Annotated in this window: 51 protein-coding genes and 2 tRNA genes (1 of these 53 cut by a window edge); 23 read left to right on the forward strand and 30 right to left on the reverse strand. The window is 67.5% G+C overall.

Annotated features, from left to right (window positions below; genetic code table 11):
• Positions 1–113: 113 nt before the first annotated feature.
• The 3 genes from ACT54L_RS17615 to ACT54L_RS17625 all read right to left on the reverse strand — a co-directional run bounded on the left by ACT54L_RS17615 (position 114) and on the right by ACT54L_RS17625 (position 3,035).
• On the reverse strand, positions 114–1,508 hold the full coding sequence (locus ACT54L_RS17615; RefSeq protein ID WP_476086945.1) for a TolC family outer membrane protein: 1,395 nt from the start codon (positions 1,506–1,508) through the stop codon (positions 114–116).
• A 164-nt stretch (positions 1,509–1,672) separates the two neighbouring features.
• Entirely contained in the window at positions 1,673–2,344 is a 672-nt protein-coding gene (locus tag ACT54L_RS17620; protein ID WP_476086946.1) for a protein-L-isoaspartate O-methyltransferase family protein, read from the reverse strand.
• A 127-nt stretch (positions 2,345–2,471) separates the two neighbouring features.
• Positions 2,472–3,035 carry a hypothetical protein gene (locus ACT54L_RS17625; RefSeq protein ID WP_476086947.1) on the reverse strand — a complete coding sequence of 188 codons (564 nt, stop codon included), beginning with the start codon at positions 3,033–3,035 and terminating at the stop codon, positions 2,472–2,474.
• Between the two features lie 364 nt (positions 3,036–3,399).
• On the opposite strand from ACT54L_RS17625, the gene ACT54L_RS17630 reads away from it, so the two are divergent.
• From ACT54L_RS17630 to purB, 6 genes are all read left to right on the forward strand, one after another.
• A tRNA-Cys gene (locus tag ACT54L_RS17630) sits at positions 3,400–3,473 on the forward strand.
• Positions 3,474–3,651: 178 nt separating this feature from the next.
• Entirely contained in the window at positions 3,652–5,484 is a 1,833-nt protein-coding gene (locus tag ACT54L_RS17635) for an ABC transporter ATP-binding protein (protein ID WP_476086948.1), read from the forward strand.
• Between the two features lie 134 nt (positions 5,485–5,618).
• Positions 5,619–5,693, forward strand: a tRNA-Asn gene (locus tag ACT54L_RS17640).
• A 267-nt stretch (positions 5,694–5,960) separates the two neighbouring features.
• Positions 5,961–6,206 carry a hypothetical protein gene (locus ACT54L_RS17645; protein WP_476086949.1) on the forward strand — a complete coding sequence of 82 codons (246 nt, stop codon included), beginning with the start codon at positions 5,961–5,963 and terminating at the stop codon, positions 6,204–6,206.
• 286 nt (positions 6,207–6,492) lie between these two features.
• A complete protein-coding gene (locus ACT54L_RS17650; protein ID WP_476086950.1) occupies positions 6,493–7,464 on the forward strand; it encodes a hypothetical protein in 972 nt (323 codons plus the stop codon).
• Positions 7,465–7,583: 119 nt separating this feature from the next.
• Positions 7,584–8,891: an adenylosuccinate lyase gene (purB, locus tag ACT54L_RS17655; protein ID WP_476086951.1), complete on the forward strand. Its 1,308-nt coding sequence runs from the start codon at positions 7,584–7,586 to the stop codon at positions 8,889–8,891.
• An 80-nt stretch (positions 8,892–8,971) separates the two neighbouring features.
• Here the strand turns inward: purB and grxD are convergent, their stop codons facing one another.
• The 7 genes from grxD to purC all read right to left on the reverse strand — a co-directional run bounded on the left by grxD (position 8,972) and on the right by purC (position 14,916).
• On the reverse strand, positions 8,972–9,310 hold the full coding sequence (gene grxD / locus ACT54L_RS17660) for a Grx4 family monothiol glutaredoxin (RefSeq protein ID WP_476086952.1): 339 nt from the start codon (positions 9,308–9,310) through the stop codon (positions 8,972–8,974).
• 114 nt (positions 9,311–9,424) lie between these two features.
• The gene (locus ACT54L_RS17665) at positions 9,425–10,090 is read right to left on the reverse strand and encodes a phosphatase PAP2 family protein (protein WP_476086953.1); all 666 of its coding nucleotides are present in this window, start codon (positions 10,088–10,090) and stop codon (positions 9,425–9,427) included.
• A gap of 106 nt (positions 10,091–10,196) precedes the next feature.
• Complete coding sequence (locus ACT54L_RS17670) at positions 10,197–10,430, reverse strand: BolA family protein (RefSeq protein WP_274777215.1); 234 nt, start codon at positions 10,428–10,430, stop codon at positions 10,197–10,199.
• 30 nt (positions 10,431–10,460) lie between these two features.
• The gene (gene purL / locus ACT54L_RS17675) at positions 10,461–12,668 is read right to left on the reverse strand and encodes a phosphoribosylformylglycinamidine synthase subunit PurL (protein ID WP_476087011.1); all 2,208 of its coding nucleotides are present in this window, start codon (positions 12,666–12,668) and stop codon (positions 10,461–10,463) included.
• A gap of 157 nt (positions 12,669–12,825) precedes the next feature.
• The gene (gene purQ, locus ACT54L_RS17680; RefSeq protein ID WP_476086954.1) at positions 12,826–13,524 is read right to left on the reverse strand and encodes a phosphoribosylformylglycinamidine synthase subunit PurQ; all 699 of its coding nucleotides are present in this window, start codon (positions 13,522–13,524) and stop codon (positions 12,826–12,828) included.
• A 93-nt stretch (positions 13,525–13,617) separates the two neighbouring features.
• Entirely contained in the window at positions 13,618–13,860 is a 243-nt protein-coding gene (gene purS, locus ACT54L_RS17685; protein WP_476086955.1) for a phosphoribosylformylglycinamidine synthase subunit PurS, read from the reverse strand.
• A gap of 261 nt (positions 13,861–14,121) precedes the next feature.
• A complete protein-coding gene (gene purC, locus ACT54L_RS17690) occupies positions 14,122–14,916 on the reverse strand; it encodes a phosphoribosylaminoimidazolesuccinocarboxamide synthase (RefSeq protein ID WP_476086956.1) in 795 nt (264 codons plus the stop codon).
• Between the two features lie 427 nt (positions 14,917–15,343).
• On the opposite strand from purC, the gene ACT54L_RS17695 reads away from it, so the two are divergent.
• The 3 genes from ACT54L_RS17695 to ACT54L_RS17705 all read left to right on the forward strand — a co-directional run bounded on the left by ACT54L_RS17695 (position 15,344) and on the right by ACT54L_RS17705 (position 17,039).
• Complete coding sequence (locus tag ACT54L_RS17695; protein ID WP_476086957.1) at positions 15,344–15,667, forward strand: DUF1476 domain-containing protein; 324 nt, start codon at positions 15,344–15,346, stop codon at positions 15,665–15,667.
• A gap of 98 nt (positions 15,668–15,765) precedes the next feature.
• Positions 15,766–16,221, forward strand: coding sequence for an SH3 domain-containing protein (locus ACT54L_RS17700; RefSeq protein WP_476086958.1), 456 nt, complete (start codon positions 15,766–15,768; stop codon positions 16,219–16,221).
• A 113-nt stretch (positions 16,222–16,334) separates the two neighbouring features.
• Complete coding sequence (locus tag ACT54L_RS17705) at positions 16,335–17,039, forward strand: MgtC/SapB family protein (RefSeq protein ID WP_476086959.1); 705 nt, start codon at positions 16,335–16,337, stop codon at positions 17,037–17,039.
• 137 nt (positions 17,040–17,176) lie between these two features.
• On the opposite strand, the gene rpsD is transcribed toward ACT54L_RS17705, so the two are convergent.
• On the reverse strand, positions 17,177–17,794 hold the full coding sequence (gene rpsD / locus ACT54L_RS17710) for a 30S ribosomal protein S4 (protein WP_476086960.1): 618 nt from the start codon (positions 17,792–17,794) through the stop codon (positions 17,177–17,179).
• Positions 17,795–18,094: 300 nt separating this feature from the next.
• Here rpsD and ACT54L_RS17715 point away from each other — a divergent pair, with 300 nt between their 5' ends.
• Both ACT54L_RS17715 and ACT54L_RS17720 read left to right on the forward strand, forming a co-directional pair.
• On the forward strand, positions 18,095–18,805 hold the full coding sequence (locus tag ACT54L_RS17715; protein ID WP_476086961.1) for a type 1 glutamine amidotransferase: 711 nt from the start codon (positions 18,095–18,097) through the stop codon (positions 18,803–18,805).
• Positions 18,806–19,014: 209 nt separating this feature from the next.
• Positions 19,015–19,806 carry an outer membrane protein gene (locus tag ACT54L_RS17720; RefSeq protein ID WP_476086962.1) on the forward strand — a complete coding sequence of 264 codons (792 nt, stop codon included), beginning with the start codon at positions 19,015–19,017 and terminating at the stop codon, positions 19,804–19,806.
• Between the two features lie 96 nt (positions 19,807–19,902).
• Here the strand turns inward: ACT54L_RS17720 and ACT54L_RS17725 are convergent, their stop codons facing one another.
• Together ACT54L_RS17725 and murI are read right to left on the reverse strand one after the other, a co-directional pair.
• Positions 19,903–21,150, reverse strand: coding sequence for a lytic murein transglycosylase (locus ACT54L_RS17725; protein WP_476086963.1), 1,248 nt, complete (start codon positions 21,148–21,150; stop codon positions 19,903–19,905).
• Positions 21,147–22,016, reverse strand: coding sequence for a glutamate racemase (murI, locus tag ACT54L_RS17730; RefSeq protein WP_476086964.1), 870 nt, complete (start codon positions 22,014–22,016; stop codon positions 21,147–21,149). The genes ACT54L_RS17725 and murI overlap by 4 nt, the downstream gene beginning before the upstream one ends.
• A 105-nt stretch (positions 22,017–22,121) precedes the next feature.
• On the opposite strand from murI, the gene ACT54L_RS17735 reads away from it, so the two are divergent.
• Positions 22,122–23,549, forward strand: coding sequence for a hypothetical protein (locus ACT54L_RS17735; RefSeq protein WP_476086965.1), 1,428 nt, complete (start codon positions 22,122–22,124; stop codon positions 23,547–23,549).
• Here the strand turns inward: ACT54L_RS17735 and ACT54L_RS17740 are convergent.
• Entirely contained in the window at positions 23,503–24,663 is a 1,161-nt protein-coding gene (locus tag ACT54L_RS17740) for a glycosyltransferase family 2 protein (RefSeq protein WP_476086966.1), read from the reverse strand. The genes ACT54L_RS17735 and ACT54L_RS17740 overlap by 47 nt on opposite strands.
• Positions 24,664–24,797: 134 nt before the next feature.
• A complete protein-coding gene (locus tag ACT54L_RS17745; protein WP_476086967.1) occupies positions 24,798–25,118 on the reverse strand; it encodes a 2Fe-2S iron-sulfur cluster-binding protein in 321 nt (106 codons plus the stop codon).
• Positions 25,119–25,383: 265 nt separating this feature from the next.
• On the opposite strand from ACT54L_RS17745, the gene ACT54L_RS17750 reads away from it, so the two are divergent.
• From ACT54L_RS17750 to ACT54L_RS17760, 3 genes are all read left to right on the forward strand, one after another.
• On the forward strand, positions 25,384–30,477 hold the full coding sequence (locus ACT54L_RS17750; RefSeq protein WP_476086968.1) for an apolipoprotein A-IV repeat region-like domain-containing protein: 5,094 nt from the start codon (positions 25,384–25,386) through the stop codon (positions 30,475–30,477).
• Positions 30,478–30,719: 242 nt separating this feature from the next.
• A complete protein-coding gene (locus tag ACT54L_RS17755) occupies positions 30,720–33,278 on the forward strand; it encodes a hypothetical protein (RefSeq protein ID WP_476086969.1) in 2,559 nt (852 codons plus the stop codon).
• Positions 33,248–34,267, forward strand: coding sequence for an NAD(P)/FAD-dependent oxidoreductase (locus ACT54L_RS17760; RefSeq protein WP_476086970.1), 1,020 nt, complete (start codon positions 33,248–33,250; stop codon positions 34,265–34,267). Before ACT54L_RS17755 ends, ACT54L_RS17760 begins: the two co-directional genes overlap by 31 nt.
• Positions 34,268–34,431: 164 nt before the next feature.
• Here the strand turns inward: ACT54L_RS17760 and ACT54L_RS17765 are convergent, their stop codons facing one another.
• The 4 genes from ACT54L_RS17765 to ACT54L_RS17780 form a co-directional block, all read right to left on the reverse strand.
• Positions 34,432–35,004: an ABC-type transport auxiliary lipoprotein family protein gene (locus ACT54L_RS17765; protein ID WP_476086971.1), complete on the reverse strand. Its 573-nt coding sequence runs from the start codon at positions 35,002–35,004 to the stop codon at positions 34,432–34,434.
• Positions 35,005–35,066: 62 nt separating this feature from the next.
• On the reverse strand, positions 35,067–35,987 hold the full coding sequence (locus tag ACT54L_RS17770; RefSeq protein ID WP_476086972.1) for an MlaD family protein: 921 nt from the start codon (positions 35,985–35,987) through the stop codon (positions 35,067–35,069).
• Between the two features lie 13 nt (positions 35,988–36,000).
• Positions 36,001–36,783 carry an ABC transporter ATP-binding protein gene (locus ACT54L_RS17775; RefSeq protein ID WP_476087012.1) on the reverse strand — a complete coding sequence of 261 codons (783 nt, stop codon included), beginning with the start codon at positions 36,781–36,783 and terminating at the stop codon, positions 36,001–36,003.
• A gap of 42 nt (positions 36,784–36,825) precedes the next feature.
• Entirely contained in the window at positions 36,826–37,953 is a 1,128-nt protein-coding gene (locus ACT54L_RS17780; protein ID WP_476086973.1) for an MlaE family lipid ABC transporter permease subunit, read from the reverse strand.
• A 144-nt stretch (positions 37,954–38,097) separates the two neighbouring features.
• Here ACT54L_RS17780 and dgcA point away from each other — a divergent pair, with 144 nt between their 5' ends.
• Entirely contained in the window at positions 38,098–39,075 is a 978-nt protein-coding gene (gene dgcA / locus ACT54L_RS17785; protein WP_476086974.1) for an N-acetyl-D-Glu racemase DgcA, read from the forward strand.
• Positions 39,076–39,078: 3 nt separating this feature from the next.
• On the opposite strand, the gene ACT54L_RS17790 is transcribed toward dgcA, so the two are convergent.
• The 4 genes from ACT54L_RS17790 to ACT54L_RS17805 all read right to left on the reverse strand — a co-directional run bounded on the left by ACT54L_RS17790 (position 39,079) and on the right by ACT54L_RS17805 (position 43,175).
• Positions 39,079–40,230, reverse strand: coding sequence for an MFS transporter (locus ACT54L_RS17790; RefSeq protein ID WP_476086975.1), 1,152 nt, complete (start codon positions 40,228–40,230; stop codon positions 39,079–39,081).
• Between the two features lie 88 nt (positions 40,231–40,318).
• The gene (locus ACT54L_RS17795; RefSeq protein WP_476086976.1) at positions 40,319–41,305 is read right to left on the reverse strand and encodes a threonine ammonia-lyase; all 987 of its coding nucleotides are present in this window, start codon (positions 41,303–41,305) and stop codon (positions 40,319–40,321) included.
• Positions 41,302–42,369: a glycosyltransferase family 4 protein gene (locus ACT54L_RS17800; RefSeq protein WP_476086977.1), complete on the reverse strand. Its 1,068-nt coding sequence runs from the start codon at positions 42,367–42,369 to the stop codon at positions 41,302–41,304. Before ACT54L_RS17800 ends, ACT54L_RS17795 begins: the two co-directional genes overlap by 4 nt.
• Positions 42,369–43,175 (reverse strand): UDP-2,3-diacylglucosamine diphosphatase, encoded by an 807-nt coding sequence (locus tag ACT54L_RS17805; RefSeq protein ID WP_476086978.1) that lies wholly within the window; start codon positions 43,173–43,175, stop codon positions 42,369–42,371. Before ACT54L_RS17805 ends, ACT54L_RS17800 begins: the two co-directional genes overlap by 1 nt.
• 406 nt (positions 43,176–43,581) lie before the next feature.
• Here ACT54L_RS17805 and ACT54L_RS17810 point away from each other — a divergent pair, with 406 nt between their 5' ends.
• Positions 43,582–44,430 (forward strand): fumarylacetoacetate hydrolase family protein, encoded by an 849-nt coding sequence (locus tag ACT54L_RS17810; protein ID WP_476086979.1) that lies wholly within the window; start codon positions 43,582–43,584, stop codon positions 44,428–44,430.
• Positions 44,431–44,579: 149 nt separating this feature from the next.
• A complete protein-coding gene (locus ACT54L_RS17815) occupies positions 44,580–46,358 on the forward strand; it encodes a solute carrier family 23 protein (protein WP_476086980.1) in 1,779 nt (592 codons plus the stop codon).
• An 18-nt stretch (positions 46,359–46,376) separates the two neighbouring features.
• Here ACT54L_RS17815 and ACT54L_RS17820 read toward each other — a convergent pair whose 3' ends face one another.
• The 3 genes from ACT54L_RS17820 to ACT54L_RS17830 all read right to left on the reverse strand — a co-directional run bounded on the left by ACT54L_RS17820 (position 46,377) and on the right by ACT54L_RS17830 (position 49,154).
• Positions 46,377–47,498 (reverse strand): carboxylate-amine ligase, encoded by a 1,122-nt coding sequence (locus tag ACT54L_RS17820; RefSeq protein WP_476086981.1) that lies wholly within the window; start codon positions 47,496–47,498, stop codon positions 46,377–46,379.
• 405 nt (positions 47,499–47,903) lie between these two features.
• Positions 47,904–48,653 carry a 16S rRNA (uracil(1498)-N(3))-methyltransferase gene (locus ACT54L_RS17825; protein ID WP_476086982.1) on the reverse strand — a complete coding sequence of 250 codons (750 nt, stop codon included), beginning with the start codon at positions 48,651–48,653 and terminating at the stop codon, positions 47,904–47,906.
• A 105-nt stretch (positions 48,654–48,758) separates the two neighbouring features.
• Positions 48,759–49,154, reverse strand: coding sequence for a c-type cytochrome (locus ACT54L_RS17830; RefSeq protein ID WP_476086983.1), 396 nt, complete (start codon positions 49,152–49,154; stop codon positions 48,759–48,761).
• 244 nt (positions 49,155–49,398) lie between these two features.
• Between ACT54L_RS17830 and ACT54L_RS17835 the strand changes: the two genes are divergently transcribed.
• The 5 genes from ACT54L_RS17835 to ACT54L_RS17855 are packed head-to-tail and all read left to right on the forward strand — an operon-like array spanning position 49,399 to position 53,331.
• A complete protein-coding gene (locus tag ACT54L_RS17835; protein WP_476086984.1) occupies positions 49,399–50,013 on the forward strand; it encodes an amino acid kinase family protein in 615 nt (204 codons plus the stop codon).
• Entirely contained in the window at positions 50,010–50,576 is a 567-nt protein-coding gene (locus ACT54L_RS17840) for a flavoprotein (RefSeq protein WP_476086985.1), read from the forward strand. Before ACT54L_RS17835 ends, ACT54L_RS17840 begins: the two co-directional genes overlap by 4 nt.
• A gap of 6 nt (positions 50,577–50,582) precedes the next feature.
• On the forward strand, positions 50,583–52,010 hold the full coding sequence (locus tag ACT54L_RS17845; RefSeq protein WP_476086986.1) for a DUF6513 domain-containing protein: 1,428 nt from the start codon (positions 50,583–50,585) through the stop codon (positions 52,008–52,010).
• Positions 52,007–52,573, forward strand: coding sequence for a DUF447 domain-containing protein (locus ACT54L_RS17850; protein ID WP_476086987.1), 567 nt, complete (start codon positions 52,007–52,009; stop codon positions 52,571–52,573). The genes ACT54L_RS17845 and ACT54L_RS17850 overlap by 4 nt, the downstream gene beginning before the upstream one ends.
• Positions 52,570–53,331, forward strand: a complete 762-nt coding sequence (locus tag ACT54L_RS17855; RefSeq protein WP_476086988.1) for a (5-formylfuran-3-yl)methyl phosphate synthase — start codon at positions 52,570–52,572, stop codon at positions 53,329–53,331. Before ACT54L_RS17850 ends, ACT54L_RS17855 begins: the two co-directional genes overlap by 4 nt.
• Before the next feature lie 3 nt (positions 53,332–53,334).
• Here ACT54L_RS17855 and ACT54L_RS17860 read toward each other — a convergent pair whose 3' ends face one another.
• The 4 genes from ACT54L_RS17860 to ACT54L_RS17875 form a co-directional block, all read right to left on the reverse strand.
• Positions 53,335–54,099, reverse strand: a complete 765-nt coding sequence (locus ACT54L_RS17860; RefSeq protein WP_476086989.1) for an ATP12 family chaperone protein — start codon at positions 54,097–54,099, stop codon at positions 53,335–53,337.
• Positions 54,100–54,133: 34 nt separating this feature from the next.
• Positions 54,134–54,856 carry an HAD-IA family hydrolase gene (locus tag ACT54L_RS17865; protein WP_476086990.1) on the reverse strand — a complete coding sequence of 241 codons (723 nt, stop codon included), beginning with the start codon at positions 54,854–54,856 and terminating at the stop codon, positions 54,134–54,136.
• Positions 54,853–55,485 carry a hypothetical protein gene (locus tag ACT54L_RS17870; protein ID WP_476086991.1) on the reverse strand — a complete coding sequence of 211 codons (633 nt, stop codon included), beginning with the start codon at positions 55,483–55,485 and terminating at the stop codon, positions 54,853–54,855. Before ACT54L_RS17870 ends, ACT54L_RS17865 begins: the two co-directional genes overlap by 4 nt.
• Positions 55,486–55,685: 200 nt before the next feature.
• On the reverse strand, positions 55,686–56,344 hold the 3' portion of the coding sequence (locus ACT54L_RS17875) for an RluA family pseudouridine synthase (protein WP_476086992.1). It continues 421 nt past the right edge of the window; 659 of the gene's 1,080 nt are visible here — the last part of the coding sequence; its start codon lies off the right edge, out of view; the stop codon is at positions 55,686–55,688.

Here is a 56,344-nt window from a genome sequence, read left to right on the forward strand (position 1 = left end):
CGGGGCGCCATTCACAGACATGCTAAACAGCAAGGAGGATCCGCCGACACGCGGTCGCCGGATCCTGGGGAAAGGCTTGAAAACAGGCCCGGAAAGCGTGCGTGGGGACCGACTTACTTGCCGTCCGGCGTCCGCAGGCCAATCCAGCTGTCGCGCACCTGATCGTAGTGCACCTTCGGATTGTAGACGGGCACCTTAAGGCCGAGATTGACGGCGTCCAGCTTGCCGATCACAGAGATCAGCGAATAGGCGGCCACCACGCGGTCCCGCTGCGCCTGCACCAGCGCCGACTTGGAGTTGGTCAGGTCGGTCTGTGCGTTCAGCACGTCAGTCGTGGTGCGCTGCCCGACGCGCCATTCTTCGCGCACGCCTTCCAGGGCCAGCGTGTTCGCCGCCACCTGGGCCTGGGCGGATTCGATCTGGGCCTTCGCAGCCACCAGGGCGCCCCAATACTGGACCGCATTGGTGCGCACCGCGTCGCGGTTCACATCCACTTCGATGCGCGCCTGGCTCAGATATTCCTTCGCCTGCCGGATCGCCGAATATTCGGAGCCGCCCTGATAGATCGGAACCGTCAGATTGAGCGTCACAGCGGCGGCGGACGTGCTGTCGACCGTGGCGCTCTGGTCATAGCTCTGGCTGAGAGAGCCCTGCAGGCTCAAGGTCGGCGCCAGGTTCGACTCGGCCATGCGAACCTGGAAATTGGCCGCATCCACCGCATATTGCGAGGCCAGCACCGCCGGGTGGTCCTTGGTGGCCACCGACATGACGCCATCCACGGACGCGGGGATCTTGCGTTCAATGGTGCTGCCGGGCGAGTTCAGCTTGCCCGGCTCGACGCCGATCACCTGCCGGTACGTCGCCTTGTAGGAGCTCAGATTCGCCACGGCCTGAGCGACCGAATACTGCGCCTGGGCGACCCGGGCTTCCGCCTGGGCCACGTCGGTGCGGGTCACCTCACCCACGTTGAAGCGGTCGCGGGTGGCCCTCAACTCCTGCTGCAAGGCAGCAAGGTTCTGCTGCTGCAGTTCCAGGAGCGCATTGCCAAGAATCACGTTCATGTAGGCGGTGACGGCGTTGAGCATCACCGTCTGCTCGGTATTGCGCAGGGTCTCGCGCGACCCCTTCACCTGCGACTCGGCCTTGCGCGTCGTGTTCGCAGTCAACAGGCCATTGAAGATGGTCTGGGTCATGGTGAGGCTGTACTGCCGCGGAATGAGGGTGCCGTCATAGACCGCCCCCTGCTGGTTGTTCCGCGCATACTGCCCGCCGACGCTGATATTGCCGTTCACCGTCGGCCGGTAGCCCGACAGCGCCTGGGGCACGTTCTCGTCCACGGCGCGGGTTCCCGCGCGCTGCGAGTTCAGGCTGGGATTGTTGATGTATGCCGCTGCAAGTGCTGCATCCAAAGATTGCGCTGACACATTGGAGCTGAAGGCAGCAACCGTCACAGCGGTGACTGAGGCCAGCAGATAAATGCGTCGGCTCACTCGTGCCGCAAGCGACATATAAATCTCCCCGAGGGACGCAGACGTACTTTTCTACCCTCTCGCGAGGGAAGCGCACGGGAAGAACATAGACAGGTGCCTCACCAGAGGAAACCGATCGGTTCGATCCCCATGCGCTTTTCCACCAAGCGCGGCAGATGCGCCACAGGTGAGCCGGCGCAGGCTCAGAAGGTGAAGCGCGGCGGGGCGGCAAAGCCCGGCAGAGGCGGGATTGCGGCGTTGAAAGCCACCCGCTCGCTCAGGGCGCCACCCACCTTGGTGAACACGGCCGCACGGCCAGCGCCGCCATGACCCACCACGCAGACGAGCCGCCCGCCATCCTTGATCTGCGCCACCAGGGCCGGCGGCACGACTTCAATGGCGCCGTTCAGGAAAATGAGGTCATAGGGGGCTTCGGCCGCCCATCCCGCCGTCAGCGAGCCCTGCACCGCCGCCACATTGGCAAGGGCGAGATCGGTCAGCGTGGCATTGGCGGCGGCGACAAATTCCGCGTCGTCGTCGAGCGCGACCACCTGCCCGCTGAGCCTTGCGAGCACCGCCGAGGAATAGCCCGTGGCCGGCCCCACATCCAGCACGAGCTCGTCATCCTGAACATCCGCCAGTTGCACCAGCTTGGCCAGCACCATGGGCTCGATCAGGTAGCGCGCGGCGGCGCCATCCTTGGCACTGCGCACCTGGAGATCGTCGTCAATATAGGCCAGGGACTTCAGGTGAGCGGGGACGAATCGCTCCCGCGGAATGCTCATCATCGCGTCGACGATCCGAAGGTCCGTCACGTCGTTGGTGCGGACCTGCCCGTCGACCATTCCCCGACGCAGTTCGGCAAAATCGATCATCTCAGCCCTCCGACCGTCACCCTGACGGCATCACTGACCCCTGATGAGCCACACCACACCGCCTTTTGCAAGCGGGAGAAAGGGGCCGGCGCGCCCTGCCCTTTCGGCAGACCGCGCCGACCAGCGCTCACTTCTTGCCGAGATCGCCGACGCCGGCGATCATCAGCTGACGGAAGATCACATTGTCGCCCACGCTGAGCTTCTTGAAGCCGTCCAGGTCGTCGGGAACCTTCACGTCCATCGAGTTGCCGGCCGGACCCGTCAGGGTGACGGTGCGGGTATCGGCTGCGATGGCGGTAATGGTGGCGGCGAAGACGCGGCGGTCGGTGACGATAAAGCCCGGCTTGGCGCCCTTCGGCGCGGTATCCAGGGTCTGCAGGTCCGCCGGGGTGGGGGTGCTGTCCTTCGCGCCGACGACGGTGATCTCGGTCGTCACCTCAACTGCGGCGGCGACCGCATCACCCACCTTTACCTGGTCGAAGTTCTGCATTTCCGGGCCCGGCTGCAGCACCAGCGAGTTGCCCTTGGGGCCCACCAGGGTGATGGTGCGAGCCTTGGCGTCCACGGCGGAAACCTTGGCATCAATGGAGCTCTTGACCACGAAGCCGACGGCCAGGATCGGATCGGCAGCATAAGCCAGGGTCGGCGCCAGCATGAGGGCACCGGCCAGGAAGAGGTTTCGCAGTTTCATGGGCTGTCTCTCCTGATTGACGCCCGGGAGGCGACCCCCCGGACGGTGCACCTGCCTAGACCCAGCTTGATGACGACCGCAAGGCGATGGCGCAAAATGCGGCGGGCCCTGTCGCTTGAGGGCAAAAATTGTCACCGCCTCCCGGTCCAAAGACGCGCGCGGGGGCCGTGGCGAACCCAGCCGTGGCCGGGTGAACCATGGGCAGACGGGAGCTTGACCAGGTGGGCCAAACGCCCTCGGGCGGGCCTGCGCAGCCCGCCCTTTCCGGCCGCCACCCTCGCCTCCAGGAAGGCGCCAATCTTGTGACCATCTGCGCAGCCCCCTTGCCCCCGCCTCTCCGGTGCTTTAGTTAGCCCGGTGTTGGGGCCACGTGGCGGAGTGGTTACGCAGCGGACTGCAAATCCGTGCACCCCGGTTCGATTCCGGGCGTGGCCTCCATTCGGCCGCCAAATCCTGCGGCCGCTGGCGATCTGGTGACCCGAGTGCCGCGACGCAACTCTCGCCGCTACCGTGCGCATCGAGCGACGTTCCAGGCCCGCACCACCGCATGTTGCGAAGGACCGCCACACGGGCGGATGATTGTGAGGCACGGCCTGTGGCGTGCCCGGAGAAACCGATGATCTCTTCCGTTCTCGAGCGCCTGCGCGCGCGCGTCCTCAAAGACGAAAGCATGCGCGTCGTCTACCGCCTGTTCCTGTCGGACGGGACCAAGCACTGGAAGGGGTACGCGGTCGCCTTTACCTTCATGGGCCTGATGGCCGCCGCCACCGGCGGCATGGCCTACCTCATGAAGGGCGCGGTTGACTCCATCTTCGTCAATCCGACGGCCGAGGCCATCTGGGCGGTTGCCCTCATCATGATGTTCCTGTCCATGACCAAGGGCGTCTCGGCCTATGCCCAGAACGTCGCCATGGCGCGAGTGGGCAACCGGATCGTGGCCGACAACCAGAAGCGCATCTTCGACCGCCTGCTCGGCAAGGAGGTCAGCTATTACGCGCAGCACCACACCGCCGACATCACCATGCGCTTCACCATGGGTGCCGCCTCGGCCCGTGATGCGCTGAATCTGGTGATTACCTCCATCGGCCGTGACTTCCTCTCGCTGATCGCGCTAGGCGCCGTGGCGATCCTGCAGGACCCCTTCCTCGCCCTGATCGCGCTCATCGTGATGCCGGCGGCGGTGCTCGGTACCCGCAAGCTGATTCGCAAGGCCAAGCAGATCTTCAAGCGCGAATTCACCAGCGCCGTGAAGCTCAACTCCATCAACATCGAGTTTATCCAGGGCGTGAAGACGGTGAAGGCCTATACGCTTGAGCCGATCATGCGCGGCCGCGTGCACACCTTCATCGACGATGTGGAGCGCGCCTCCAACAACCTGGCCAAGACCCAGGCCAAGTCGAGCCCGCTGATGGAGACCCTCGGCGGCTTCGCCATCGCCGGCGTGATTCTCTATGCCGGCTATAACGTGGTGGTGCTGGGCAAGACTCCGGGCGAATTCTTCTCGGTCCTGACCGCCCTGCTGCTGGCCTATGAGCCCGCCAAGCGGCTGTCGCGCTTCCATGTGGATCTCGCCGGCATGATGGTCGGTGCCAACATGCTGTTCGAGCTGCTGGACGGCGATTCGCCGGAGAATGAGCCGGCGGACAAGCCGGCTTTGCCGGCCGGCCCCGGCCGCATCACCTTTGAGGACGTGCATTTCGAGTATCGCAAGGGCGAGCCGGTCCTGCGCGGCGTCGATCTGGTGGCCGAGCCCGGCCAAACCACCGCCTTGGTGGGCGCCTCCGGCGGCGGCAAGTCCACCATCATCGCCCTCATCGAGCGCTTCTACAGCCCGACGGAAGGTGCGGTGCGGATCGATGGCCATGACGTGACCGCCTATACCCGCAGCTCGGTGCGGGCCGCCTCTGCGCTGGTCAGCCAGGACGTCTATCTGTTCTCGGGCACCGTGCGCGAGAACATCGCCTTCGGCCGCCCGGGCGCCACGGAAGAGGAGATTGTCGCCGCCGCCAAGGCCGCCAATGCCCATGACTTCATCATGGGCTTCGAGAGCGGCTACGACACCCAGGTGGGCGAGCATGGCGCCCAATTGTCGGGCGGCCAGCGCCAGCGCATCGCCATCAGCCGGGCCTTCCTCAAGAATGCGCCCATCCTGCTGCTGGACGAGGCCACGGCGGCGCTGGACAGCGAGTCGGAATATGAGGTCCAGAAGGCCCTGCTGACGCTCCAGAGCGCCCGTACCACCATTGTCATCGCCCACCGTCTCCAAACGGTGGTGCGCGCCGACAAGATCTGCGTGGTGGAAGGCGGCCGCGTGGTGGAAAGCGGCCGGCACGAGGAACTCATCGCCAAGCGCGGTCGCTATTACACCTTCTACCAGATGCAGTTCGCCCACGAGGCCAATGGGGCCGGCCAGACGGAAAATGGAGAGCCGGCGCTTCTTTCCGCCTAAGCCATTGTAACTTCTGTCAAATCGGCACATTTGGCGCAGCGTTACCCACAGGCTTCGCCGTTTTCCGCCGCCGAGACACTTCACAAGGGCCCAGGCGGTTGCTATATGGCGCGCCTCGCTGACGGAGCGCCTGATCCCCGGTAGCTCAGCGGTAGAGCAACCGGCTGTTAACCGGTTGGTCGCTGGTTCGAATCCGGCCCGGGGAGCCAACACGAGGAGAAGCCTGGTCGAAAGGCCGGCTTCTGCCTCTCCCGAATATCCTCCAGTGCGCCCTGCGCCTGGAGGATATTTCGTTTCTGGCCCTGCCCACCCGACGCAAGCTTTCCGAAAGGATCCGGGCGCATCCTTTGGTCCCTGACGGCGGCTTTGGCCGGACAGGGTGTCACGGAGCGAAAAGGACCGGCCTCTTGGGAACAGGCGCGGCCCCGGCGCGATGTGACGGGAGCCCCCTTCTTTTCCAGTGGCGAGGTGACACCATGGCCCTGCAGATGAATCTGCCCCTTCCCCGGCCGATTCCCCTGGAGGAGCGAGGCGCCGCCGTGGTGACCCTGGACGATGCGGTGCACTTCCTGTGCCTGGCCGCCGGCCGGGTGAAGTCGTCAGGCCGCATTGAGCGTGCCACCGCGGCTGTGATGCATGCCGCCCTCACCCATGCCCCTGAAGACCTGGAGCGCGCCGCCAGGCGCCTGAAGAAGATCGCCAAGCGCTGCAGCCATTCCTGACCGCATCGCCGCCCAGGCCGCGCGGGAGCCGCCGGGCCGCCCTTTTGCCGCATGGCTGACGGCGCTGCCGCGCGGAAGGCGACGTTGCGCTCAGATCGCCCCAAGGGCAAAACTAGCGGACCTCTTGCCTCCCCGGGCTGGCGAGCGTCCCGTTTGACGACGCCCCGTCTGCCCCCGGTCCTGTCCCTCGATTGAGGCGCCCCATCGGGCGCCCTCACCTCCCCCGCACCGAGCACCGGCAGGCGCGTGCGCCTGGTCCGTGCCGGCCGCCCAGGCTGTGCCCGTCATGTCCGCCCCGCCGTTCCTCCTGTCCGTCTTGTCGCGCCCCCTGGCCGTGATCGGCCGGCAAGGCGCGCGCGCGGTGGCGGCCAGCGTCTTTGTGGGCCTCGCGCTGCCAGGCCTGGCGGCGCTGGCGAAGCCCGTGATTCTGCCCTGCATCTTCGTGCTGCTGGCGCTCTCCTTCATGCGCACGGACGCCTCCGGTCTGCGGGCCCAGCAAAGGGCCGGGGTTCTGCTCGCCGCGCTGGTCTGGATCATGGGCATCCTGCCGGCGGCTTTCGGCTATCTGGTGAGCCGCATCTATCCCCCGCAGGACAATGGGCTGATGCTGGCGCTGGTGATGCAGGCGGCGGCGCCGCCCATCATGTCGACGCCCGCCTTCGCGGTGCTGCTGGGCATCGATGCCACGGTGAGCCTTGCCGTGATGGTTCTGTCCATGATGGTCACTCCCCTCACCGCTCCCGTGGTGGTGTGGGCCTTCACCGACGGCGCCCTGGCCCTGGACGGCGTGGCGCTGGCACTGCGGCTTGCCTTGGTGCTGGCGGGCACCGGTCTTGCCGGGTTCGGCCTGCGCTGGTGGCTCGGCCCACCCCGCATCGCGCGCCTGCGGGACCCGCTGGACGGGCTCAACGTCATCCTTCTGCTCATCCTGGCCATGGGGCTGATGGACGGCCTCACGGCGCGCTTCCTGGCCGATCCCTGGCTGGTGCTGGGCATGGCGGGGCTCACCTGCCTGATCTCGGCCGGGGCCATTTCAAGCACGCTGCTGCTTTTCCGGTGGGCGGGGCGCGGCCAGAATCTCATGCTCGGCTTCGCCGCCGGGCATCGCAACATGTCGCTGATGATCGCGGCCACCGGTGCGGTCCTGCCGCAGAGCACCTGGCTCTATATCGCTGTGGCCCAGTTTCCCATCTATCTCCTGCCCTTCCTGCTGCGGCCTCTGGCCCGTCGTCTGGCGCCGGGCGATCCCCGGCCTTGAGCGGCGTGCATGCGTTCCGCGCCGGGGACCGATGCCCGCGCATGCTGTCTTTGCCGCCCGTCATCTGGTAGAGCGCTGCAAAGAACAGCAAACCGCACGAAACCTGGACGAACGCAGCGATGATCCCCCGCTATAGCCGCGCCGAAATGGCCGACATCTGGTCTCCCGAGAGCCGCTTCCGCATCTGGTTCGAGATCGAGGCCCATGCGGCCGACGCCATGGCCGAGCTGGGCATCGTTCCCAAGGAAGCCGCCGCCCGCGTCTGGGAGATGGGCAAGGACGCCCAGTTCAATGTGGCGCGCATCGATGAGATCGAGCGCGAGGTGAAGCACGACGTCATCGCCTTCCTGACCCACCTGTCCGAGATCGTCGGCCCCGAGGCGCGTTTCGTGCACCAGGGCATGACCTCCTCCGACGTGCTGGACACCTGCCTCGCGGTGCAGCTCGCCCGTGCCTCCGACCTGCTGATCGCCGACGTGGACAAGGTGCTGGCCGCCCTGGAGCGCCGTGCCTTCGAGCACAAGCTCACCCCCACCGTGGGCCGCTCCCACGGCATCCATGCCGAACCCACCACCTTCGGCATCAAGCTGGCCATCGCCCATGCGGAATTCCAGCGCGCCCGCGCCCGCCTGGTGGCCGCCAAGGCGGAAGTGGCGACTTGCGCCATTTCCGGCGCGGTCGGCACGTTCGCCCATGTGGATCCCCGTGTGGAAGAGCATGTGGCCGCCAAGATGGGCCTGACGGTGGAGACCGTGTCCACCCAGGTCATCCCGCGCGACCGGCACGCCATGTTCTTCGCCGTGCTGGGCGTGGTCGCCTCCTCCGTGGAGCGCCTGGCCACCGAGATCCGCCATCTCCAGCGCACCGAGGTGCTGGAGGCGGAGGAATATTTCTCCGAGGGCCAGAAGGGGTCCTCGGCCATGCCGCACAAGCGCAATCCGGTGCTCACCGAAAATCTCACCGGCCTTGCCCGCATGGTGCGCGCCTATGTGACGCCTGCGCTGGAGAATGTGGCGCTGTGGCACGAGCGGGACATCTCCCACTCCTCCGTGGAGCGCATGATCGGCCCCGACGCCACCGTGACCCTGGACTTCGCCCTGGTGCGCCTGGCGGGCGTGGTGGACAAGCTGGTGGTCCACACCGACAACATGCAGAAGAACATGGACAAGCTGGGAGGCCTCATCCACTCCCAGCGGGTGCTGCTGGCCCTCACCCAGAAGGGCGCCAGCCGCGAGGACAGCTATCGCCTCGTCCAGCGCAACGCCATGCGCGTGTGGCGCGGCGAGGGCGACTTCCGCACCTTCCTGCTGAACGACGCCGACGTGCGCCGCTATCTGTCGGAGGACGACATCAACGAGAAGTTCGACCTCGGCTACCACCTCAAGCACGCCGATACCATCTTCAAGCGGGTGTTCGGCCACGCCTGACGGGCGGATCGCTCTCGCCAAAGCAAAACGGGGCGCCCCTTCGGGCGCCCCGTTCGCGTTTCAATGCCGACAGGCGTCCATCAGCCGATGGCGCGATCCTGCACGGCGACGCCCTTCTCCTCGAACATGGGGATCAGCTCGCCGGTCTGGAACATCTCCCGCAGGATGTCGCAGCCGCCCACGAACTCGCCTTTCACGAAGATCTGGGGAATGGTCGGCCAGTTCGTATAGTCCTTGATGCCCTGGCGCAGCTCGTCGGAGTCGAGGACATTGTAGCCTTTGAACGGCACGCCCACATGGTTCAGGATCTGCACCACTTGGCCCGAGAAGCCGCACATGGGGAATTGCGGCGTGCCCTTCATGAACACCACCACGTCGTTGGCCTTGACCTCACGGTCGATGAATTCGCGAATGCTCATGACTTCAATCCAAATGTCTGAGTGGCAGTGCCATCAAATGTTAAAGATCGGTCTCCACCGCCCTGCGCGCAAGACGGGCCGGACGAAATATTACTCTCCCGGGCGACGGCAAAATCAAGCGCTCTCGCGCCCGTCCAGCCCGGTGAGCCGCGCCGTCACCAGGGCGACCGCGCCGCCCAGGAAGGCGCCGGCCACGATGTCCGAAAAGAAGTGATAGTTCTGGGCCCACAGGGCCAGTGCCTCCAGGAGCACCAGAAGTCCACAGGCCACGCGCAGCCTCGGATAGGCGATGGCCGGCACCATCAGGAAGGACATGGCAGCAAAGGTGTGGCCGGAGGGGAAGGAGGCCCACCCTGCCCCGCCATGAAACCAGAAGAAGCCGTAGACACCATCCTGGATGAAGGAGGGATTGTTGCGCACGAAGGTCTCTGGCCAAGCGCGGCTGAACACATATTTCAGCTCATTGCCGATGGCTGACGTGCACACCAGGGAAAGCCCTGCCGTAAAGGCCGTGAGCGAGACATGCCCCAAGCGCCCCCGGAACAGGCGCACGAGGCCGAACACCACGATCAGCACCACCGACAGGTGGGCCAGATATTGCGGATAGGTCTGGAAGGCGTGGACCAGGTCGTGCCGACCGATCACCCCATAGGCGAAGCGGCTGAGCGGCTGATCCAGGAACATGTAGCCGCAGGTGACCAGCACCACGCAGGCAGCCCCCGCCACCGCCCAGGCCGCCGGCCGCGTCAACAGATCCCTGGACTCGTCCCGATGCGCCATGGCCACGCCCTCGCTTTTCACGGGCGGTAGCACGGACACCGACAAAAAAGAAGGAGCGCCGATTGCGCGGCGCTCCTTCCAGATAAAGCCGTGTGTCCGGTGGCGTTCAGGCCGGGGCGGAGGTCTTCAGCGCGAGGGCATGAAGCACACCGCCCATGTTGCCCTGGAGCGCGGCATAGACCATCTGGTGCTGCTGCACCCGGCTCTTGCCGCGGAAGGCTTCCGACACGATGGTCGCGGCATAATGGTCGCCGTCCCCCGCCAGGTCCTCAATGGTGACCTGGGCATCCGGCAGGGCGGACTTGATGAGCTGCTCAATGTCAGCGGGAGCCATGGGCATGGTGCGATCCTGTCGGTTGGGCGGTCTCGCTCAGGCGCTGGCGCCCATATAGATGGGCAGCCAGGTCTCGTGACGATCCCGCAGCGTCTCCACGAATATCTGGCGCTCGCCCGGAAGGATCAAGCGATCCCCACCGGTCTTGCCGATCTTGACCAGGGGGACGCCGGCCGCCTCGGCCCGGCGCACCAGCTCCGGCCCTTCGCCATGGGCGGCCACGATCACGTAGCGGGCCTGATCCTCGCCGAACCAGAAGGCGTGGGCGGGAACGTGCCCGGGCTTGTCCAGAGAGGCGCCCATCTCGCCGGCCATGGCCATCTCGGCGATGGCCACCAGAAGGCCGCCGTCGGACACGTCATGGACCGCCGTCACCATCTCCTCGCGGATGATCTGACGGACGAAGTCGCCATTGCGCTTCTCGGCCACCAGATCCACCGGGGGCGGCGCGCCCTCCTCCCGGTCATGGACGATGTCGAGGAAGACGGAGGCACCGAGCCAGCCCTCTGTCTTGCCAACCACATAGATGGCCTCGCCGGCATTCTTGAAGGCCAGCGTCATGGTCTTGGCGAGGTCGGGGATGAGGCCCACGCCGCCAATGGTGGGGGTGGGCAGGATGGCCCGGCCGTGGGTCTCGTTATAAAGGCTCACATTGCCGGAGACGACGGGGAAGTCCAACGCCTCGCAGGCCGCGCCGATGCCTTTCACGCAGCCCACGAACTGACCCATGATGTCGGGCTTCTCGGGGTTGCCGAAATTCAGATTGTCGGTCACCGCAATGGGGTCGGCGCCGACCGCGGTCAGGTTGCGCCAGGCCTCGGCCACCGCCTGCTTGCCGCCCTCGAAGGGGTCGGCCTCGCAATAGCGCGGCGTCACGTCGGTGGTCAGCGCCAGGCCCTTGGGCCCGTCCTCCACCCGCACCACGGCGGCGTCGCCGCCGGGCTTCTCCACGGTGTTGCCGAGAATGAGGTGGTCATACTGCTCCCAGATCCAGCGCTTGGAGCACAGGTCCGGCGAGCCGATGAGCTGTTCGATGGCGTCCGCCAGCGGCACCGTGTCCGGCACCTGGTCGGGCTTGATGACCGGGCGGGGGGTGGGGTCGGCGTGGGGCCGGTAATATTCCGGCGCCTCGTCGCCCAGTTCCTTGATGGGCAGGTCGGCTTCCACCACGCCCTTGTGCTTCACCACGAAGCGCAGCGTATCGGTGGTGTGGCCGATGATGGCGAAGTCCAGGCCCCATTTGCGGAAGATGGCCTCCGCTTCGGCCTCGCGGCCGGGCGCCAGCACCATGAGCATGCGCTCCTGGCTCTCGGACAGCATCATCTCATAGGCGGTCATGCCTTCTTCACGACACGGCACCGCGTCCAGATTGAGCTCGACGCCCAGGTCGCCCTTGGCGCCCATCTCCACGGCCGAGCAGGTCAGGCCCGCCGCGCCCATGTCCTGGATGGCCACCACGCAGCCGGCCTTCATGATTTCAAGGCAGGCTTCCAGCAGCAGCTTCTCGGCGAAGGGGTCGCCCACCTGCACGGTCGGGCGCTTCTCCTCCGCATCGGCGCCGAACTCGGCCGAGGCCATTGTCGCCCCGTGAATGCCGTCGCGGCCGGTCTTGGAGCCGAGATAAACGATGGCACGGCCGACGCCGCTGGCCGCCGCATAGAAGATCTCGTTGGTCTTGGCGAGGCCGACCGCCATGGCGTTGACGAGGATGTTGCCGTTATAGCGGTCGGAAAAGCCCACCGCGCCGCCCACCGTGGGCACGCCGAAGGAATTGCCGTAGCCGCCAATGCCCGCCACCACGCCGGCGATCAGGTGCCGGGTGCGGGGGTGATGGCAGTCGCCGAAGCGCAGGGCATTGAGCGCGGCGATGGGGCGCGCGCCCATGGTGAAGACGTCGCGCAGGATGCCGCCGACCCCGGTCGCCGCGCCCTGATAGGGCTCGATGAAGGAGGGGTGGTTGTGGCTCTCCATCTTGAAGACCACGGCCTGCCCGTCGCCAATGTCCACCACGCCGGCATTCTCGCCCGGCCCCTGGATCACGCGCGGGCCCTTGGTGGGCAGCGTCCGCAGCCAGACCTTGGAGGACTTGTAGGAGCAGTGCTCGTTCCACATGGCCGAGACGATGCCGAGCTCGGTGAGGCTCGGCTCGCGTCCGATCAGCTCCACGAAGCGCTCATATTCGTCCGGCTTGAGGCCGTGCTCGGCCACCAGCTCCGGCGTGATCTTCGGTGTGTTCGGGATCAGGTTCACTTTGGTCCGTTCCAATCCGATGGCGCGCGCCCGCCTGCACGGAGCCGACCGACAGGCGCAGAGGCTGCGAGCCCCGTTCCGTGCGCCATGTCCGCCCTCCGTCGCAACCTTCTCAAGGAGGCCCGGCCGCGCCGCGGCGGCCGCCCGTCCCTCAGGCGGCCTTCAGCGAGGCCGCGATGCTTTCGAACAGCCCGGCGCCGTCGGTGGGGCCGATCTGTTCCTCGATATAGTTTTCCGGGTGCGGCATCATGCCCAGCACGTTGTGCTTTTCGGAATAGATGCCGGCAATGCCGTTGATGGCGCCGTTGGGGCCGTCCTGCTCGTCGATGCGACCATCGTGGCGGGCATAGCGGAAGGCCACGCGGCCTTCATGCTCCAGCTCGCGGATGGTCGCCTCGTCGGCAGTGTAATTGCCCTCGCCATGGGCGACCGGCACGCGGATCAGCTCACCCTTGCGATAGGCCCGCGTGAACGGGGTATCGGCGCGCTCCACCCGCAGCAAAACTTCGCGGCAGACGAAGCGCAGCTTCGCATTGCGCACCAGCACGCCGGGCAGGATGCCCGCCTCGCACAGGATCTGGAAGCCGTTGCAGATGCCCAGCACCAGACCGCCGCGCTCCGCATGGGCGCGCACGGCGTTCATGATGTTGGCGCGCGCGGCAATGGCCCCGCAGCGCAGATAATCGCCATAGGAGAACCCGCCCGGCAGGACCACCAGGTCCGTGCCCTCGGGCAGTTCGTGCTCGGCGTGCCACACCACGTCGACGCGGGAGGCGGACACGAGCTTCAAGGCCCGCGCCACGTCGCGCTCACGATTGGTGCCGGGAAAGAGGATGACGGCTGATCTCATGGGTGTCGATGCGTAAGGGTCAGAGCCTGTCGCGACTTTGGACGTGACCACCACCAGGCTTGCGCCGGCGGCGGCACGGCCTCCAACGCGGGATTACTCGGCGAACTCGACCCGATAGGTCTCGATCACCGTGTTGGCGAGAAGCTTGTCGCAGGCTTCCTTGAGCACGCCTTCGGCGTCCGCCTTGTTGTTGCCAGCCAGCTCCACGTCGAAAACCTTGCCCTGGCGGACACTCTGCACCCCGGAGACACCGAGGGAACGCAGCGCGCCCTCAATGGCCTTGCCCTGGGGGTCGAGAACCGCGGACTTGAGCGTGACGATGACGCGCGCCTTCATGAAGAACCACTCTTTGCAGGTCTTAGAGCCGGCTCCCCTCGCATGGAAGCGCTCAAGCGCCTCAATGCGAGGACAAAGCCATCTCTATTCAAAAAGTTAGAGGGCGATTCACCGACCAGATGGAGCCGCAGTGCGGTTTCATCTGGTCGGATCGCGCTCTAGGCGTTGCAGGCCAGAAGCGAAATCGGACGGGATCGGGCATCGCCGGTCCCATCCGAATTCTCCAGCGTTTCGCATCCGCCGGGACCGGCGGCGCGGGACTCACTTCACAAGGATGGGACCCTTGCCCTGGTTGGGCTCGCTCTCGATCAGAATACCGAGACGGCGCGCCACTTCGGAATAGGCCTCCACCAGCCCGCCCATGTCGCGGCGGAACCGGTCCTTGTCGAGCTTGTCGGCCGACTTGATGTCCCACAGCCGGCAGGAATCCGGGCTGATCTCGTCGGCGACGACGATGCGCATCATGTCGTTTTCCCACAGGCGCCCGCATTCCATCTTGAAGTCCACAAGACGGATGCCCACGCCCAGGAACAGGCCGGACAGGAAGTCGTTGACGCGGATCGCGAGCGCGATGATGTCGTCGATTTCCTGGGTGTTGGCCCAGCCGAACGCCGTGATGTGCTCTTCCGACACCAACGGGTCATTGAGCGCGTCGTTCTTGTAATAAAACTCGATGATGGAGCGGGGGAGCGCGGTGCCCTCCTCGATCCCCAGGCGGGTGGACAGGGACCCTGCCGCCACATTGCGCACCACGATCTCGAGGGGGATGATCTCCACCTCGCGGATGAGCTGCTCCCGCATATTCAGGCGGCGAATGAAGTGCGTGGGCACTCCAATGTCGTTCAGCCGCGAGAAGATGTATTCCGAGATGCGGTTGTTGAGCACGCCCTTGCCGTCGATGACATCGTGCTTCTTGTTGTTGAAGGCGGTCGCATCATCCTTGAAATGCTGGATGAGGGTTCCCGGCTCGGGGCCTTCATAGAGGACCTTCGCCTTGCCTTCGTAGATTCGGCGGCGGCGGCTCATGGGTGTATACCGTCGATTGAGGAAATCCATGGGTTTGCCAAGGCTCCGTTCGGGTGACGCTCCTCGGCGGGGCATTGTCATGACTGTTTTGCAGCGCACGGAACACCCGCTGGGACACTAGCTCATCGGCGCCCCGGTTACAACGCGCACTCTCTTGAACCTGAAGCAGGGCGGCCATGCTTCCCTGGCGCAGGTTATCCCACGCCGCACGCCGGCCCCGCCTGGCCCATACCAGGCCGCGGCGCCCCAACCTTCCGTATCGGAACCTTCCGGCCAACTAAATCTGCTGCCGGGCGGGACGGCGGCAGAATGTGACATCTCGCTCTCCGTTGATCTAGGGGAAGTGCGCCTATATTCAAGGGCACGATCCGCGACGCGCCCGGCGCGCCGCGCGATCCCACACGACACGTCACCGTTCGACACGTCACCATAACGATCCGTCACGATGAGGGCAGCCATGACCACGTTCGACAAGCGGGAAGAAGGGTTTGAAGCGGCCTACGCCCTCGATGAGGCGATCCGCTTCCGGGCACTCGCTCGCCGCAACAAGATGCTGGGCCTTTGGGCAGCCGAGAAGCTCGGGCTGACCGAGGATGAAGCGCAGGCCTATGCCAAGGAAGTGGTGGTGGCCGACCTTGCAGAACAGGGCGACGAAGACGTGTTCCGCAAGCTGCGCGCCGACTTCGATGCCAAGGGCGTCGAGGTGTCCGACCACCAGATCCGGCGCAACATGGACGAGCTGCTGACCCAGGCCGTCCACGCCGTCCGCGCGGAAGGCTGAGCCGGCGATTCGTCCTCACCCGCCGGGGCTGGCATCCACATGCAAGCCCCGGGCAGGCTTGATCGGGCCTTGCTGGGTCCGTCTAGGAGCTGAGGTCGATGGCGAATCCTTTCCGCATTTTTGCAGCAGGCGCGCTCCTGCTTGTGACCACCGGCAGCGCGTTCGCCGCCCCGGCCGTGGCGCTGAGCGCCGTGAATGTCCGCTCCGGGCCCGGGACCAATTATGCGGTGATCGGCACCCTGTCGCGGGGCATCACCGTGGAAGTGCTCAGTTGCACGCCGGCCTGGTGCGCCATCGGCTGGACGCGACCGGCCTATGTGTCCGCCGGCTATCTGGGATTTGACGGGCCGCCGCCCTATGTGGGCGGACCGCCCATTGTGGTGCAGGCCGTCCCCGCGGCGCCCGTGGCGCCCCCCATTGTGGTGGCCCCGCCCGTTGCGCCCCTGGTCTATGCACCACCCCCGCCGGTCCTGTTTTATCCGCCCCCACCGCGCTTCTATGGCCCGCCGCCCGCGCCCGGTCCCTATTTCGGAGTCGGCGTCTGGTCGTGGTAGCGTCACCGCAGGCGATCGCCACGCACCTTCCACGACAGGTGAGACACTCCCCGCAATGGGCTGATATTGCAGCCTGAAAGCGGAGAGCACGATCGCCCTTTGAGGTGGCGTGAATGCTCATTGCGACGGACTGGACGGACATAGCGCTGCGCCTTGGCTGCACATTCGCGGCCGGCGCGCTCATCGGGCTTGACCGGGAATCGCGCGAACGGGCCGCAGGTCTGCGCACCAATATCCTGGTGGGCCTTGCCGCCTGCATCGCCATGCTGAGCGCCGCGCTGCTGGTGCCGGTGACCGGCAAGGCGCCCACCTCCTACGTCCAGCTGGATGCCATGCGCTTGCCGCTCGGCATTCTCACCGGCATGGGCTTCATCGGCGCCGGAGCCATCATCCGGCGGGCCGACGGCCTGGTGCTCGGCGTGACCACCGCCGCCACCCTTTGGTACGTCACAGTGATGGGCCTGTGCTTCGGCGCCGGGCAATTTGCGCTTGGCGGCACCGCCTTGGCGCTGGCCGTGGCAACCTTGTGGGGCATGAAGCTCTTTGAAGGCCGCATCCGCCATCAAAAGGAAGGGCGCCTGCTGCTCAAGCTCGCCCCCCATGCCCCTGGCGAAGCCTGGCTGCGCGCCGCGTTGGCGAATGCGGACCTGCAGGTGCGGCGGGTGTCCGCCAATCTCGACACCGCCACCGGCGCACGAGAGTTCCGGTTCGAGCTGTGGTGCCCACCCCAGACCGCCCTCCTTGCCCCCGATTTCGTCCAGCTGTTCGCGCAGACGGCCGGCGTGGAGCGCGTGGAATGGGAGATCGGCAACCACTAGAAAGCTTCTAGAGGGCGTCAGGTTTCGTCGACCCCCTGAGATGCAGGCAAGCCCCGCTAGGGGCCGCGCCGAACAGCGGGCACAAAAAAGCCCGCCGGAGGGCGGGCTTTTCGGTCAACCGGCAGAACCGGAAGACATCAGCGGGAGTAGAACTCGACCACCAGGTTCGGTTCCATCTGAACCGGATAGGGCACCTCGTTCAGCTCGGGCACGCGCACGAAGGTCACGGCCAGCTTGTTGGCGTCCAGTTCCAGATAATCGGGAATGTCACGCTCGGCCAGCTGCTGGGCCTCGAGCACGATAGCCAGCTGCTTGGAGGCGTCCTTCACCTCGACCACATCCCCCACCTTCACCTGGTAGGAGGGGATGTTCACGCGGCGGCCGTTCACCTTCACGTGGCCATGGCTCACGAACTGGCGGGCGGCGAACACGGTGGGGACGAACTTGGCGCGATAGACCACCGCGTCGAGACGGCTCTCGAGCAGGCCGATCAGGTTGGCGCCGGTGTCGCCCTTCATGCGGCCAGCTTCCACATAGATGGCGTGGAACTGCTTCTCGCCGATGGAGCCGTAATAGCCCTTGAGCTTCTGCTTGGCGCGCAGCTGCACGCCGAAGTCGGACAGCTTGCCCTTGCGGCGCTGGCCGTGCTGGCCGGGACCGTACTCACGGCGATTGACGGGGCTCTTGGGGCGGCCCCAGATATTCTCACCCATACGGCGATCGATTTTGTGCTTCGCCGCAATGCGCTTGCTCATGTAACGCGGATCCTTTTGCGTTCTTAAGGATTGGATCGCGCCCCTCCTCTGCGGCCATCCGGCCGCCGACAGGTCCTCCCGGCGAGCCGCCGGAATGTCCACGGGTGCAAAGTCCAAACGTCTAACCCGCCGGTCGACGGATCGGCCAGCGAGGAGAGGGCTTCTATGCGCGCGCACATCACTTGTCAATGTGCATGCGGGTTTCCCCGGGATTCGATCTGCGCGACTTGCATAAGGGGCAAATTTATTTCTCTATAATATAATCCCTATGAGACACCCGCGTCGGACTGGAGAGCGCCCATGAAGTTCCTGGTGTTCCAACACGCCTCCTCAGAGCATCCCGGCAGCTTGCGCGACTTCATGCGGGCCGACGGCTTCACCTGGGACGCGGTGGAGCTGGATGAAGGCGAGACCATCCCCGATGTGTCCGGCTATGACGCACTGCTGGTACTGGGAGGGCCCATGGATGTGTGGGAGGAGGACATCCACCCGTGGCTTGCCACCGAGAAGAAAGTGATCCGCGCCTGGGTCACCGCCGGCCGTCCGTTCCTGGGCATTTGTCTCGGCCACCAATTGCTCGCCGATGCGCTGGGCGGCACGGTGGGCAAGATGACGGAGCCGGAGGTGGGGGTGTGCCAGGTCTCCCTGACGACGGAAGGGGTGGCGTCCCCCCTCTTCACGGACTTCGCGCCCGCCTTCCCGACCCTGCAATGGCATGGGGCCGCAGTGCTGCGGCCGCCGGAGGGCGCACGCATCCTCGCCCACAACGGCCACTGCCCGATCCAGGCGCTGCAGATCGGGCCGCGCGCGTTCGGCATCCAGTATCATGTGGAACTGATCGACACGACGGTGAGCGACTGGGGTGCCATTCCAGAATATCGCTGCGCCCTTGAATCCATCACCGGCCCCGGCGGGCAGGAGCGCCTGGAATCGGCGGTGGCAGACAACATGGACGGCTTCCGCGCCACCGCCGCCCAACTCTACAGAAATTTTACGGGTATTCTTAAATAGCGTCTCGACCTGCCCAGCGGTTGCAGCCTTGCAACTTTTGGACGCGGTCAAATCGTAACTAGTCACGTGATGGCAAGGCAGGCCCCAACACAGCACCAGACCGGGTCTTCCCTGCGGATTGGGTTCTGCTTTTCCTTGATGCACCTTGACGAATGCTCGCCGATCTGCGCGAAGATCCCTCGGGGATAGAGAGCTCTGCGGGGGGCAAGATGAAGACGTGGTGCGTAGGTCTGCTCGCCCTTCTGGGGGCGGGCACGTCCTCTTTTGCGGCCGATTTGGCGGTCAAGGCGGTGGCGCCGGCCCCTGTGCCGGTGGAGGTCAATTCCTGGCAGGGCTTTTATCTGGGCGCCGCGGCGGGGGCGTTGATTGACGGCTCCAGTGTCCAGCCCGTGCTGGGCGGCGACTTCCTGGTCTACCAGCCGGTGCAGCGGAAGCTTCAGTATGAAGTGCCGCTCGGCGGCGCCGGGACGATTTTTTCCGCCGGCCTGTATGGCGGATACAATTGGCAGTTCAACCAGGTGGTGGTCGGCCTTGAGACCGACATGAACTATGCCAACCGCAACAACAAATCCTACTCCATCGAGCCGTCGCTGGCCGATCCGTCGGTGACGCTAACCCGCGTCTACGGCACCGGCGGTAACTGGTTCGGCACGGTGCGCGGCCGCCTCGGCTGGGCCTTCGACAGGGCCCTCGTCTATGCCACCGGCGGCTTGGCCTATGGCAAGACCGTCGCCGGCTATTATGCCGGGGGCAACGGATACAATTGGCGGGGTCGCGACGAGGGCGTCCAGTGGGGCTGGACGGTTGGCGGCGGCGGGGAATACCGCCTCGACAGCCATTGGGTGGTCCGGGCCGAATATCTCTATGTGTCGCTGGACAGCGCCAGCTTCGCCTTGCCGCTGCTTGCCACCAAGCCCCTTGTCGACACAAATTTCGTCATGACCGGCACGGCCGATTTCAATTTCAGCGTGGTGCGCGGGGGCCTCGCCTACAAGTTCTGAAGACAACCCGGCCGGCGGCGCCCCATAGCTGGCGTGCCCGCTCCTGACGCACAGGATCGCCCAGCCGGATTGGTGCAGATCAGAGCGGCCCGTGCCTTACCGGCCGCGCAGGGCGTCCAGGACCTTCACGCCCGGATAGCCGTCGGCGGGGGTGATGCCCGCCTGCTCCTGGAAAGCCCGGACCGCCCGCATGGTGTCCGTGCCCACGCGGCCGTCCGTACCGCCGGTGGGGAAGCCACGGGCCGTCAGCCGGGTCTGGATTTCCTGCAATTCCGCCAGCGTCAACGCCCGCTCGCCGCCCGGCCAGGGCGTCACGAAGGGCCCCTCCCCCATGATCCGGTCGCCCAGATGGCACACCGCCAGGGCATAGGAGGAGGAGGGATTATAGGAGCGCACGGCATAGAAATTGTGCAGGAGAAGCAAGGCCGGACCGCCGGGGCCACCCGGCAGCCACATGCGCGCCTGTTCATCATAAGCGGAGATGGACCGGCCATCCACCAGGGTCACGCCTTGTCCCGCCCAGGCGGACAAGGGCCGCCAGGTCTTGTTGTCGGCGAGATCCGCATTGAAGGTGGCCGGCACACGCGCCTCGAACCCCCAAGGCTCGCCGGGCCGGTACTTGCCGCGCTTGAGAATGTAATTGGCGGTTCCCGCCAGGGCATCGTCCGGCTTGCCGAAGGGCGAGATGCGGCCATTGCCGTCGAAGTCCACGCCCATATTGAGCCAGACCTCGGGCATCCACTGGGTGTGGCCCATGGCCCCGGCCCAGGAGCCCACCATTTCCTGCGGCGTGCCCCAGCCGCGCTGGACGATGACCAGGGCGTTGAGAAGCTCGGTCTCCCAATATTTGCGCCGCCGCGGCTCGCCCCAGGCGAGGGCGGAGAGGGAATTGAACACCGGCTTCATGTGGCGGGGGTTTTCCACCACCTGCCCGAAGGCTGATTCCATGCCCCAATAGCCAAGCATGATCCGCCGGTCGACGCCGAACGTCTCCTCGATGCGGCCGAACAGCGCTGCATATTCGCGTGCCTTCTGCTGGCCGGTGGAGATGCGCCAGTCGGAGACGCGGCGATTGAGATATTGCCAGACCTCTTCCTGGAATTCCGGCTGTGCCTTGTCGGCGGCATAGACGCTGGTGTCGGGGGTCACCTGAGCAAAGACCCGCGTATAGACCTCGTCGCTGATGCCTCGGTCCCGCGCCCGGGCGCGAAACTTTTCGACCCACACTTTGAAAGGCTGCGCCGCAGTCTGCGCGAACGATCCCGTGGGCACCGCGGCACCAAGCGCGAGCCCGCCAAGGCCCGCCAGGACCATTCGCCGATTGAAAGCCTGCCGATGGGTCAAGAAGCCTCCGCAAGTCGTTGGGGGAGCAATTCCGCCGGGCTGACGGGCCGGCCGATGAGAGCGGCGATGGCCGCGGCGTCGAGGGGGGTGCCAGTGGACAGCAGCCGCACGGGATGGCGTTCGCCGTCGTCATCGGCTTCGCCCACCAGGGACATGACGCGGCGGGCGATGGCCGGGGCCGGGTCCACCCAGGTGACCGGCCAGGGCGCCACCTTGGCAAGGCGGTCCGCGATCAGGGGATAATGGGTGCAGGCCAGCACCACCGTGTCGGTGCGGCCATTCTCGCCCTCGACGAAGCAGGGGGCGATTTCGGCCAAGAGATCGTCGTCCTCCACGGGGATGCCATGGAGAATGGATTCCACAAGGCCCGCCAGGTTCTCGCTGGGCACGAGGCTGACCGCGCACGCGGCGGCAAATTCCCGGACCAGGGCCGCCGTATAGTCGCGCCGCACCGTTCCGGGCGTGGCGAGCACGCTGATCTGCTTGGTCTTGGAGAGCGCACAGGCCGGCTTGATGGCCGGCACCGTGCCCACAAAGGGAAGCGCGTGACGGGCCCGGAGCGCGGGAAGGGCCAGGGTGGAAGCGGTGTTGCACGCCACCACCACCAGATCCGGCCGCACTTCGTCCACCAGCGCGTCCACCACCTCGGTCACACGGGAGACCAACGCGCCCTCGCCGAGGCTGCCATAGGGAAAACCGGCATCATCCGCCGCATAGGCAAAGCACGCGTCGGGCCGCAGCCGCGCCACTTCACGGAACACGGACAGGCCGCCGAGGCCCGAATCGAAGACCAGGATGGAGGGCGTGGCGAGGCTGGGGGTCGGCACAGGCGTCAGGTTTCCAACCGAAACGATGCTATTGCCCATGGTATATCCTCAGCGGGCCCGGCAATATTGTGTCGAGGGTTGGGTAAAGGAAGAATGAGCACACAAGCCGGCGCGGAACCGGGCATCTCTGATGCCGCCCCTTCCATGGCGACGACAGCCGTGGCCCCCCAGCCCCTTTCCCCCGCCCCGGCCTTCGGCCGTGCCCTGCTGGGCAACCGGCCGCTTTTGCGTCGGCTGCCGTTTCCTGCCGTCATGACCATCGGCACCGCAGCGCTCCTGTTCGCCGCCCCCGCGCTGTGGAACGGCTTCCCCTTCCTGTTCTGGGACACCGGCGGCTATCTGGAGGCGGGCATCCATCACGCCATCGTGCCAGGCCGGTCCATGACCTATGGCCTGCTGCTGGCGGCGGGCCGCTGGCCGGCCTTCTGGCCGGTGGTGGCGCTGCAATGTGCCCTGACGGCGTGGATGCTGGCCCTCCTCTTTCGCGTCCAGGGGTTGGGGGGGCGCCCCCTCGCCTATCTGGCCACCTGCGCCATCCTGTCGGGCCTGACCGCCCTGCCCTTCGTGGCCGGCGAACTGATGCCGGACATCTTCGCGGCATTGGCCCCGCTCGCCCTTTATCTCCTGATGTTCAAGAGCCGGGCGCTGGCCTGGCCGGAAGCCACCGTGCTTGCGGCCACCATGGTCTTTGCCGGCGGGGCCCATGGCTCGGTGATGGCGAGCCTCCTGGTCCTGTTCGCGCTGGCTTTGCTTGCAGGTCGCCTGTGGGCGCCTTTGCGGGCGAGCCTGCGGGCCCGGGCCGCCGCCCTGGCGCTGCTGGCCGGCCTCCTCCTCGCCCCCACCCTCAACCTGATGCTGGCGGGCCGCTTCGTGCCGGTGCCGGGCGCCATGGCCTTTGTCTTCGGCCGGCTCCTGGAAGACGGCATGATCGACCGTTACCTGCTGGAGCACTGCCCCGATCCCCGGCAGCCCCTGTGCTACTACCGGGATGAGATGCCCAGCACCGCCGACGACTTCCTGTGGGACAATAACGACGTGTTCGTCGCGCTCGGCGGCATGGACAAGGGCATCATACCCATGCGCGACGCCGTCATCGGCGCCCTCACCACCTTCCCGATGGACAATCTCGGCCTCGCCCTGCGCGCCTTCGCGCGGCAGATGGTGACGGTGCAGACCGGCGACAGCCTCTACAATTATCTGACCGACAGCACGGAAGCCATTTCCGACATGGTGCCATCCGCGGCGCCCGCCATGCAGCGCTCGCGCCAACAAGCCTGGCCCGGACTGGACTTCGCGCCCATCAACAAGATCCACGTGCCGCTCGCCCTGGCGGGCACCGCCCTGCTCGTGCTCGCGGGAATCCGGAGCTTGGCCAAGGGGCGGCCGCAGGCCGCCCTTCTGTGCTTCAGCGTGTTCGCCATTCTTGTGGTGAATGCCGCCGTGTGCGGCATCCTGTCCAATCCGGTGAACCGCTACCAGGCCCGGGTGGCGTGGCTGGCCATCCCGGCCCTGGCCATCGCCGGGTTCAGCGCTTCAGCGGCATCTCGACGACGCTCGCCAGAAAGGCCGTGAAAGCCAGCTGGATCGCGCTGGCCAGCCCCGTCAGGCCCAGGATGAGAACGCGCATCACACGACCATATTGCAGGTCGCCGAAGCCCGTGCCCGCCCAGCTGGCAAAGGCCCAGACCGTGAAGGCCAGACCCACGAGGGCGAGCACCAGCGCGGCCCGCAGCACCCGCTCCAGGCTGAACGCGTGCAGCACCCGCTCCAGGTTGTCGGAGGCCGGCAGGAAGCCCATCAAGGCGCCGTAGCGCCGCGCCACCACCGAGAAGGACAGAGCCTGGACACCCACCAGCAGCGTCATGGCCGCCACCAGATAGGTGTGAATGTCGAGCTTGAGGCGGGCGCCCAGATGCAGCGGCCCGGGGAACAGCGCGACCATGCCGATGAGGCCGAGGGCGATGAGGGCAAGGCCCGGAAAGAAGAAGAGAAAGCGCGGCGAATAGACCAGGAGGAAACGCAGGTGCCGCCAGCCATCGCGCCAGGTCTTCAGGTGCGGGGGACGGGAGCGGCCGTCCTTCTTGAGCGTGGTGGGCACTTCCTGAATGTCGAGCCCGGCGAGGGAGGCGCGCACCACCATCTCGCTGGCGAACTCCATGCCCGAGGTCTCCAGCCGCAACCGGCGGACCACCTCGGTGTTGAAGCCGCGCAGGCCGCAATGGAAGTCGCCCACCTTGATGCGGAAGAACAGCCGCCCGAGAAACGAAAGGACGGGATTGCCCAGATATTTGTGCAGGAAGGGCATGGCGCCCGGGGCGATGCCGCCCTGGAAGCGGTTGCCCATGACGATGTCGGCGCCCGCCCGCAGGCGCGTTACGAACGCGTCGAGGTTTGAGAAATCATAGGAATCATCGGCATCGCCCATGATGATATAGCGGCCGCGCGCCGCCGCGATGCCGCCCTTGAGCGCCGCGCCATAGCCGCGCTCGGCCACCGGCACCACGCGCGCACCGCCCGCCGTCGCGATGGCCTGTGAGCCGTCGGTGGAGCCGTTATCGGCAATCAATACCTCGCCGACCACGCCGGAGCGCTTGAGATAGGCCTGAGCCTTCTCCACGCACACGGCCAGGGTCTCTGCCTCATTGAGGCACGGCATGAGGATGGTCAGCTCAACCTGGTCAGACACGAACGCCCTCCAACCCGCATCGGCCGCGCGAGAGGACACTCCCCGCGCAACAGCCCCCAAAGAGTGGCGCGCCCCCGCCCGCCGCCCGGCACCGGCAGGAGACGCCCCAAGGGCCTCCCGCCTCCTGATGCAGCCTAACCTTGACGCTCCGGCGTGCGCAGAACCAGCCCGTCGAGCTTCGCCGACAGCACGATCTGGCAGGAGAGCCGGGAGGTGGGACGCACGTCGGACGCGAAGTCCAGCATGTCCTCCTCCATGGGCGCGGGCTCGCCGGTCACGGCCTGCCATGCTTCGTCCACATAGACATGGCACGTGGCACAGGCACAGGCGCCCCCGCATTCCGCATCGATGCCGGGAACCTGGTTGCGGACGGCCGCTTCCATGGCGGTGGCGCCTTCGGGCGCCTCCACCGTGCGCGAGCTGCCGTCGAAGGCAATGAACGTGACGCGAGGCATTTGGCTTGGATTCCGTCCCACTTCACGGCCGCTATAGCTGCATTGCGGCAGCGAGGCCAGAGGCCGCCGGTTCGACGTTAACGATAAACTGAGAAGCCCGCTTGGCAGCAGTTCCCATAAGCAACGGGAAAAAGTTAAGATCGGGTAAGGTAAATGCCACCTTAACCGACGTTTCCCCTGCGTCGGGGCGGGTCACGGTACACACCAATTCCAAGACGGGCCGGCTCCACTGCACGTGGCGTGGGCGATAAAGGCGACGGCGACCATGAAGAACCCGAAGAAGATCCAGGATCCCACGGAGGCCGCTCTCTCGGCGATCCAGGAGGCTCTGACCCTTCAGGTGGATCAGCCCGAGGCTCCCCAGGCGGAGCCCCGCGCACCGGCCGCCGCGCCCCAGCGCGAGGGTCGGCCGGCCGGCCGGCGGCCCCGCGTGGACGTGGGGGATCGCCGGGCCGCCAATGACGACCGCCAGACGGTGGGCCAGCTGCTGGCGCAGCTGCAGCGCCGCTCCTCTCCCGCGCCTTACTGGTGGGCACTGGCCATCTCCGCCCTCTGGGTGGGCTTCGGCGTCTCCTACGCGGTGGCCACCCACAAGGCGGCCTTCGCCGGCCTCAGCGGCGTCGACGCCCTCATGGCCTCGCCCGCGCTCCTGACCATCATCGCCGGCATTATCGTTCCGCCCATCGCCTTCTTCGGCCTGGCGGCCATGGTGCGCCGCTCGCGGGACCTGCAGATGGTCGCCCGCTCCATGACCGAGGTGGCGCTGCGCCTCGCCCAGCCGGAGAATCTCGGCACCGATGCCGTGGTGTCGGTGGGCCAGGCCGTGCGCCGGGAAGTGGCCGCCATGGGCGAAGGCCTGGACCGCGCCATCTCCCGCGCCGCCGAGCTGGAGACCGTCGTGCGCAACGAGGTCTCCATTCTCGAACGCGCCTATGAGGACAATGAAGTCCGCATCCGCAACCTGATCGGCGAGCTGCAGGCCGAGCGCCAGAACATCCTCATCCACACCGAGCGCCTGCGCGAAGGCATCATGGATGCCGAGACGCTGCTCTCCAACGAGGTGCGCGACGCCGCCGACCGCGTGCAGGGCAATGTGGTGGCCGCCGTCGAGCGCGTGAACGACATGTTCGGCCAGAAGGGCCAGGAGATGAGCGAAGCCCTCGCCCGCGTCGGCGAGACCGTCATCGACACCTTCAACGCCAAGGGCAACGACCTCATCGATCGCCTCCAGGCCACCGCCGCCGCCCTCAGCGAGGAGCTGGCCGTGTCCGGCGACAAGCTGGCCGACACGCTGAAGGTGCGCTCGGAAGAGGTGAGCGCCAGCCTGCTGTCGTCCAGCACGGAAGTCTCCATCCTCGTGTCCCGCTGGAGCGATGAGGTGCGCACCGGCCTGGAAGACACCCGCGCCACCATCGCCGAGGCCCTGGACACCAACGCCGCCCGCATCACCGAGGACATCGCCCTGCGCGCCGACGAGGTGAACAGCGTGTTCCGTGCCACCGGCGAGAACGTGGTGATGGAATTCTCCAGCCGCGGCGGCGACCTGGTGCGCAAGATCGAGGAAACCGGCACCCGCGTCGCCGAGACCATCACCCTGCACGGCGGCGACCTCGCCGACCGCATCGAAATCGCCGGCAACCGCATCCATGATGCCGTGGCCATCCATGGTGACACCCTCCAGGAGCGTCTGGCCGAGACCGGCGAACGCATCACCGAGGCCCTGGAGCGCTCCGGCGTCCAGGTGGCCACCTCGCTGGTCCAGAAGGGCGACGAGATCGCCGACGCCCTCACCGCTGCCGGCAACGACATGACCGAGCGCCTGGGCGCCATCGGCGCGGACGTGACCGACGCCATCGGCGAGCGTGGCGCACGGGTCACCGACGCCTTCGCCGAAACCGCCGACGCCCTCGTCTCCTCCGTCACCACCAAGGGCGAGGCCATCCGCGAGATGCTCACCAGCCGCCTCCAGGCGCTGGAAGAGACCATCACCGTGCATGGCGGCGAGCTGGCCGACCGCATCGGCCAGGACACCCTGCTGATGGCGCAGGCCGTGCAGGAAGGCGTGCGCACCTTCGACACCACCTTGCGCACCAACGCCCCGGCGCTGGTGGACGGGCTGGCCGAGCAGGTCACCGTGCTCACCGAGACCCTCTCGTCCACCGTCACCGGCCTGGACGAGCGCCTCGACGCCGCCACGAGGGCCGTGTCCTCCAGCGTGGAGAGCCGCCTGGATCGCTTCGAGCAGACCTTCGAGGAACGTGCCCAGGCCCTCACCGACAACCTGTCCACGGCCACCGGTGCCGTGCGCCAGACCCTGGAAGAGCAGTTCGGCCAGTTGGAGGACACCCTCGACACCCGCGGCCGTTCGCTCACCGAGAGCCTTGCCGGCGCCACCGGCACGCTGGCCACGACGCTCGACAGCCGCCTTGGCCAGTTCGAGCAGACCATCGGCCGGCGCACCCAGGCCCTCACCGCAAGCCTCGCCTCCACCACCGAGGCCCTGGCCACCACCCTGGATGACCGCCTGAGCACCTTCGAGGAGACGCTCGAGCAGAAGACGCTGCGCCTCACCGAGGGCCTCACCGCCACCACCCAGACCATCTCCAGCACGCTGGACGACAATCTCGGCGCCTTCGAGCGGGAGATCGGCGCGCGCACCACGTCGCTCACCCAGGGCCTGGCCGACAGCGCGGATGCCATCGCCGCCACCGTCGAAGGCAGCCTCGGCCGCTTCGAGGAGACGCTGGGCCGCCGCGCCGCAGCCCTTGAGCAGGGCCTGGCGGGCTCCAGCGACGCCATCGCCTCGGTGCTCGACACCCGTATCGCCCAGATTGAGGAAAGCCTTGAGGCACGCACGGCGCGGCTGAACAGCGGCCTGGCCACCTCGGCCCAGGCGCTCGCCAGCGCGGTGGAGACCGGCATCGACCGTCTCAATGAGACGCTCGAAACCCGCACCTCCACCCTCGCGGACGGCCTCGCCGCCTCCGCGGACGCCATCGCTGCAAGCCTCGACGGCAGCCTCAACCGCATCGAGCACACCCTCGACGAGAAGACCCGCACGCTCACCGAGGGCCTCTCGGCGGCCACCGAAAGTGTCGCCCTGACCCTGGACCAGCGCATCGGCGGCTTCGAGACCACCATCGACCAGCGCACCCGTGGCCTCACCGACGGCCTCAACGTGACGGCCGAGCTCATCGCCGCCACGCTGGAAGACCGCATCTCGCGGGTGGAGCAGGCCATCGACAGCCGCGCCCAGTCGCTCACCGAGAACCTGGCCGTGCGCTCCGCGGAAATCGGGGAAGTGCTGTCCAATGGCGCCCAGTCCACCACCGAGGCCCTGGAGCGCTCGGTGGCGACCCTCGACGAGTTCTTCTCGGTGCGCACCCGCGCCATCGGCGAAGTGCTCTCCGAGCGCGCCGAGTTTGTCGGCCGCAGCATCGGCGGGCGGGCGCAGGAAGTCGCCTCCATGCTCGACAGCCGGGTCGCCCGGATCGAGGAGATCGTCACCGGTCGCCTTGAAGGTGTCGCCACCGCCCTGGAGGCGCGCGGCAATGCCCTCACCGAGACCCTCGGCACCAAGCTGGCGGGCGTCTCTGGCCGCATCAAGAAGGATGCCGCCGAGGCCGAGGCAAGCCTCACCCGCATGGCGGACACCGTCGGGACCACCCTCACGGAGCGCGTCGACGGCGTGTCGCAGACCCTCGGCACCCGCATGACCGAGTTTGCCGACCTGATCGAAGGCAAGAACGGCGTCTTCCTGGCGGCGATCGAAGAAGCCAGCCAGAAGGCGGCGGCCGACATCGCCGCCACCTCCGGCGCGCTGAAGGGCGATGTGGACGCCATCGTCACGCGCCTCGACGCCGCCAACACCACCTTCCAGGACACGGTCACCCATGTGGTGGGCTCGCTCTCCCAGTTCGAGGAGCGCTATGCCACCCAGGTGCGCGCGATCCAGGACAGCGTCACCAGCCTCGACGGCGCGGCCACCGGCGCGGTGGGCGAGCTGGGCACCCAGGTCTCTGCCCTGCGCGGCCTGACCGACGGCACCCTCACCGAGATGGCCGCCCTGACCCAGCGCTTCGAGGCGCAGAGCAGCGCGGTGCTGGATGCCTCCAAGGCGCTGGCCGACACCCACGCCCACGTGGATGCCACCTTGTCCAGCCGCAAGGAGGCCATCGAGCAGCTGTCCGGCACGCTCACCGCCCGCATCGCCGAGATGGACAAGCGCCTGCGCGCCCTCCACACCTCCCTGGAAACCTCGCTCAGCCAGGCCCGCAGCCAGGCCAGCGAGATCGCCGACACCGTGTCCGGCTCCGCCGCCTCCACGGTCAAGGCCATGGAGACCCAGCTGGAAGTGGCGCGCAACGCCACCGAGACCGAGCGCACCCTGCTCACCGCCTCGCTCAAGACCACCTATGACGAGGCGCTGGGCGACGTGAACCGGCTGTTCGAGGAAACCGGCCGCCGCTTCACCGACGTCGCCCGCGAGCTGAAGGGCGCCGCCACCGACGTGCAGCAGGCCATCGAGCTGGCCCGCGAGGAAATGAAGAAGGGCATCCTGGAACTGCCCGCCGAGACCGAGGCCAGCGCCGCCACCATGCGGCGCGCGGTGGCCGAGCAGATCAAGGCGCTGGCCGAGCTCAACGAGATCGTCGCCCGCAACGGCCAGTCCATGGATGTGTCCGCTCCCGCCGGTCGCATGGTCTCCCGCGAGCCCGCGCGCACCGTGGAGCGCCCTGCCCCCGTCCGCCGGCCAGAGCCGGTTGCCCAGGTGGCGCCGGTCCAGGTGGCGTCCATGGAGCCCCGCAAGGTGGCCGCCCCGATCCGCCCGGTCGCCGAGCGTGCCCCTGAGCCCGCCCCTGCCCGTCCGGCGCCTGCCGCCGTCGAGCCGGACGCCAACAAGGACGGCTGGCTCTCCGAGCTGCTCGCCCGCGCCTCCGGCGACCTCGCGGAGGCGGAGAGCGAGAAGCAGCAGCGCCCCGCGCCGCAGCCGACCCGCGCCCGTCCCCCGCAGCACACCATCGAGTCCCTGGACTCGCTGTCGGTGGACATCGCCCGCATGATCGACCATCAGGCGGCGGTGGACCTGTGGGAGCGTTACAAGCGGGGCGAGCGCAACGTCTTCACCCGCCGGCTCTACACCATGCAGGGTCAGGCGGCCTTCGAGGAACTGCGCCGCAAGTACCGCACCGATGGCGAGTTCCGGGAGACCGTGGATCGCTACCTGGAAGAGTTCGACCGCCTGCTGGAGCAAGTGGCGGAGGATGACAAGTCCCAGGTCCTGACCAAGACCTACCTGACCTCGGACACGGGCAAGGTCTATACCATGCTCGCCCACGCGGCAGGCCGGTTCGAGTGACCCAATAACACCCAGCGATACAAGACTTTCCGGGCGGGGGAGACCCCGCCCTTTTCTTTTCACGGGCGTTGCCGACTGGCGTGGCGCGGCGGGTCAGAAGAGCGGCAGGCACCTGCAACAATCACGATCAACACACAATCTTAGGTTGTTTTTCTTATATAAAATTAGTAGAATCGCGTCGCGCGAAAGTGCTTCCCTTCGCCAGGGAGCCATCTCTTCGATGGCACGTGCGGGGGCGCACCATGACGACACGACGCGATTTTCTCCGGTCGACCGGAGCGGTATTGGGCGCTGCGGTTCTAGCCAATTCTGCCATCAGCTTGCCGGGCGATGCCGCCGAGGGGACTTTGATTTCCCAGGTGGGGGCCGCCTGCCGACGCCTCGCCCCCCTCGGCTGGAGGGAGATGCTCCTCAAGGTCACGGGCGGACAGCTGGACATCACCTCACCGGATCTCGCCGCTCAGTTGGCCAAGCCGCTCACGGCCATCGACCGCAATCAGCCGGGCTTCGGCGATTTCAACGCGGCTGGCACAAAAGGCGTGTCCCCCGGTCAACCGGACCTGAGCCTCCTCTACCACGCCTTCGCCGCTCCCACGGTGGCGGCTGGCGCCGACGGGAAGACCCCTCTGGCAGGGTTCCCAACCCTTGCCGAGATCGCGGTCCTGGAAAACTACATCTACGCCGCCGCTGAAGCGGACCTCGCAAAGATCATCCAGCAGGCCCGCTCCGTGGGCGGCCAGGAGCTTGCCGTCGTCGTCTATGCGCTGGAATATCGCAATGTCTCGCAGTCGGTCGGCGGGCGGGCAGCGCAATTGTGCTTCTCGCGCACCGGTGTCGCCCACCTCGGAACCGCCGAGCCGCTCTATGACGGCGCGCTACGCGCCTTCTCCACGCTCGATCCCGCCAGGCCCTTTGCCTTCCGCTCCGTCCCGCAGCGCTTCGCCGCCTTCCTGGCGACCCGGGTCGGTGGAAGCGGGGCCGGCTTCGGCCCCCAAGACGCACAGCCCGGGGACGACAAGCGCGATTTCTGGGTGCCGCTCCACAAGCTGTTCGACGGGCCGGAATGCCTTGTGGGGACCAACCTGACCGTCACCTTCACCAGCCATCTGGTGAATGAGAAGTTGCGCCAGTTCCAGCGTTACCTGACCCTCAATGGCGTGCCCGGCGCGCGCTTCACCGAGGAGCAGCTCAACCAGTATCCGTTCGTCCTGCGCGACGGTGAGATCGGAGCGCTGTCGAGCAATCCCGATTTCGGTCCCGGCGTCCTGGTGCCGCGGCCGCGGCCGCAGCTGGCCGAAGTGGCGACCTTGCCGGGCAGCAGCAAACCCGTGACCTTCGAGGTACCCTCCGACAAGGACTACCCCAAGCCCCTCAGCCTGTATTACTCCTCGCTCCAGATCTTGCCGGTGGGAGGGGACACCGAGCCGGCCTTCATGTCGGGACGGGCCCCCGAGGCCCAGCGGCCGGCGCCGGAATACGTGAACATCCGCCACCGCTACCAGGGCGAGAGCATCGAGAGCCTCAATCGCCGGCCCGACATGATGCGCCTCATCTATGACGGCAAGTATCCAGCGGTTCATTATGTCGACTATGCGGGAAACGGCTGGATCGAGGTGCACTGCCCCGCCATCGAGAAGGTGGTGAAGACCTCAAAGCCCGCCTTCGTGATTGTCTCGCCGCCCGATTTCTTCCCCAGCGTCTCCCAGCGCCAATTGACCCGCTGGTGGCTCGACGAGATGCCGGTGGCGCTGCAAAAGACCCTCTGGGCGCTGCCGCCCTTGCCTCTGTCGCAGCAGCGCATGGCTGCCGATGTCACGCTGGCCGCGGGCTTCAGCATCAACGACACCACCATGACCTGCCTGGTGGCACAGCCGTCCGCTGCTGGCGGGCCGGTGCAGCACGCGAACGGCCCCAACGCCGATCGGAGCATCGGCCTGCCGGATGCGGCCGCCGGCATCTTCGATCCAGGCTGGGAGACGAGCCAGGGCTACATCTATCTCGACAAGGGCAATGACCCGGCGGCGGGAGATCCGCCGGCGATCCAACCCTATATGCAGGCGATCGGGCTCGGCACGCCCTTCCTGGAAGACATCAAGCTGTGCGCCACGCTGGGCAATTACTGGCCCGGCGTCGCGCCCGATAACACCCGCAGCTTCCCCCCCGAGAAGCAGGCCTCGGCCGCCCTCGGCTTCACCTATTCCTGGCCCACCAGCGCGCCCCTGACCGATATCGAGACCGGCATCGCGCCCTTGCCCGGCACACAGACCTTCATGCCATGGGACGGGGTCCGCGGCCCGCGCATGGACAAGGAGGAAGTGGTCTATGCCGACATTTACGACGTGGACTATCTGGACCTCCAAGGCACCATGACGGCAGCCCTGACCGGGCGGATCGATTTCAACGAATACATTGCCCGCGTGGTCTCCATGGAGGCCGTCTATTGGGCCCTCGGCATCCATCCGGTGGACTCGACCGTGGATTCCGTGATCCGGGGGATCCTGCGGGAAAAAGCGCGGTGGGCGCTGCAATCATTCCGCACCGTCGAGCCCCGTGACAAAGAGGAGCTCAGCGCCGCGATCGCGGCCGCCGGCGCGGACCCCGCGCTGAAATGGGAGTACCGTTTTTTCCTGTTCACCGCGAATGGCCAATCTCAGGACAAAGCGCGCAGCGAGACCCGCGTCCTGGTGAAGGACCGGGTGGTCGCCTATACCGCCCGCGCGGCCGGTGATCCCAACAAGGCGGTCGTCCTCCTCCAGCGGAATGGCGGCCAATGGACGCTCGACACCACGATGCCGACCTGATCGTGGTCGGCGGCGGCCCCGCCGGGGCGGCCGCCGCCATCGTCGCGGCCGAACGCGGGCTTGCGACCATCCTGTGCGAACATCAGCCGGACCGAAGCCTGCCGGGGGAATCCCTGCAACCGGGCATCGAGCCTCTCATCCGTCAGCTGGGGCTGGCTGACGGCTTGGCGCGGGTGGCGGGCGCCCGCAATGCTGGCGTCTGGATCACCCTCCGCACGCAGACCAGATTCGAGGCCTTCGGGAGCGATGCCTCCGGCCCCTGGTCAGGTTGGCAGATTCGCCGCCCCGAATTCGAGCAGATGCTGCGCGCCCGCGCCGCCACGCTGGGCGTGTCATTGCGCATGCCTTGCCGCGTGCAGGAGCCGCTGACGGAGGGCGCGCGGGTGACCGGCGTCATGACGGCCAGCGGCCCCCTCCTCGCCCCTATGGTGATCGATGCCAGTGGCAGTGCGCGCTGGCTCACCCGCAAGCTTCACCTTCCCGCCACGCGCCATTCTCCACTCCTGCGGGTTCACTACGGCTACAGGACCGGGGCGTATCCCGCGCGCGACGAGGCGCCCGCCTTGGTCGCAGACGAGGCGGGATGGACGTGGTCCGCGCGCATTCGGCCAGGCGTCTATCAATGGACCCGACTTCGCATCGACCGCGATGCGGCCCGAATGGCGGAGCCGCCGGACGAGCTCGCATCCCTCCCAGCGCTCGGCGCGAGCCGGGGGGCGGATGTGACGTGGCGACTCGCCAACAGGTGCGCCGGGCCGGGCTGGCTGATCGCGGGCGACGCGGCGGCTCGCCTCGACCCCGCCTCGGCTCAAGGGATCCTCCGGGCCATCATGGGGGGCATGATGGCCGGCCATGCGGCCCATCGTCATTTGCGGGAGGGGGTGGAGGTTGCCGAGGCCTACACGACTTGGCAGAGCGAGCGCTTCTTCGCCGGCGCCAGGGCGCTCACAGCCTTCTATCAAAGCCTCGGCTTTCCCGGCTTCGGCTAGAGCCGTCTCAAGCGAAGCGGTACCCGCATCGTGGAAAGCAAATGCGCTAACACCCCGAAATAGAGCGTTGGGTGTCGCTTTGAGACGGACAAGCCAAGGAGCAGGCGAATGCAAACCGCCCTCTTCTCGCCAAAAGGTCGGTCGCGCCGACCAAGCCTTTTGCCTCAGAACCGCGCAGAGGCCCAGCGCACCAGTTCGATGAGCACCTGGTCGGACGCCTCGTCCAGCGCCTGCGCCACCGTCGGCCCGGTCACGGAGGTGATTGGCACGCGCGCGGTGAAGATGCGCGCTGCCAGGATGCGCCCGGCCTGGTTGCCGATGATCTTGGCGGAAATCTCCACCACGGCCTGGGTCCCCGACGGCTCCACCCGCACGCCGAAGGTGCGGATGTCCATGTTGAGCTGATAATCGCCGCTCACGCCGTCGCCCGGACGCGCCACGCGGGCCAGACGGCTGCCATTCTCGAAGGCCTGGATGGTGCGGGCCTGCAACAGGGGCGGCAGGCGGTCGGCCCATTGGGCATCGGACAGATAGGTGATCTGCCCTGGCGCGGGCTCAACCATCATCTTCTCGGTATCGAGCGCCGCCAGCGCGGTGGGCATGACCACCACCAGCTGGCCGCTTCCGCCGCCCTTGGCGGTGAACTGGGTCGGAGCCGAGAGGTCGAAGGTGGGAATGGGATTGGACGCGCAGGCTGCAAGACCCATCACCGCCAGGGCGGCCGACACTGCGCGCACGACAGACCAGAGGCTCGCGGATGCAGGCACTGTATCAACCCTCGACTCTCGGAACATGCTCCTCACCGCCTATATTCTGGCACGGAGCTGCCGCCAAATATGAACTGACGCGGACTGCGCTCGAAATTGCGGAACACCCGCTCGATGTCGGACAAGGTGCGCCGCCCGTCGATGGCCAGGGCCTCGAACTGCCGCAGGCCCGGCCCGGTGAACTTCTCCACCTGGGTGGCGATCTGCTCGGTGCGCGTGTCCAGATTATTGGCCAGGCGCCGCACGGAGGCGGCCGCCTCGGACACCTGGTTCACCATGCCGTCGGGATCGCCCGCCGCGCGCTTGAGATCGGTCAGCACGGCGTCGGCCTTGTTGGCCAATTCCTGCACCTGCCCGGCAATCTCGTTGGAGCGCTGCATCAGCGACCCCACGTCCTCGGAATGATCGGACAGGGCCTTGGAGAAGGTCTCGATGTTGGCGACGATGGCGGCGATCTTGTCCGGGTCCACCGCTTCCAGGATCTTGTTGGCGCGGCCGGCCACATCCTGCACCGCATTGATGAGGCCGGCCATGCCCGCCCCGCCGTCCGCCTCGATGCGGGGATAGCCGTTGGGGCCGATGGGCAACGGCTTGGAATCGGCGGCGCCGCCCCGGATCGACACCGCGACGATGCCGGTCAGGCCCTGCGTCTCAAGGCCGGCGCGGGCATCGGAGAGAATCGGCACGTCCGGCCGCACGCCCACCCGCACCAGCACCTCATTGGGCTTGCCCGGCACCAGGCCGAGCATGGTCACCTGGCCGATGGGAATGCCGTTGAACAGCACGTTGTTGCCCTGCCGCAGGCCGGCCACCGAGCCGTTATAGACGATCTCGTACAAGGCCCGCTCGTCGCTCACCTGGGGACGCGCGAACCAATAGACGAAGCCGAACGCGGCCCCGAGCACGAGCAGCGTGAAGGCGCCGATGATGGTGTAGTTGGCCCTGGTCTCCATGCCTATTCCCACCTCACCATGACGACCGGACGGCCCGCGCGCGGACCCCGTGGAAATAAGACTGAAGCCAGGGATGCTGTGATGCCATCATCGTCTCGATGGTCCCCTGTGCGATCACCTTACCGTCGTACAGGGCCGCGATGCGATCGCAGACGGTGTGCAGGCTGTCCAGATCGTGCGTTACCATGAAAACGGTCAGGCCCAAAGTCTGCTGCAAGGTGCGGATCAACTCGTCGAAATCCCCGGCGCCGATGGGGTCGAGGCCGGAGGTCGGCTCGTCCAGGAACATAATGTCCGGGTCGAGCACCAGGGCGCGTGCCAACGCGGCGCGCTTAATCATACCGCCGGACAATTCGGATGGCAGCTTTTCGCCCACATCCGGCTTGAGGCCGACCATCTCGATCTTGGTATAGGCGATCTCGTCCATAAGCTTCTGGGAAAGCTTAAGATTCTCGCGCAGCGGGAACTGGATGTTCTGCTTCACCGTCAGCGAGGAGAACAGTGCGCCCTGTTGAAACAGGACGCCCCAGCGCCGCTCCATGGCCGAGCGCTGCTTCTCGTCCAGGTCGTCCACATTCTGGCCGAACACCTCCACCGTCCCCGAACGCTTGGGGACAAGGCCGAGGATGGTGCGGGTCAGCACGGACTTGCCGCCGCCGGAGGTGCCCACGAAGCCAAGAATCTCGCCCCGCATGATGTCGAGGCTGAGATGATTGAGGATGGTGCGATCGCCGAAGCCCACCACCAGATCGCGCACGCTGATGATCGGCTCGCCCGGAGCGGGCCCGGCCGGCATGCCTTCCTGGGGGGGATGGGGGTCAGGCGCGTCCATGTCACCTCACATATTGATGGACGCGAAGAACATGGCGAACACGCCGTCCATCACGATGACGAGGAAGATGGCCTTCACCACCGATGCGGTGGTGTGCTGGCCGAGCGATTCCGCGCTGCCGCCCACCCGCAGGCCCTCAAGGCACGAGACGAGGCCGATCACAGCGGCCATGAACGGCGCCTTGATGATGCCCACCAGGAAATGGTCGATGGAAATGGCATCCTTCAGCCGGTCCATGAACACGTCCGGCGTGATGCCGCCATAGGCCCAGCAGACCAGGCCGCCCCCCAGAAGGGCCGCCATGGAACCGACGAACGTCAGCAGCGGCAGCGCCAGGATCAGCGACAGCACGCGCGGCACCACCAGGATCTCCACCGGGTCGAAGCCCATGACCCGCAGCGCGTCCACCTCCTCGCGCATGCGCATGGAGCCAAGCTCCGCGGTGAACGCGCTGCCCGAGCGGCCGGCAATCATGATGGAGACGATCAGCACGCCGAGCTCGCGCAGCACGAGCACGCCCACCATGTCCACCACATAGATTTCGGCGCCGAACTGGCGGAAATGGAAAATCCCCTGTTGCCCCAAAATCGCACCGATCAGGAAAGTGATGAGCACGATGATGGGCACCGCCCGGAAGCCTGCGCGGTCCATCTGGTTCACCATGGAGGTGAAGCGGAAGGTGCGCGGGCGCGCCAGCATGCGCAGGAAGCCGGCGATGGTGGCGCCGATGAAGTTGAGGAGCGCCAGGGCGTCCTTCAGCACTTCCACCACTGTCATGCCGAGCCGTTCCAGCACGCCCGGAATGCGGCGGGCGGGCGGCGGCGCCTCGCGGCCCGTGCGCTTCATCTCCTGGATGAGCGCGTCATAGCGCGGCTGCAGCCCGGTGACCGCTGGCTCCACCCCGTCGCGCGACCAGGCGCGGCGCAGGCGCTCCAGCAGCAGCGCACCGAAGGTGTCGAGGCGATCCACGCCGGACAGGTCGATGGTCACGCGACCGGGATGGGGGAAGCGCTGCGTTGCGGCATTGACCGCTTGCTCAAGCTCGCCGGCCGTATCGGAGATCCAGCTTCCCCGCCCCGCCGCGCGCAGCTGATCGCCATCCTGGCTGACATCAAGGAGCGAGGCGTTCGCCAAAAGGGATTCTCCGCGTCGAGTCGCTTGCTTGTGGAAGCTACACCCTTTGCTCATACTCGGCCGGACGGGGTGCGTCGAGGTAACTTTTTTCCTTCATCCTCCCCCGCCTCCCGCCTTTCTCCAGCAGGTACACACCCTTACCCGATGACACGCCTCGACGTCAGCGTAGAACGCTACCCCATTGCCGGCACGTTCACCATTTCCCGTGGCTCGAAACGGGAAGCCGTCGTGGTGGTCGCCCGCCTCGCCGACGGACGCCATGAAGGGGTTGGGGAATGCGTGCCCTATGCCCGCTATGGCGAGACCGTGGAGGGGGTGGCGGACCTCGTCCGCACCCTCGGCCCGGAGATTTCAGCAGGCCTCGACCGTGCTGCACTGCAAAAGCGACTGCCCGCAGGGGCCGCCCGCAATGCCCTGGACTGCGCCTTCTGGGACCTGGAGGCCAAGCGCGCCGGGCAAAGGGCCAGCATCCTCGCCGGGCTCCCCGCGCCGCAACCCCTCGTGACCGCATTCACCCTCAGCCTCGATTCCCCCGAGGCCATGGCGGCAGCCGCGCGGGCCAGCGGGCGGCCGCTCCTCAAGCTGAAGCTGGGCGGCGCGGAGGATCTGGAACGCCTCGCCGCCATCCGCGCCGCCGCCCCGGCGGCGCGCCTCATTGTGGATGCCAATGAAGGCTGGGCGGAAGAGGACCTGATGCGCAACCTCGGCGCCTGCGCGCACTTCGGCGTCGAACTGGTGGAACAGCCCCTGCCCGCCGGCCGCGACGATCTGCTGGCGCGCGTCGTCCGCCCCGTGCCGGTCTGCGCCGACGAGAGCGCCCATGATTGTGCCGGCCTTCCCGCCCTGAAGGACCGCTATGACGCGGTGAATGTGAAGCTGGACAAGACCGGCGGGCTCACCGAGGCCCTGGCCATGGTGCGCCTTGCCCATGATCTGGGCTTTTCCGTCATGGTCGGCTGCATGCTGGCCACCTCGCTGGCCATGGCGCCCGCCCTCCTCGCCGCCCAGACCGCCCAGGTGGTGGACCTGGACGGCCCGCTCCTCCTGGCGCGGGACCGCACGCCTGCGCTTCGCTATGATGGCTCGCTCGTCCATCCGCCGGAGGCGGCGCTGTGGGGATAGGGCTCAGGCCCTCGCACGCCGCAGGCCGACCAAAGCCAGCACGCCTCCCAGCGCCGCAAGGCCGGCGGACACCCCAAAGGCCCCCGGCCCCAGCATCGCCCACAGAGGGCCGCTGACCAGACTGGCCGCCGACATGGTGAGGTTGACCACCCAGGCGGCCAGCGACTGCGCGCTGCCGGCGCGGTGCTCGGGGGCATAGCGGGCGATGAGCTGCACCTGGCCCAGATAGGTGGCGCCGAACGTGCCCCCGTGCAGCACTTGAAGGGCGACCAGCACCGGCAGGGACGGATCGAGCGCCAGCCCGGTAAACCGCACGACGGCGATGCCGGCGCCCGCCATCAGCAGGCCGAGCGGACCCACGCGGCGGACCAGCCGGGTGCCGAAGCGGAAGACCACGATCTCGGAAATCACGCCGATGGACCATAGCAGCCCCACCGCCGTGAGCGACAGGCCGCTGCGGGACCAATGCAGCGAGGAGAAGGCATAGAGGGTGGCGTGGCTGGCCTGGATCAGGGCCGCCGCCAGCGCGCCCACCACGAGGATGGACCGCGCCTGTTTCCAGTCGAGCCCCGGCACTGCCTTGGGTTCCGGCCGCGCCAGTTCGGGCAGCGAGAGGGTGGCCGCCACATAGGACAGGAAGCCCGCCACCATCAGCACCACCACGGCGCCCGGCCCCATGTGCTGGATCACCAGCCCGCCCGCCACATTGGCCGCGACAAAGGCCACCGATCCCCACAGCCGGCTGTGGCCATAATCGATGCGGCCCGCCCGCGCCTGCCGGGTGGCATAGGCATCCAGCAGCGCAAAGCCGGGATTCCAGGCGAGCGCCGCAACGCCGAGCACCACCAGGATGGCCCATCGCGTCTGCGCCAGCAGGAGCAGCGACATGGTGAGCGCGGTGAAGCCCGCCAGCAGGACCAGAAGCGCCTTGGGGCGCCCCAGCCGGTCCGACAGGACGCCGAGCACGGGGGTGGAGACGAGGCGGGTAGCCAGCGGCACCGCCACCACGAGGCCGATGTCCTCCGCGGTGAGGCCCCGCGCCGCCAACCACAGGGGAAAGAAGGGCAAATAGACGCCCAGCGCAAAGAATTGCGCCCCATAGGCGAGGCCCATGGCGGCGCGCACAGGAAAGCGGGCGGCCGCGCCGAGGGTCATGGGGTCTTTCTCAGGCTCGGAAAGGACCGCCTCCAGGCGGACGGAGGACGGGCGGATGGCGAGCGAAGGCCGGGCGAGGTGCGCCGGTTCAGGCGGACAGGCAGGCGGTGAAGGTGGCCGCGTCCACATTGCCGCCGGACAGGACGATGACGGTCGTCTTGCCGGCCGCATCCAGGCGGCCTTCCAGCAGCGCGGTCAGCGCCACCGCGCCACCCGGCTCCACCACCAGCTTCAGCTCGCGGAAGGCAAAGGCCACCGCGCGGGCCACTTCCGCATCGGTGGCACTGACGCCCTCGCCCACCAGGCGACGGGTCACCTCGAAAGTGATGGCGCCGGGCGTCGGGGCCAGCAGGGCATCGCAGAAGGAGCCGGCCACAATGGCGTTGCGCTCGCGCTTGCCGGCCCGGAAGGAGCGGGCGTGGTCGTCGAAGCCAGCGGGCTCCGCCACCACCACGCGGGCGTTCGGGAAGCTCTCCTTCACCGCCAGCGAGATGCCGGCCATCAAGCCGCCGCCCGAGGCATTGGCGCTGACGATGTCGGGCGCAAGGCCCAGCGCCTTCAGATCCTCGACGATCTCAAGGCCCACCGTGCCCTGGCCGGCGATGATGTGGGGATCGTCATAGGGCGGCACGAAGATGGCGTTGCGCTCGGCGGCGATGGCGCCGGCAATGGCGTCGCGGTCGTCGGTCTCGCGATTATAGTCCACCACCTCAGCGCCCAGCGCGATGGTGCGCTCGCGCTTCATGGTGGGCGCGTCGGAGGGCATGACGATCACCGCCGGCATGCCCAAAAGCTTGGCGGCGGCTGCCACACCCTGCGCGTGGTTGCCGGAGGAACAGGCCACCACCCCCGCCGCGCGGCGCTCCTGCGGGATCTGCACCATGCGGTTATAGGCGCCGCGAAACTTGAAGGAGCCGGTGCGCTGGAGCGTCTCGGGCTTCAGGAAAACGGTGCCGCCCACCAGGTCCGACAGGACAGGGGAGGCAACCAGGGGGGTGCGCACGGCGACGCCCTTCAGGCGTCCGGCGGCGGCGACCACATCGGCGAAGACGGGAGGAGCAGGAATCGCGTTCATGCCACCGAAATTAGCCTGTTTCGCCGCAGGAGGCGAAACCTGCGTGCCACCGGCCCGAAATCATGGGCGACCAGCACATTGTCGATGAACTGCTTGGCGCATTCCCGCCAGGAATAGCGCAGCGCATAGTCCCGCGCCGCCTGGGGCGAGAGCTCCAGCGCCTTGAGGCAGGCGGTGCGCAAATCCTCGTCCAGGACCCCCACCGGCTCGGTGGCCTCGCCCAGCACGTCCATGGGGCCGGTCACCGGATAGGCCGCCACCGGCAGGCCGCTCGCCAGCGCTTCCAGGAGCACGATGCCGAACGTGTCGGTGCGGCTCGGGAAGACGAAGACATTGCTGCCGGAATAGATTCGGGCCAGGTCCTCGCCCTCCTTGGGGCCGAAGAAATGGGCATCTGGGAACCGCGCCTTCAGCGAGGCGAGCGCCGGGCCACCGCCCACCACCGCCTTGGAGCCGGGCAGGTCGAGGCTCAGGAAGGCCTCGATGTTCTTTTCCACCGACACCCGACCGACGAACAGGAAGACCGGCTTGGGCAGCCCCAGGTCGACTTCGGGGCGGGGGCGGAAGAGATCGGCGTGGACGCCGCGCGACCAGCGCATGAGGCGCTTGAAGCCACGCGCCTCCAGTTCCCGTTCCAGCGTGGCGGTGGCCACCATCACCCCGCCGCCCGCATTGTGGAAGCTGCGCAGCCAGGCATAGGTGAGGCGCTCCGGCACCGGGGCGCGGGCGGAGAGATATTCGGGAAACTTGGTGTGGTAGGAGGTGGTGAAGGTGCGGCGCGTGGCGATGCAGGCCCGGCGCACCAGGATGCCGATGGGACCCTCGGTGGCCACATGCACGAAGTCGGGCTGCATCGCCTCGATCCGCCGCATAATCATGCGCGGGGTGGCCAGCGACAGGCGGATTTCGTCATAGGTGGGCAGCGGGACGGTGCGGAATTCCTGCGGGGTGAGGAACTCCAGGCGCGCGCCCAGATGAATGGCTTCGCTGGCGGTGTGCTCCAGGGAGCGCACGACCCCGTTGATCTGAGGATGCCAGGCGTCCGTCGCGACGAGGATGCGCATCAGGCCGCCGCTTGCGCCGCAGCCGTATCGGTCGGCTCGGTCACCGGCACCAGGGAGGGCTTGGTCCAGCGGATGATCTCCATCCGGCCGTCTTCATGCTCGGCCACCGCCGTGCAGCTTTCGACCCAGTCGCCGCAATTGACATAGCGCACGCCGAACCGGTCATGGATGGCGGCATGGTGGATGTGGCCGCAGATGACGCCGTCCACCTTGTGGCGCTTGGCCTCGTCAGCCACCGCCTTCTCGAACTTGCCGATGAAGTTGACGGCGTTCTTGACCTTCAGCTTGGCCCACTGGCTGAGCGACCAATAGGTCAGCCCCAGCTTGCGGCGCACCAGGTTCACATAGGTGTTGACGCCCAGCGCAAAGGTATAGGCCCAGTCGCCCATGAAGGCGAGCCACTTGGCATGGCGCACCACCAGGTCGAACACGTCGCCGTGGATGACGAGGTAGCGCTTGCCGTCGGCGGCCTCATGGATGGTGTGTTCCACCACCTCGATGCCGCCGAAATGGGTGCCGTAATAATCACGCAGGAATTCGTCGTGATTGCCGGGCAGATAGAGGATGCGCGCGCCCTTTCGGCCCTTGCGCAGCAGCTTCTGCACGACGTCATTGTGCTTCTGGGGCCAGTACCAGGCCTGACGCAGCCGCCAGCCGTCGACGATGTCGCCGACAAGGTAGAGCAGGTCCGCATCATGGTACTTGAGGAAGTCGAGCAGAAGCTCCGCCTGGCATCCCTTGGTCCCGAGATGGACATCGGAAATGAAAAGCGCGCGGTAGTGGCGGGCTTCAGGGGTGTCGCTCACGATCTTGCCTCGTGCGGAAATTGCTCCCTGAGAGCATTGTGACGGACTTAGCCGGAGTCGTGTATCCCTTTTATGACGCAAGTGCGGAAAGGTGTCATTCAACTTCCGCAGTGCACCATGACAAAGGGATGAGCCAAGGCCCCGGCCGCGACTCAGTCCTCTCGCGCGCAGCATCCCGCGCCGGGCCGGCCACCGCAAGAGGCGGGGCCGCCGCGCAGCGTCCGACCCACCGCGCGCGTCTCGTCCGCCGGCCATTGACCAAATGCCCGTGCCGGGCCAGCTTGCGCGCCGGACGGAAGGCGGGCCACACCAAAGGCCCGCGCGGGTCTCGGCGAGAGGCCCCCGTCCGGCGGACCACCGGCTTGGACGGCGGACGCCTCTTCTTCTTTCTAGGGAGCCCCTCCAGATGAAGCTCGTTCGCTTCGGCGCCGTCGGCCAGGAAAAGCCTGGTCTAATCGATTCAACCGGCAAGATCCGGGACCTGTCCGGCGTGGTGCCGGACATTGCCGGCGACGTGCTCACCCCCGAGGGCCTCGCCCGCATCCAGGCGGTGGACCCCGCCAGCCTGCCCTTCGCCCCCGAAGGCGCGCGGCTGGGCGCCTGCGTTGCCCGTCCCGGCAATTTCGTTGCGGTCGGCCTGAACTATGCCGACCATGCGGCCGAGACCAACAACCCCATCCCCGCCGAGCCGGTGCTCTTCAACAAGGCGCCCAATTCCATGGTGGGCCCCAATGACGACGTGATGATCCCCAAGGGCTCCACCAAGCTCGACTGGGAAGTGGAACTGCTGATCGTCATTGGCGCCCGCGCCCGTTATGTGGAAGAGGCCGACGCGCTGAAGCACGTGGCCGGCTATTCCATCTGCAATGACGTCTCCGAGCGCGCCTTCCAGATCGAGCGCGGCGGCCAGTGGACCAAGGGCAAGAGCGCGGAGACCTTCGGCCCGGTCGGCCCCTACCTCCTCACCGCCGACGAGATGCCGGACACCACGTCCCTGGCCATGTGGTTGGAAGTGAATGGCGAGAAGGTGCAGAACGGCTCCACCAAGACCATGATCTTTTCGGTGCCGTTCCTTGTCTCCTATATCAGCCAGTTCATGGTGCTTGATCCCGGCGACATCATCACCACCGGCACGCCGCCCGGCGTGGGCCTCGGCTTCAAGCCCCCGCGCTTCCTGAAGGCGGGCGATGTGATGCGCCTCGGCATCGAGGGCCTGGGCGTCCAGGAACAGAAGGTGGTGCCCTTCCAGCTGTGAGGGCGAACCGCGCCTCCCTCACGAGGGAGGCGCGGGCAAATGGGATGGCCCGCTCCATATTGAACTTTGATGGGGCTTGATCGAGGGCGTCCGGCGTCGCAGGCTTGTGGTTTCAGCAAGAAGCGACACCTGCTCCAAAGCCGGACGGAATGAAAAAAGACGCGCCCTCGCCTTCCGCCACCCAGCGCCTCCTGGCCCTTCTGCCTGCCCCGCCCCGCTTTCCGGCCATCCGCCGCCGGCCGGTGGAACTGATCTATGGGCGCGACGACACGGTGCCTTTGGGGGATTGGATCCCCCTGTCGCTGCAACATGCGGTGCTGGCGCTCACCTTCATCATCTACCCCCTGCTGGCGGCGGAAGCGGCCAACCTGCCGCTGGAGGCTCGCCAGCCGCTCCTGTCCTCGAGCGTGATCGCCATCGGGCTTGCGACCATGATCCAGTGCAGCCGGTCCCGCTTCGGCTCCGGCTATCTCCTGGTCTCCGTGCCCGCCCCCAACGCCATTCCCCTGGTCTCGCAGGCCCTCAGCCTGGGCGGGCTGGGGCTCCTCGCGCTCACAACGCTGCTTCTGGGCGTCTCACAAGTGCTGATCGCCCGCGTCATCCGGCCGTTGCGGGTGCTGCTGCCCACCGAGGTGTGCGGCATCACCATGGCCATGCTGGGCATTTCGCTTGCCGGCTCGGGGCTCCAGCGGGCCTTTGGCGGCTATCGCGCCGCCTTCGCCATCGACGTGGCGCCGCTTCTGGTCACCTTGACCACCCTGGCCATCATCATCGCCATCACCGTCTTTGCGCCGCGCAAGGTGAAGATCTACGCCATCATCGTCGGCGGCACCTGCGGTTGGCTTCTGGCGCGCTGGATTGGCGTGGACGATCGGGACATCGGCGCGCTGATCGCGCCGGTCAGCATGGTCGGCCTGCCCTCCCCGCCGGAACTGTCCTTGGCGTTTTCGCCCCACCTCATCCCGTTGCTGATGCTGGTGGTGGTCACCGGCCTCCTGGACATTCTCAGCGCCACCATATCGCTGGAGAAGCTGGAGGACGCCGATTGGCGGCGCGCCGACATGCTGGCGGCGGAGCGCGCCGTGGCGGGCATTGGCCTCGCCAACATTGCCGCCAGCATGCTGGCGGCGACCCCGTGCGGCGTCTCGCGCACGGCGGTGGGCTTTGCCGCCTCCACAGGCGCCACCGCGCGGGTGATCGGCTTTGCCGCCGGAGCGGTGATCTTCTCCACCGCCTTCTTTCCAAAGGCGGTCGCCTTCCTGACCCTTATCCCCGGCCCGGTCACGGGCGCCCTGCTGCTCTACACCGCCTGTTTCATGCTGGTGAACGGCATGGCCCTGATCCTGACCCGGCGGCTGAACGAGCGGCGCATCTTCATGGTGGGCCTGTCCGTGGTGGCCGGCGTGGGCGCGGCCATTTTTCCTCTGGCCGAGCAGGTGCCGCCCTGGGCCGCCCCGGTGCTCGCCACCCCCATCACGCTCGGCACCTCGGTCGCCTTGGTGCTGAACCTCATCTTCCGCATTGGCATTGCCCGCGAGGCCAAGATGGAGGTGGGGGAGCACGAAAACATCTACCAGGCGGCCCGCCGCTTCCTGGAACTTCAAGGCAATGCCTGGGGCACGCGCACCGCCATGGTGGAGGCGGCCATTCCCGCCGTGGCGCAGGCGGCCGAATTTGCCCGCGACCAGCAGCCGACGGGACCCCTCACCCTCACGGCCCGCTATGATGAGGCCCGGCTGGACGTGAGCGTTCTGTACGAGGGGCCGGTGCTGGCCTCCCCGGCCGGCCAGCCCGACCCGGAGGCGCTTCTGGGAGACGCGGAGGCCACCAGCCAGTTCACGGCCTTCCTTCTGGCCCGGCTGGCGGACCGCATCAGTTCCGGCGTCCGGGCGGACCGCGCCTTCATCGACCTGACGTTCGACGACTGACGCCTTCCGCCCGACACATCATTGCAGCGTGGTGGACGCGAGCCAGCCCTTCACCGCGCTCAAGGCCTCGCCGCGATTGCCGGTGCGATGCTGCGCCTCCTGGAACACCGCGATCTGCATGTCGGCGCTGGTGCCGGCGGTGATGATGGTGCGCAGGTGCAGCAGCGACTCCAGACAGCCGAGCGCGTCGGCATCATCCGCCACCAGCGCGATCAGCCGCTCCACCGCATCGGTCACTGGCACGGCGCGACGCTCGGCGACGTCCACGAACGAGCCGTGAATGCCATAGCGCTGGGCGCGCCACTTGTTCTCATTGGCGATGGCCCGGTCCACCGCGCCGATCTGGGCGTTGTGATGGGGATTGCGCACCAGATGGCGCACCAGCGCACGATAGAGGGCGGCGAGCGCCACCGTGTCCTCCACGCGGGTGCAGCTGTCCGGCGCGCGCAGTTCCAGCGTCGGATGCTTCGAGGACGGCCGGATGGCCCACCACACATAGCTGGAATCGGAAATGGCCCGGGCGGCGACCATGGCCTCCACATAGGCCTCATATTCCGCATTGTCCTCGAACAGCTCGGGCAGGCCGGTGCGCGGCAGCTCGTCATAGGCGGCGAGGCGATAGCCCATGAGGCCCGTCTGGCGCGAGCCCCAGAAGGGCGAGGAGGTGGCCAGCGCGATGAAATGGGGAATGTAGGGCAGCGTGCGCCGCATCACATTCACCCGCTGGTCCGGGTCGGGCAATTCCACATGCACATGGAGGCCGCACACCATGTTGCGCTCGCCGAGCATCTGCAGATCGTGCATGAGCCCGTCATAGCGGTTGGCCTGGGTGTGGCGGACGCCGTCCCATGTGGCAGTGGGATGGGTGCCCGAGGCCATCAGCGCCACCCCATGCTCGCGCGCCACTTCCGCCGCACGCGCCCGCAGGCCGCGCAATTCATCGAGGGCGCTGCCCGGACGCACCGCGGGGCTCGAGGCAATCTCCAGCTGCGACTGAAGCAGCTCCACCGTCACCGCCTCGCCGATGGTGTCCTTCAGGTGATCGAAGAACCGCGCCGGCATCCGCCGCTGCACGGCATTGGATTCCGCATCGACGATGAAGAACTCCTCCTCGATGCCGAAGCGATAGTCCTGTGTCATTGGGCCTCCTACGGACCACACCCTAAATCGACGCATCAACGCCCCAGGCGCCGCCCGGTTTCGCACAGGATGGGAGAAATTTCGGCGAGATTTAGGTGGCGCCGCAGCACGGGCCGCGCAGGGATTCGCCCCGCAGTGCAGCGACGCCTTGCAAATGAAGGAAAGTTCAGGAGGTTCTTGAATATTTCAAATCGACGAACGAAGCACAGGATTGTTTTCGCTCGCACCTATCCTGCCCGAATTATGACAGTGAAAAAGAACAATAGGCGGTATCGGGCAGCCCAAATATAGGAGAATGACTTCCGCAACGAAGGGTTCGGGTGCCGGGACGGTCCCGGCGCACCCGCGGCGTGTGCGTCCGTCGATGGGTCAGTCGGAGCGTCACATTGGGCGTCACATGGGGCGTCACATGGGGCGCCCGCGCAGGTCCCCCCGGCAGGCCTGAACCAAGGCGAGGGCCGCCACGGCGGCCGTATCCGCGCGCAGCACCCGCGGCCCGAGCGAGAGCACAATGGCCGCCGGCCGGGCCCGCAGGAGCGCCCGCTCCTCCGGCGAGAAGCCGCCCTCCGGGCCCACCAGCACGCTCAAGGGGCCCGCCGGGCCGTTCTTCAGTGCGCCGATGGGATCTTCCACCGGCGCATCCTCGTCGCAGAACACAAGCACCCGGTCGCCGAGGCCAGCCAGGAACCGGTCCAGCGGCAGGGGCTCGTCCACCTGGGGCAAGGAGAGGATGCCGCATTGCTCGGCGGCCTCCACCCCATTGGCCTGCATGCGCTCCACATTGACGCGGTTGACCTGGGTGAAGCGGGTCACCACCGGCGTGAGGCGGGAGACGCCCATCTCCACCGCCTTCTGGACCATATAGTCGAGGCGGGCATGTTTGAGCGGCGCGAAGGCGTACTGCAGGTCCCCCGCATGGGGCTGGGGCCGCATCTGCTTCTCGCAGGTGACGCGCACCTCGCGCTTGTGCCCCTCACTGCGATGGACGAGCCATTCCCCATCCCGGCCATTGAACACCAGCAGGCTGTCGCCAATGCCGAGCCGGATGACATTGGAGACGTAATGTCCCTGCTCGCTGGCCAGGGTGACTTCCGCGCCCTCCGCGAGGGCGTCCGGCACGAACAGCCGCTGGAGCCGTGAATCGAACTTCGCCATCTGCACCCCCGGCCGTGTTGCCCGCGCAGGGACACCACGGACGGACAGCGCTGGCAAGCCCCCTACAACCATGCCGCGCACAATCTAGCCGGCACGGCGCTGGGTCTATTTCTTCGCGCCGGAGGCGTCGAACTGCTTGAGATAGGCGATGAGATTCTCGCGCTCGGCGGCCGGCTTGATGCCGGCGAACGGCATGCGGCCCTGGGGCGCCACCGCCTTGGGATTGGCGATATAGGCATCAAGGGTGGCCTCGTCCCACACCTTGCCGTCCTTGGCGCCGGCCTTCAGGTCGTCGGAATAATTGAAATCGGCATAATGGGCCCAGCTCGCGCCGACGATGCCGTTCAAGGGCGGCCCCACCTTCACCTTGGCGTCGGGGCCCACCATGTGGCAGGGCGCGCACTTCTTGAAGGCCTGCTCGCCCTTGGCGATGTCGGGGTCCGCATGGGCGGCCGCGCCAAGGGCCAGAAGAAGGGAGATGCTCAGGATGGAGCGACGCATGAAAGCCTCCGCAATGTCTGCCCCCACATAAACCCGGCTGGAGCAATTCCAAGACGGCCCCGCTCGGGCTTTCGGTCGCAGCGAACGATCGTCGCTCCCGCCGCAAGGGAAGGTGAAGGCGCGGCTGTGAGCGGTGGATGAGAGCCGCCGGGAACCGCGGGAAGGCGCGCATGTGCCTTGGAGTGCGGCTTCCCCTGCTCTAGAATGCCGACGCAATTTTTTTTCCTGCGAGGATAATTCGTTCATGCTGGCGGGGGTCATCAAGCTGGGAGGAAGCCTTGCGCGGGGCGGTGCCATGGCTGGTCTCGCCCGGCTTTTGGCTGACAGGCCCGGCTGGCTGATCGTGCCCGGCGGGGGCACGTTCGCCGATGCGGTGCGGGACGCGCAGGCGCCCCTCGGCCTGTCAGACCGGGCCTGCCACCGCATGGCGCTCCTCGCCATGGAGCAGACAGCCCACGCCCTCCAGGACCTGGCGCCAGGCCTCGGCGCGGTCACCACCTTGGACAATTTGTCCAGCCTGGAGCGGGGCAGCGCGGTGTGGTTTCCCGCGCACGGGCTCATCGGCCATCCCCATATTCCCGAGAGCTGGGACGTCACCTCCGACAGCCTCGCCGGCTGGCTGGCCACCGCGCTGAAGGCGCCCCGCCTGGTCCTGGTGAAGGCGGCCGGCGCCCTGCCCGCCGCCACCCATCGCCGTGGTCCCGACGATGCCCGCGCCTGGGCCCAAGCCGGCCTCGTGGACGCCGCTTTCCCCCGGTTCGCCGCCGCCTATGACGGCCCCCTCTCCCTCGTGCCGGCGGATGACGGGGCAAGCCTTGCCCGCCTCCTGCCGGCCATCGCCGATATGAGCGCAGCATGAGCGATGGTACGTCTCCCCGCTGGGCCTGGGCCCTGTCCGGCTCCGGCCATTTCTTCACCGAGAGCCTGGAGCTGATCCACGAGCTGGGCGATGTCGACCTCTTCGTCTCCGCCGCCGCCGAGGAAGTGCTGCGCATGTACCGGCAGGACAAGAAGCCCCTGCCGCCCACCACCAAGGTCTATCGCGACACCTCGGCCAGTTCCGCGCCGGTGGGCCTCTTCTATGAGGGCAAGTATCACACGCTGGTGGTGGCGCCGGCCTCGTCCAACACGGTGGCCAAATGCGTCTACGGTATTTCCGATACGCTGGTGACCAATTGCTTCGCCCAGGCCGGCAAGTGCCGGGTGCCCTGCATCGTCTTTGCCTGCGACACCGCGCCGGAACTCATCACCATGGCGCCCAGCGGCCCGGTGCCGGTCTATCCGCGCCGCATCGACCTGGAGAACACCGCCCGGCTGAAGGATTTCGAGGCCACCAGCGTGGCCGAGAGCCTCGCCGACCTGAAGGCCGCCATCGCCGCGCGGCAGGCTGAGCTTGCCGCCGCTCCCCTGCCGGCCCGCTGATCGTCCATGGCCGAGCGCGTCGTCCTCATCACCGGATCGCTCGCCGAGCCGCGCGTGCGCCAGATCGCGCAGGCGCTGGCGGACGATACAGTCGAGCCGGTGGTGGTGAATATCGGCGTGAAGGTCGCCGCCCTCATGACCGCCGAGATCGTGGAGCGCCGCCTCACCGTGCCGGAGGGGGCCGCCCGCGTGGTCATGCCCGGCCGCTTCCGGGGCGATCTGGAACGCCTCGCCACCCGCTTCGGCCTGCCCTTCGAGCGCGGGCCGGACGAGGCCGCCGACCTGCCAGACTATTTCGGCCGCGCCCGGCGCGCCACGGACCTTTCCCGGCATGACGTGACCATCTTCGCCGAGATCGTGGACGCCACCCGCCTCTCCGTGGACGCCATCCTCGCCCGCGCGCAGGCGCTGGCGGCGGACGGTGCGGATGTGATCGACCTCGGTGCCCTGCCGGACGCGCCCTTCCCACACCTGGAAGAAGCCGTCGCCGCCCTGAAGGGGGCCGGCCTCCGCGTGAGCGTGGATTCCTTCGATCCCGCCGAGCTCGCCCGCGCCACCCGCGCGGGCGCCGACTTCCTGCTCAGCCTCAACGAGGACACCCTCGCCATCGCTCGAGAAGGGCCGGCCGTCCCGGTGCTGGTGCCCGCGCGTCCCGGAGACCTTTCGTCCCTCATCCGCGCCATCGATGCCTGCGAGGCCAAGGGACAGGCCTATCTGGCCGATCCCATTCTCGACCCCATCCATTTCGGCTTCACCGCCTCGCTGGTGCGCTATGCTGACTTGCGGCGGCAGAAGCCGGAATGCCCCATCCTCATGGGCATCGGCAACGTGACCGAGCTCACCGATGCCGACACCACCGGCATCAATGCGATCCTCATGGGCATCATCTCGGAATTGCGCATCGGCGCCGTTCTGGCGGTGCAGGTGAGCCCCCATTGCCGCACGGCGGTGCGAGAGTTCGACCGGGCGCGGCGGGAATTTTTCGCCGCACGCGAAGCGAACGCCCTGCCCCAGGGCTTCGGCGGCGGGCTGATGGCGCTTCGCGACCGCAAGCCCATCGCCGCCAGCGGCGCGGAGCTGGAGCGCCTCGCCGGCTCGGTGAAGGACCGCAATTATCGCATCGCCGTTTCCGAGCAGGGCATCCACGTGTTCAACCGCGACGGCCACCATGTGGGACAGGAGCCCTTCGCCCTCTATCCGCACCTGGATGTGACGGACGACCCGGCGCACGCTTTTTATCTTGGCGTGGAGACCGCACGGGCGGAAATCGCGCTCCTCTTGGGCAAGCGCTATGCCCAGGACGAGCCGCTGAAATGGGGCGTGGCGGGGGAGACGGCGGCGAGCGCGGAAGAGGCCCACCGGCTGACCTTCAAGGCCGCCGGCTCCACTCTGGCGAAGAGCGGTGGGGCGCCCGCGGGGGAGGAGGACACATGATCCGCGAGGCCATCATCACCACCCTGTCGCCGGAAGGCGTGCCCCACGTCGCGCCCATGGGCCCGCATGTGGTGGAGGACGGCTATGTCATCCAGCCCTTCCGACCCTCCCGGACCCTGGACCATCTCCTGGCGCGGGGGTGCGGTGTCATCAATCTCACGGACGATGCGCGGGTCTTCGCCGGCTGCGTCACCGGCCGCAAGCGCGACTGGCCGGTGGTGGTGGCGGATGCGGTGGCCGGCGTGCGCTTGGCCTCAACGCTGGCCCACGAGGAGTTCGAGGTGGTGGCGGTGGAGGATGATCCTGTGCGCCCGCGCCTGCGCTGCCGCGTCATCCACCAGGCGAGCCATGCCCCCTTTCCCGGCCTCAACCGGGCGGTGGCGGCGGTGGTGGAAGGGGCGGTGCTGGTGTCGCGCCTCGGCCTCATCGATCTCACCCGCATCGAGACCGAACTGGCGCACCTGGCGGTGGCGGTGGACAAGACCGCCGGCCCGGCCGAGCGGGAAGCGTGGGGTTGGCTGATGGAGACGGTGGCCGAGTTCCGGGAGCGCAGCCTCGCATGATTTCCCTGCACGACGCCGCCCGCCGCCCGGGCCTTCTCGCCAGCGTGGCAAATCTTGCCGAGCTGAACCGTGCCTATGCGGTCGGCGCGGATATTCTCGACCTGAAGGACCCCTCCGCCGGCGCCCTCGGCGCCTGGGCGCCGGAGGCGCTGACCGAAGCGGTCCAGCGCTGGCGCATGTGGCCCCATCCCCGCCCGCTGCTGAGCGCCACCATCGGCGACCATCCCCTGGAGCCGGCCATGCTGTGCGCGGCCACCGCGCGGACGGCGGCAACCGGCGTGCCGCTGGTGAAGATCGGCTTCTCGCGCACCGGGACCGATGCCGCCGCCCTCCCCGAATGCCTCGATGCCCTGGCGCCCCTGGCGCGGGACACCCGTCTCATCGCCGTCCTGTTCGCGGATGAGGGGCCGGCCACCGATCTTGTGCCGCTGGTGGCGGGCACGGGCTTTCATGGGGTGATGCTCGACACGGCCCGCAAGGACGGCCGGCGCCTCACCGACCATCTCAACGTGCCCACGCTCGCCACCTTCGTGGACGCGGCGCGCCAGCACGGCCTGCTCACCGGCCTTGCGGGCTCTCTGCGGCGGGCGGACATTCCGGTGCTTGCGCCACTTCGGCCGGATTATCTGGGCTTCCGAGGCGCCCTGTGCACAGGCAGCCGGACGGGAGCGCTCGATCCGTCCGCCCTGGCGGCGGTGCGGCGGGAGGTGGCGGAGGCGGCCCGGGCACGAGAGAATCGCCCTCTGGCGCCCGCCTGAGTCTTACGCCCGCAACAGGAGGGCGGCGGCGTCCATCTCGGTCTTGCGGGCGGCGCGGCGGGCGGAGGCTTCCGCGTCCTCGCCCCAGAGTTCACGGTTCCAATCCTCATCCACATGGGCGGCGGACCAGGCGGCCTCCCCGTCGAGCCAGCCCTGGGCCACCGCCAGCGACAGCAGGGCCGAGCCGGTGAGACCGGTCATGGAGACCAGCGCCGCCAGCTTCAGGGGGTCGCGCGGCACCAAAGCCGCCACGCGGGCGATGGCCTCCTCCGGCTGCGCCACGTGGCGAATGCCGGCAGAGAGGAAAAAGCGCGCGCCCACCTCGGCGTGGAAGCGGTCCAGCACCGGGTCCCAGGCCAAGCCCTGACGCTCCACCAGCCGATCGGGCTCCTCGGCGCGGTAGCACAGCAGATCCGAGCCGGCATAGGAGACCACCTCGGCGGCGGTCGCCTCGGCATTTTGGGACACGCCGTCCAGCGCCACGTTCACGAGGCGCGTGACGGGCATGGTGGACGGGTCGATCTCGGTGCCCTGCGCCTCCCATTCCGCCACCAGCGCCTCGGCCAGCGCCCGGGAGGGCACCTTCAGCAGCGCCTTGGCGGGGGTACGCACGGGGCGGCCGTCGAGACGGATGGTGAAGCCGCCCTCCGGCTCCTCCCCAACCGACACGTCCTTGTAGAAGCGCTTGGGCAGCGGCTTGCGCTGGGCTTCCTGCGCGGCGCGCATGGGATCGGGGCCGCTCTCCAGGTCGTTCAAGAGGTCGCGCATGGCGTGCCGTCTCCTGTGATGGGGCCGTCCGGGCTCACCCTGCCGCCGTCAGCGCGGTTGGGCGGATGAGATCGTCGATGGCGGCCGGAATGTCCGCAAAGCCGTGCACCAGCAGGTCGGCGCCTGCCGCCAGCAGGTCCTCCTGGGGATGATAGCCCCAGGACACGGCAAGCGCGAAGGCGCCGGCGGCCTTGGCCATCTCCATGTCATAGGTGGTGTCGCCCACCACCACGGTGCGATGGGCCGGCAGGCCGGTTTCCGCCATGGCCTGGAGCACCATGCCCGGATGGGGCTTGGAGGGGGCATCGTCCGCCGTCTGGATGGTGGAGAACCACCCCTCCATGGCATGGGCGGCCAGCACCCGCGCAACCCCGCGCCGCGCCTTGCCGGTGACCATGCCCATGATGACGTCCGGCGCCGCGCGCAGCGACGCGAGTGTGTCCCGGGCAAACGGGAACATGGGCTCCGGCGGCTCGGCATCGCGCAGGCGCATGAAGGCGTTGCGATAGGCTTCCACCATCACCGAGACCGGATAATCCGCCCGCCCCCGCGAGAGCACCGTGAAGGCCTCGGGCAGCGAGAGGCCGACAATGGACAGGATGTCCTCGCGCGGCGGCGCGACGAGGCCCTCGGCGGCATGGGCATCGCGCATGGCGGCGACGATCATGTGCTGGCTGTCCACCAGCGTGCCGTCGCAATCGAACAGCACCAGGCGCAAAGTCTCGTCGGGACGGGAAAGGGAGGACGGGCCGGTCATTTCTGGGTCAGCTTCTCGGTCTCGATGTCATAGGACCAGCTGACGCCGGTGGTGTCGGTGAACAGGATGGTGGTGAAGCCGCGCGCGCGGCACTGGCGCGGGAATGGGCCGCTGACGATCAGCTCCACTGCCGTCTTGGCCGGGAAGCTGAACTTGATGGCGATGGTGGTCTGGTTGGGCCCGCTCGTGGTCACCGCCAGATCGAGGCCATTCTGGACGAAATTGTCCTGCGTGGTCTTGGCGAAGGCGCGGCGCGTGGTCTCGTCGCCGGCGGGGATGGGGGTGGGCGGCGGGGGAACGGCGGGCGCGGTATCTGGCGCGGGGGCCGGCTCGGCGGCCATGGGGGGCGGCGCAACCGGCGTCTCGGCGGGCGCTGCCGACGGGGGCGTCGGAGCGGGGGCCGGCGCAGGGGCGGCGGCGGTCTCCACGGGCTTGGGCGCCGGAGCGGGGCCAAGCAGCACCCACACCCCCGCCCCGGCCGCAATGGCCACGATCACGCCGATGACGCCGACGAGCAGGGGAAGAAGCCGCGAGGGGCGATGGATCTCGGCGCCGCATTCCGGGCATTCCGTCGCCTTGGGATGGACCTCCGCTCCACAGCCGGGACACAGCTCGGGCTGTCGGCTCATGCACTCACTCCTCGCTCTCACACCCGGACACAGGCCCCCGCCCGCAGGGCCCGACGCACGATGATCCGCACCCTCCCCTATGAAGGATGCCGCACCCTAGATGGGGTCACTGCCGCCCGCGCACAACGCAGCCGCCGGTTGGCTCAAGGCCCCACCATCCGGCGCGGGTCTGGCGCCGGATGCGGGACGGGCCTTGCGGCTCAGGCCTCCGGCGCCTCGAGAATCGGATCGTACTGGCTGGCATCGAACCCCAGCACCGCAAAGGTCTGGGCCATATGGGGCGGAAGCGGGGCGGACACGTCGATCATGCCGGTGCCGCGCGGATGGGGGATCACCAGCCGCCGCGCCAACAGGTGCAGACGATTCTGCAGGCCGCCGGGCAGTTCCCAATTCTCGATGTCGAAATATTTGGGGTCGCCCACGATGGGATGGCCGATATGAGCCATGTGGGCGCGCAGCTGGTGGGTGCGCCCCGTCACCGGCTTCAGCGACACCCAGGACAGCTTCTGCGCCGCCTGGTCCACCACGGCATAATAAGTGATGGCGTGGCTGGCATCATCCTCGCCGTGGCGAGCGACGCGCATGCGCTCCTCGCTCTCCTCGCGGGCGAGATAGGTGGAGATGCGGCCCTGGCGGGGCTTGGGCACGCCGGGCACCACGGCCCAATAGACCTTGCGGGCCTCGCGCGAGCGGAAGCTCTTGGCGAGCACCGAGGCCGCGAGCCGCGATTTCGCCACCAAGAGGCAGCCGGACGTGTCCTTGTCGATGCGGTGGACGAGGCGCGGGCGCTGCCCGTCCTTGTCGCGCAGCACCTCCAGCATGCCGTCAATGTGCCGGTAGGTGCCCGAACCGCCCTGCA

Source organism: Aquabacter sp. DMC10, assembly GCF_056314145.1.

Bases quoted from the DNA above. Each gene is read 5' to 3' on its own strand.
- ACT54L_RS17615 (WP_476086945.1), bottom strand. From the start codon at position 1,508: ATGTCGCTTGCGGCACGAGTGAGCCGACGCATTTATCTGCTGGCCTCA.
- ACT54L_RS17620 (WP_476086946.1), bottom strand. From the start codon at position 2,344: ATGATCGATTTTGCCGAACTGCGTCGGGGAATGGTCGACGGGCAGGTC.
- ACT54L_RS17625 (WP_476086947.1), bottom strand. From the start codon at position 3,035: ATGAAACTGCGAAACCTCTTCCTGGCCGGTGCCCTCATGCTGGCGCCG.
- ACT54L_RS17635 (WP_476086948.1), top strand. From the start codon at position 3,652: ATGATCTCTTCCGTTCTCGAGCGCCTGCGCGCGCGCGTCCTCAAAGAC.
- ACT54L_RS17645 (WP_476086949.1), top strand. From the start codon at position 5,961: ATGGCCCTGCAGATGAATCTGCCCCTTCCCCGGCCGATTCCCCTGGAG.
- ACT54L_RS17650 (WP_476086950.1), top strand. From the start codon at position 6,493: ATGTCCGCCCCGCCGTTCCTCCTGTCCGTCTTGTCGCGCCCCCTGGCC.
- purB (WP_476086951.1), top strand. From the start codon at position 7,584: ATGATCCCCCGCTATAGCCGCGCCGAAATGGCCGACATCTGGTCTCCC.
- grxD (WP_476086952.1), bottom strand. From the start codon at position 9,310: ATGAGCATTCGCGAATTCATCGACCGTGAGGTCAAGGCCAACGACGTG.
- ACT54L_RS17665 (WP_476086953.1), bottom strand. From the start codon at position 10,090: ATGGCGCATCGGGACGAGTCCAGGGATCTGTTGACGCGGCCGGCGGCC.
- ACT54L_RS17670 (WP_274777215.1), bottom strand. From the start codon at position 10,430: ATGCCCATGGCTCCCGCTGACATTGAGCAGCTCATCAAGTCCGCCCTG.
- purQ (WP_476086954.1), bottom strand. From the start codon at position 13,524: ATGAGATCAGCCGTCATCCTCTTTCCCGGCACCAATCGTGAGCGCGAC.
- purS (WP_476086955.1), bottom strand. From the start codon at position 13,860: ATGAAGGCGCGCGTCATCGTCACGCTCAAGTCCGCGGTTCTCGACCCC.
- purC (WP_476086956.1), bottom strand. From the start codon at position 14,916: ATGGATTTCCTCAATCGACGGTATACACCCATGAGCCGCCGCCGCCGA.
- ACT54L_RS17695 (WP_476086957.1), top strand. From the start codon at position 15,344: ATGACCACGTTCGACAAGCGGGAAGAAGGGTTTGAAGCGGCCTACGCC.
- ACT54L_RS17700 (WP_476086958.1), top strand. From the start codon at position 15,766: ATGGCGAATCCTTTCCGCATTTTTGCAGCAGGCGCGCTCCTGCTTGTG.
- ACT54L_RS17705 (WP_476086959.1), top strand. From the start codon at position 16,335: ATGCTCATTGCGACGGACTGGACGGACATAGCGCTGCGCCTTGGCTGC.
- rpsD (WP_476086960.1), bottom strand. From the start codon at position 17,794: ATGAGCAAGCGCATTGCGGCGAAGCACAAAATCGATCGCCGTATGGGT.
- ACT54L_RS17715 (WP_476086961.1), top strand. From the start codon at position 18,095: ATGAAGTTCCTGGTGTTCCAACACGCCTCCTCAGAGCATCCCGGCAGC.
- ACT54L_RS17720 (WP_476086962.1), top strand. From the start codon at position 19,015: ATGAAGACGTGGTGCGTAGGTCTGCTCGCCCTTCTGGGGGCGGGCACG.
- murI (WP_476086964.1), bottom strand. From the start codon at position 22,016: ATGGGCAATAGCATCGTTTCGGTTGGAAACCTGACGCCTGTGCCGACC.
- ACT54L_RS17735 (WP_476086965.1), top strand. From the start codon at position 22,122: ATGGCGACGACAGCCGTGGCCCCCCAGCCCCTTTCCCCCGCCCCGGCC.
- ACT54L_RS17745 (WP_476086967.1), bottom strand. From the start codon at position 25,118: ATGCCTCGCGTCACGTTCATTGCCTTCGACGGCAGCTCGCGCACGGTG.
- ACT54L_RS17750 (WP_476086968.1), top strand. From the start codon at position 25,384: ATGAAGAACCCGAAGAAGATCCAGGATCCCACGGAGGCCGCTCTCTCG.
- ACT54L_RS17755 (WP_476086969.1), top strand. From the start codon at position 30,720: ATGACGACACGACGCGATTTTCTCCGGTCGACCGGAGCGGTATTGGGC.
- ACT54L_RS17760 (WP_476086970.1), top strand. From the start codon at position 33,248: ATGGACGCTCGACACCACGATGCCGACCTGATCGTGGTCGGCGGCGGC.
- ACT54L_RS17770 (WP_476086972.1), bottom strand. From the start codon at position 35,987: ATGGAGACCAGGGCCAACTACACCATCATCGGCGCCTTCACGCTGCTC.
- ACT54L_RS17775 (WP_476087012.1), bottom strand. From the start codon at position 36,783: ATGCCGGCCGGGCCCGCTCCGGGCGAGCCGATCATCAGCGTGCGCGAT.
- dgcA (WP_476086974.1), top strand. From the start codon at position 38,098: ATGACACGCCTCGACGTCAGCGTAGAACGCTACCCCATTGCCGGCACG.
- ACT54L_RS17790 (WP_476086975.1), bottom strand. From the start codon at position 40,230: ATGACCCTCGGCGCGGCCGCCCGCTTTCCTGTGCGCGCCGCCATGGGC.
- ACT54L_RS17795 (WP_476086976.1), bottom strand. From the start codon at position 41,305: ATGAACGCGATTCCTGCTCCTCCCGTCTTCGCCGATGTGGTCGCCGCC.
- ACT54L_RS17800 (WP_476086977.1), bottom strand. From the start codon at position 42,369: ATGCGCATCCTCGTCGCGACGGACGCCTGGCATCCTCAGATCAACGGG.
- ACT54L_RS17810 (WP_476086979.1), top strand. From the start codon at position 43,582: ATGAAGCTCGTTCGCTTCGGCGCCGTCGGCCAGGAAAAGCCTGGTCTA.
- ACT54L_RS17815 (WP_476086980.1), top strand. From the start codon at position 44,580: ATGAAAAAAGACGCGCCCTCGCCTTCCGCCACCCAGCGCCTCCTGGCC.
- ACT54L_RS17820 (WP_476086981.1), bottom strand. From the start codon at position 47,498: ATGACACAGGACTATCGCTTCGGCATCGAGGAGGAGTTCTTCATCGTC.
- ACT54L_RS17825 (WP_476086982.1), bottom strand. From the start codon at position 48,653: ATGGCGAAGTTCGATTCACGGCTCCAGCGGCTGTTCGTGCCGGACGCC.
- ACT54L_RS17830 (WP_476086983.1), bottom strand. From the start codon at position 49,154: ATGCGTCGCTCCATCCTGAGCATCTCCCTTCTTCTGGCCCTTGGCGCG.
- ACT54L_RS17835 (WP_476086984.1), top strand. From the start codon at position 49,399: ATGCTGGCGGGGGTCATCAAGCTGGGAGGAAGCCTTGCGCGGGGCGGT.
- ACT54L_RS17840 (WP_476086985.1), top strand. From the start codon at position 50,010: ATGAGCGATGGTACGTCTCCCCGCTGGGCCTGGGCCCTGTCCGGCTCC.
- ACT54L_RS17845 (WP_476086986.1), top strand. From the start codon at position 50,583: ATGGCCGAGCGCGTCGTCCTCATCACCGGATCGCTCGCCGAGCCGCGC.
- ACT54L_RS17850 (WP_476086987.1), top strand. From the start codon at position 52,007: ATGATCCGCGAGGCCATCATCACCACCCTGTCGCCGGAAGGCGTGCCC.
- ACT54L_RS17855 (WP_476086988.1), top strand. From the start codon at position 52,570: ATGATTTCCCTGCACGACGCCGCCCGCCGCCCGGGCCTTCTCGCCAGC.
- ACT54L_RS17860 (WP_476086989.1), bottom strand. From the start codon at position 54,099: ATGCGCGACCTCTTGAACGACCTGGAGAGCGGCCCCGATCCCATGCGC.
- ACT54L_RS17865 (WP_476086990.1), bottom strand. From the start codon at position 54,856: ATGACCGGCCCGTCCTCCCTTTCCCGTCCCGACGAGACTTTGCGCCTG.
- ACT54L_RS17870 (WP_476086991.1), bottom strand. From the start codon at position 55,485: ATGAGCCGACAGCCCGAGCTGTGTCCCGGCTGTGGAGCGGAGGTCCAT.